At 64.3% G+C, this 57257-nt stretch carries 50 protein-coding genes and 2 tRNA genes (1 of these 52 only partly in view); 22 read left to right on the top strand and 30 right to left on the bottom strand.

Annotation, left to right across the window (positions count from 1 at the left end):
- Nucleotides 1-49: 49 nt before the first annotated feature.
- The gene (locus M2336_RS04070) at nucleotides 50-1213 is read left to right on the top strand and encodes an L-lactate dehydrogenase (protein WP_264574072.1); all 1164 of its coding nucleotides are present in this window, start codon (nucleotides 50-52) and stop codon (nucleotides 1211-1213) included.
- Nucleotides 1214-1363: 150 nt separating this feature from the next.
- On the opposite strand, the gene M2336_RS04065 is transcribed toward M2336_RS04070, so the two are convergent.
- The 3 genes from M2336_RS04065 to M2336_RS04055 all read right to left on the bottom strand — a co-directional run bounded on the left by M2336_RS04065 (nucleotide 1364) and on the right by M2336_RS04055 (nucleotide 3102).
- Nucleotides 1364-2227, bottom strand: a complete 864-nt coding sequence (locus tag M2336_RS04065) for a class III extradiol dioxygenase family protein (protein ID WP_264571590.1) — start codon at nucleotides 2225-2227, stop codon at nucleotides 1364-1366.
- Nucleotides 2228-2230: 3 nt separating this feature from the next.
- Complete coding sequence (locus M2336_RS04060) at nucleotides 2231-2620, bottom strand: protocatechuate 4,5-dioxygenase subunit alpha (protein WP_181560971.1); 390 nt, start codon at nucleotides 2618-2620, stop codon at nucleotides 2231-2233.
- A gap of 131 nt (nucleotides 2621-2751) precedes the next feature.
- Nucleotides 2752-3102: a MerC domain-containing protein gene (locus M2336_RS04055; RefSeq protein ID WP_264571591.1), complete on the bottom strand. Its 351-nt coding sequence runs from the start codon at nucleotides 3100-3102 to the stop codon at nucleotides 2752-2754.
- Nucleotides 3103-3246: 144 nt separating this feature from the next.
- Here M2336_RS04055 and M2336_RS04050 point away from each other — a divergent pair, with 144 nt between their 5' ends.
- The 5 genes from M2336_RS04050 (at nucleotide 3247) to M2336_RS04030 (ending at nucleotide 6524) form a co-directional block, all read left to right on the top strand.
- Entirely contained in the window at nucleotides 3247-4380 is a 1134-nt protein-coding gene (locus tag M2336_RS04050) for a COX15/CtaA family protein (RefSeq protein WP_264574070.1), read from the top strand.
- The gene (cutA, locus tag M2336_RS04045) at nucleotides 4377-4709 is read left to right on the top strand and encodes a divalent-cation tolerance protein CutA (RefSeq protein ID WP_264574069.1); all 333 of its coding nucleotides are present in this window, start codon (nucleotides 4377-4379) and stop codon (nucleotides 4707-4709) included. Before M2336_RS04050 ends, cutA begins: the two co-directional genes overlap by 4 nt.
- A gap of 145 nt (nucleotides 4710-4854) precedes the next feature.
- A complete protein-coding gene (gene rplM / locus M2336_RS04040; RefSeq protein ID WP_181560974.1) occupies nucleotides 4855-5334 on the top strand; it encodes a 50S ribosomal protein L13 in 480 nt (159 codons plus the stop codon).
- Nucleotides 5334-5858 (top strand): 30S ribosomal protein S9, encoded by a 525-nt coding sequence (gene rpsI, locus M2336_RS04035; RefSeq protein WP_264574068.1) that lies wholly within the window; start codon nucleotides 5334-5336, stop codon nucleotides 5856-5858. The genes rplM and rpsI overlap by 1 nt, the downstream gene beginning before the upstream one ends.
- Nucleotides 5859-6191: 333 nt before the next feature.
- A complete protein-coding gene (locus tag M2336_RS04030; RefSeq protein ID WP_264574067.1) occupies nucleotides 6192-6524 on the top strand; it encodes a zf-TFIIB domain-containing protein in 333 nt (110 codons plus the stop codon).
- Nucleotides 6525-6534: 10 nt separating this feature from the next.
- On the opposite strand, the gene M2336_RS04025 is transcribed toward M2336_RS04030, so the two are convergent.
- Nucleotides 6535-8148, bottom strand: coding sequence for an ABC-F family ATP-binding cassette domain-containing protein (locus M2336_RS04025; protein ID WP_264574066.1), 1614 nt, complete (start codon nucleotides 8146-8148; stop codon nucleotides 6535-6537).
- Nucleotides 8149-8256: 108 nt separating this feature from the next.
- Nucleotides 8257-8988, bottom strand: coding sequence for a hypothetical protein (locus tag M2336_RS04020; protein ID WP_264592569.1), 732 nt, complete (start codon nucleotides 8986-8988; stop codon nucleotides 8257-8259).
- Between the two features lie 51 nt (nucleotides 8989-9039).
- Between M2336_RS04020 and M2336_RS04015 the strand changes: the two genes are divergently transcribed.
- Genes M2336_RS04015 through M2336_RS04005 form a run of 3 tightly spaced genes read left to right on the top strand, consistent with a single transcriptional unit; the run spans nucleotide 9040 to nucleotide 11529 of the window.
- Nucleotides 9040-9270, top strand: coding sequence for a zinc-finger domain-containing protein (locus M2336_RS04015; protein WP_181561563.1), 231 nt, complete (start codon nucleotides 9040-9042; stop codon nucleotides 9268-9270).
- 57 nt (nucleotides 9271-9327) lie between these two features.
- Entirely contained in the window at nucleotides 9328-10302 is a 975-nt protein-coding gene (locus M2336_RS04010; RefSeq protein ID WP_264574064.1) for a TauD/TfdA family dioxygenase, read from the top strand.
- Nucleotides 10303-10332: 30 nt separating this feature from the next.
- Nucleotides 10333-11529, top strand: coding sequence for a L,D-transpeptidase family protein (locus M2336_RS04005; RefSeq protein ID WP_264574063.1), 1197 nt, complete (start codon nucleotides 10333-10335; stop codon nucleotides 11527-11529).
- 33 nt (nucleotides 11530-11562) lie between these two features.
- On the opposite strand, the gene M2336_RS04000 is transcribed toward M2336_RS04005, so the two are convergent.
- From M2336_RS04000 to M2336_RS03960, 9 genes are all read right to left on the bottom strand, one after another.
- Complete coding sequence (locus M2336_RS04000; RefSeq protein ID WP_264574062.1) at nucleotides 11563-12165, bottom strand: murein L,D-transpeptidase catalytic domain family protein; 603 nt, start codon at nucleotides 12163-12165, stop codon at nucleotides 11563-11565.
- A gap of 380 nt (nucleotides 12166-12545) precedes the next feature.
- Nucleotides 12546-14063 (bottom strand): chromosomal replication initiator protein DnaA, encoded by a 1518-nt coding sequence (gene dnaA / locus M2336_RS03995; protein ID WP_264592568.1) that lies wholly within the window; start codon nucleotides 14061-14063, stop codon nucleotides 12546-12548.
- 426 nt (nucleotides 14064-14489) lie between these two features.
- Nucleotides 14490-15941: an efflux transporter outer membrane subunit gene (locus M2336_RS03990; protein WP_264592567.1), complete on the bottom strand. Its 1452-nt coding sequence runs from the start codon at nucleotides 15939-15941 to the stop codon at nucleotides 14490-14492.
- 5 nt (nucleotides 15942-15946) lie between these two features.
- The gene (locus M2336_RS03985; RefSeq protein ID WP_264592566.1) at nucleotides 15947-17059 is read right to left on the bottom strand and encodes an ABC transporter permease; all 1113 of its coding nucleotides are present in this window, start codon (nucleotides 17057-17059) and stop codon (nucleotides 15947-15949) included.
- Nucleotides 17059-18243, bottom strand: coding sequence for an ABC transporter permease (locus M2336_RS03980; RefSeq protein ID WP_264574058.1), 1185 nt, complete (start codon nucleotides 18241-18243; stop codon nucleotides 17059-17061). Before M2336_RS03980 ends, M2336_RS03985 begins: the two co-directional genes overlap by 1 nt.
- Complete coding sequence (locus M2336_RS03975; RefSeq protein WP_264574057.1) at nucleotides 18240-19994, bottom strand: ATP-binding cassette domain-containing protein; 1755 nt, start codon at nucleotides 19992-19994, stop codon at nucleotides 18240-18242. The genes M2336_RS03980 and M2336_RS03975 overlap by 4 nt, the downstream gene beginning before the upstream one ends.
- Before the next feature lie 49 nt (nucleotides 19995-20043).
- The gene (locus M2336_RS03970; protein ID WP_264574056.1) at nucleotides 20044-21048 is read right to left on the bottom strand and encodes an HlyD family efflux transporter periplasmic adaptor subunit; all 1005 of its coding nucleotides are present in this window, start codon (nucleotides 21046-21048) and stop codon (nucleotides 20044-20046) included.
- A gap of 4 nt (nucleotides 21049-21052) precedes the next feature.
- Complete coding sequence (locus tag M2336_RS03965; RefSeq protein ID WP_264574055.1) at nucleotides 21053-21757, bottom strand: CerR family C-terminal domain-containing protein; 705 nt, start codon at nucleotides 21755-21757, stop codon at nucleotides 21053-21055.
- A gap of 205 nt (nucleotides 21758-21962) precedes the next feature.
- Nucleotides 21963-22130, bottom strand: coding sequence for a hypothetical protein (locus tag M2336_RS03960; protein WP_181560989.1), 168 nt, complete (start codon nucleotides 22128-22130; stop codon nucleotides 21963-21965).
- Between the two features lie 110 nt (nucleotides 22131-22240).
- Between M2336_RS03960 and M2336_RS03955 the strand changes: the two genes are divergently transcribed.
- Nucleotides 22241-22315: transfer RNA gene (locus M2336_RS03955), tRNA-Thr, on the top strand.
- Nucleotides 22316-22519: 204 nt separating this feature from the next.
- The gene (locus M2336_RS03950; RefSeq protein WP_264574054.1) at nucleotides 22520-22960 is read left to right on the top strand and encodes a DUF4168 domain-containing protein; all 441 of its coding nucleotides are present in this window, start codon (nucleotides 22520-22522) and stop codon (nucleotides 22958-22960) included.
- 58 nt (nucleotides 22961-23018) lie between these two features.
- Here M2336_RS03950 and M2336_RS03945 read toward each other — a convergent pair whose 3' ends face one another.
- Both M2336_RS03945 and M2336_RS03940 read right to left on the bottom strand, forming a co-directional pair.
- Entirely contained in the window at nucleotides 23019-25133 is a 2115-nt protein-coding gene (locus M2336_RS03945) for a malate synthase G (protein WP_264574053.1), read from the bottom strand.
- Between the two features lie 18 nt (nucleotides 25134-25151).
- On the bottom strand, nucleotides 25152-25580 hold the full coding sequence (locus M2336_RS03940) for a GlcG/HbpS family heme-binding protein (protein ID WP_264574052.1): 429 nt from the start codon (nucleotides 25578-25580) through the stop codon (nucleotides 25152-25154).
- A gap of 252 nt (nucleotides 25581-25832) precedes the next feature.
- Here M2336_RS03940 and dapD point away from each other — a divergent pair, with 252 nt between their 5' ends.
- A complete protein-coding gene (gene dapD, locus M2336_RS03935) occupies nucleotides 25833-26675 on the top strand; it encodes a 2,3,4,5-tetrahydropyridine-2,6-dicarboxylate N-succinyltransferase (protein ID WP_264574051.1) in 843 nt (280 codons plus the stop codon).
- Between the two features lie 46 nt (nucleotides 26676-26721).
- On the opposite strand, the gene M2336_RS03930 is transcribed toward dapD, so the two are convergent.
- The 3 genes from M2336_RS03930 to M2336_RS03920 all read right to left on the bottom strand — a co-directional run bounded on the left by M2336_RS03930 (nucleotide 26722) and on the right by M2336_RS03920 (nucleotide 29193).
- Nucleotides 26722-27972 carry a mechanosensitive ion channel family protein gene (locus M2336_RS03930; protein WP_264574050.1) on the bottom strand — a complete coding sequence of 417 codons (1251 nt, stop codon included), beginning with the start codon at nucleotides 27970-27972 and terminating at the stop codon, nucleotides 26722-26724.
- Between the two features lie 137 nt (nucleotides 27973-28109).
- Nucleotides 28110-28430: a DMT family transporter gene (locus M2336_RS03925; protein ID WP_264574049.1), complete on the bottom strand. Its 321-nt coding sequence runs from the start codon at nucleotides 28428-28430 to the stop codon at nucleotides 28110-28112.
- Between the two features lie 130 nt (nucleotides 28431-28560).
- Nucleotides 28561-29193 (bottom strand): PilZ domain-containing protein, encoded by a 633-nt coding sequence (locus M2336_RS03920; RefSeq protein WP_264574955.1) that lies wholly within the window; start codon nucleotides 29191-29193, stop codon nucleotides 28561-28563.
- A 236-nt stretch (nucleotides 29194-29429) separates the two neighbouring features.
- On the opposite strand from M2336_RS03920, the gene M2336_RS03915 reads away from it, so the two are divergent.
- Nucleotides 29430-31796, top strand: a complete 2367-nt coding sequence (locus M2336_RS03915) for a ribonuclease R family protein (RefSeq protein WP_264592565.1) — start codon at nucleotides 29430-29432, stop codon at nucleotides 31794-31796.
- Nucleotides 31797-31866: 70 nt separating this feature from the next.
- On the opposite strand, the gene M2336_RS03910 is transcribed toward M2336_RS03915, so the two are convergent.
- The 3 genes from M2336_RS03910 to hisC form a co-directional block, all read right to left on the bottom strand.
- Nucleotides 31867-32535, bottom strand: a complete 669-nt coding sequence (locus M2336_RS03910) for a hypothetical protein (protein ID WP_264592564.1) — start codon at nucleotides 32533-32535, stop codon at nucleotides 31867-31869.
- A gap of 113 nt (nucleotides 32536-32648) precedes the next feature.
- Nucleotides 32649-33557: a prephenate/arogenate dehydrogenase family protein gene (locus M2336_RS03905; protein WP_264574046.1), complete on the bottom strand. Its 909-nt coding sequence runs from the start codon at nucleotides 33555-33557 to the stop codon at nucleotides 32649-32651.
- Nucleotides 33557-34672 (bottom strand): histidinol-phosphate transaminase, encoded by a 1116-nt coding sequence (hisC, locus tag M2336_RS03900; RefSeq protein WP_264592563.1) that lies wholly within the window; start codon nucleotides 34670-34672, stop codon nucleotides 33557-33559. The genes M2336_RS03905 and hisC overlap by 1 nt, the downstream gene beginning before the upstream one ends.
- 138 nt (nucleotides 34673-34810) lie before the next feature.
- Between hisC and metX the strand changes: the two genes are divergently transcribed.
- The 5 genes from metX to M2336_RS03875 all read left to right on the top strand — a co-directional run bounded on the left by metX (nucleotide 34811) and on the right by M2336_RS03875 (nucleotide 39336).
- Complete coding sequence (gene metX, locus M2336_RS03895) at nucleotides 34811-35950, top strand: homoserine O-acetyltransferase MetX (RefSeq protein ID WP_264574044.1); 1140 nt, start codon at nucleotides 34811-34813, stop codon at nucleotides 35948-35950.
- 5 nt (nucleotides 35951-35955) lie between these two features.
- Entirely contained in the window at nucleotides 35956-36408 is a 453-nt protein-coding gene (locus M2336_RS03890) for a GNAT family N-acetyltransferase (protein ID WP_181561564.1), read from the top strand.
- Nucleotides 36401-36994 (top strand): methionine biosynthesis protein MetW, encoded by a 594-nt coding sequence (metW, locus tag M2336_RS03885; RefSeq protein WP_264574043.1) that lies wholly within the window; start codon nucleotides 36401-36403, stop codon nucleotides 36992-36994. Before M2336_RS03890 ends, metW begins: the two co-directional genes overlap by 8 nt.
- A 136-nt stretch (nucleotides 36995-37130) precedes the next feature.
- Nucleotides 37131-38354 (top strand): multidrug effflux MFS transporter, encoded by a 1224-nt coding sequence (locus tag M2336_RS03880; protein ID WP_264571617.1) that lies wholly within the window; start codon nucleotides 37131-37133, stop codon nucleotides 38352-38354.
- 115 nt (nucleotides 38355-38469) lie between these two features.
- Nucleotides 38470-39336 carry a pirin family protein gene (locus M2336_RS03875; protein WP_264574042.1) on the top strand — a complete coding sequence of 289 codons (867 nt, stop codon included), beginning with the start codon at nucleotides 38470-38472 and terminating at the stop codon, nucleotides 39334-39336.
- 16 nt (nucleotides 39337-39352) lie between these two features.
- On the opposite strand, the gene M2336_RS03870 is transcribed toward M2336_RS03875, so the two are convergent.
- Nucleotides 39353-39428 (bottom strand) — tRNA-Val (locus M2336_RS03870).
- A 415-nt stretch (nucleotides 39429-39843) separates the two neighbouring features.
- Between M2336_RS03870 and M2336_RS03865 the strand changes: the two genes are divergently transcribed.
- A complete protein-coding gene (locus M2336_RS03865) occupies nucleotides 39844-40992 on the top strand; it encodes a S8 family peptidase (RefSeq protein ID WP_319801489.1) in 1149 nt (382 codons plus the stop codon).
- Here M2336_RS03865 and dcd read toward each other — a convergent pair.
- From dcd to rtcR, 4 genes are all read right to left on the bottom strand, one after another.
- Nucleotides 40989-41642, bottom strand: coding sequence for a dCTP deaminase (gene dcd / locus M2336_RS03860; protein ID WP_264574041.1), 654 nt, complete (start codon nucleotides 41640-41642; stop codon nucleotides 40989-40991). The genes M2336_RS03865 and dcd overlap by 4 nt on opposite strands.
- Nucleotides 41639-42970 carry a hypothetical protein gene (locus M2336_RS03855; RefSeq protein WP_264574040.1) on the bottom strand — a complete coding sequence of 444 codons (1332 nt, stop codon included), beginning with the start codon at nucleotides 42968-42970 and terminating at the stop codon, nucleotides 41639-41641. The genes dcd and M2336_RS03855 overlap by 4 nt, the downstream gene beginning before the upstream one ends.
- Nucleotides 42971-42976: 6 nt before the next feature.
- Entirely contained in the window at nucleotides 42977-43414 is a 438-nt protein-coding gene (locus tag M2336_RS03850; protein ID WP_264574039.1) for a hypothetical protein, read from the bottom strand.
- Nucleotides 43415-44931: 1517 nt separating this feature from the next.
- Nucleotides 44932-46521, bottom strand: a complete 1590-nt coding sequence (gene rtcR, locus M2336_RS03845) for an RNA repair transcriptional activator RtcR (protein ID WP_264574953.1) — start codon at nucleotides 46519-46521, stop codon at nucleotides 44932-44934.
- Nucleotides 46522-46868: 347 nt separating this feature from the next.
- Here rtcR and M2336_RS03840 point away from each other — a divergent pair, with 347 nt between their 5' ends.
- Entirely contained in the window at nucleotides 46869-48098 is a 1230-nt protein-coding gene (locus M2336_RS03840; protein WP_264574038.1) for an RtcB family protein, read from the top strand.
- A gap of 28 nt (nucleotides 48099-48126) precedes the next feature.
- Nucleotides 48127-49140 (top strand): RNA 3'-terminal phosphate cyclase, encoded by a 1014-nt coding sequence (rtcA, locus tag M2336_RS03835; protein WP_264574037.1) that lies wholly within the window; start codon nucleotides 48127-48129, stop codon nucleotides 49138-49140.
- A 102-nt stretch (nucleotides 49141-49242) separates the two neighbouring features.
- Here rtcA and M2336_RS03830 read toward each other — a convergent pair whose 3' ends face one another.
- Entirely contained in the window at nucleotides 49243-52638 is a 3396-nt protein-coding gene (locus M2336_RS03830; protein ID WP_264574036.1) for an acyl-[ACP]--phospholipid O-acyltransferase, read from the bottom strand.
- A gap of 51 nt (nucleotides 52639-52689) precedes the next feature.
- The gene (locus M2336_RS03825; protein ID WP_264592562.1) at nucleotides 52690-55446 is read right to left on the bottom strand and encodes a DUF2339 domain-containing protein; all 2757 of its coding nucleotides are present in this window, start codon (nucleotides 55444-55446) and stop codon (nucleotides 52690-52692) included.
- A 295-nt stretch (nucleotides 55447-55741) separates the two neighbouring features.
- Here M2336_RS03825 and M2336_RS03820 point away from each other — a divergent pair, with 295 nt between their 5' ends.
- Entirely contained in the window at nucleotides 55742-56344 is a 603-nt protein-coding gene (locus tag M2336_RS03820) for a TetR/AcrR family transcriptional regulator (RefSeq protein ID WP_264574034.1), read from the top strand.
- Between the two features lie 199 nt (nucleotides 56345-56543).
- Here the strand turns inward: M2336_RS03820 and M2336_RS03815 are convergent, their stop codons facing one another.
- Nucleotides 56544-57257, bottom strand: partial view of a putative bifunctional diguanylate cyclase/phosphodiesterase gene (locus M2336_RS03815; protein WP_264574033.1) — the 3' end only. It continues 1044 nt past the right edge of the window; only the last 714 of its 1758 coding nucleotides appear in the window; its start codon lies off the right edge, out of view; the stop codon is at nucleotides 56544-56546.

Below are 57257 nucleotides of genomic sequence, written 5' to 3'. Positions count from 1 at the left end.
GAAGGCGGCGTCGAACGCGCCGGCCAAGGCCCGCGAGGCACGGCGCTGAATGGTCTGGCCGCACAGCTTCACCGATCTGCGTGACGCCGCCCGCCGCCGGTTACCGCGCTTCCTGTTCGATTATGTCGATGGCGGGAGCATCGACGAGCTGGCCCTGGCGCGCAACAGCGCCGCCGTTCGCGCCGTCACCTTGCGCCAGCAGGTGCTGAACGACGTCTCGGCATCCGATCTTTCGACCACTTTGTTCGGGCAAAAGCTCGCCATGCCCCTGATGCTCGCGCCGATCGGCATGGGTGGATTGCTGGCGCGGCGCGGCGAGGCGCAGGCGATCCGGGCCGCCCATGCCAACGGCGTGCCGATGGTCGCCTCGACCGTGACGGTCTGCTCGGCGGAAGAAATCGCCGGCACCGGCCTGCCCTTCTGGTTCCAGCTCTACATGGCCAAGGATCGCGGGTTCATCGCCGACCTGCTGGCCCGGGTGAAGGCTCTGGGCTGCAACACGCTGTTCATGACCGTCGACCTGCCCCTGCCCGGCCCGCGCTGGCGCGACCAGCGCTCGGGCCTCTCGGGACCGCCCGGCCTGCGCGGTCAGGCCCGGCGCTGGCGTGAGATCCTTGCCCATCCCGGCTGGGCCTGGGATGTCGGGCTGCATGGCCGCCCGCATACGCTCGGCAATCTGGTGCCGATCATGAACGGCAAGGTGCGCATGGGCGATTTTCTGCGCTGGAGCGGCCAGAACTTCGATCCGTCCGTCACCTGGAAGGATCTGGCCTTCATCCGCGAGCATTGGTCCGGCACGCTGGTGCTCAAGGGCATCATGGACCCGGCCGACGCAGTCCGCGCGGCGGAGATCGGTGCCGATGGCATCGTCGTCTCCAACCATGGCGGCCGCCAGCTCGATGCCACGGTCGGCACCGCGCAGGCGCTGCCGGATATCGTGGCAGCGGTGGGTGATCGCCTCACCGTGCTGATCGATGGCGGCATCCGCAACGGCCTCGATGTGCTGCGCATGCTGGCGCTGGGTGCCAAGGGCGTCATGATCGGCCGCCCCTGGGCCTTCGCCCTCGCCGCCGGGGGAGAAGCCGCCGTCTCCCGCATGCTCGCACAATATGCGCTCGAACTACGCTCCGGCCTCGCGCTCACCGGCTGCGCCCGCGTTACGGACGCCGGGCCGCATTTGCTCGATCATCGGGGCGTAAGCGAACAACCTTAGCCCCTCCTGTTGAGCTTCGCTCGCCTGCGGCTCAGAGGAGGGGTTGGGGTGGTGTTACACCCGCGCAGTCATTCACCGGCTATGCGATGCTGGCGCATCGCCACCACCCCCAGCCCCTCCTCTCAACAGGAGGGGAGATTCAGCCTCCCCTCAGGCCGCCTGTTCAAGGGCGGTCGAGCCGCTTTCCAGCAACATCGTCGCAGCCGCCGTGTTGGAAATGGGGATGTGATAATTCCGGCTGACCTCGGCCACATCCTCGCCCAAGGCCCCACGCGCCGCGATCCAGTTGACGATCTCTATGCCCTGGCTGCCCGCTTCCTCGACAATATCGAGGGCGCTGATTTTCGTCAGCGCATCCGGATCGGGGCCGAGATTGTCCATGCAGAACTGGTCGTAGCGCTGGTTGATAAAGCCGGCGCGTTCCCCGTCCAGCTGGTGGGAGAGTCCGCCGGTGCCGAACACCACGATCCGCTCATCGCCCTGCCAGCTGCGCAGCGCCTTGCCGACCGCGCGACCGAGCGCCAGGCAGCGCTTGGGGCTCGGCAGCGGATGCTGCACGGTGTTGATGGCGATGGGCACGATGCGCACCGGCCACTGTCCGCCGCCGGGCCATGACAGCTGGAACGGCACGACCAGCGCATGATCCACGAGCATCGACTGGCAGGTCGTGACATCGAATTCGTCCTCCACCAGTCCCTCGATGATGTGCCACGAGAGGGCGGCGTCGCCCTTGAACCCGTTCTGCACCGGCAGGCCCCAGCCCTCATCGGCATTGTGATAGCTGTCCGCCGCGCCCACCGCGAAGGTCGGCATCTTGTCGAGGAAGAAGTTGAGGCCGTGGTCATTGTAGAAGACCACGGCAACGTCCGGTCTGGCGGTTGCAAGCCAGCGATGGATCGGCTTGAACCCATCGAAGAACGGGCTCCAATAAGGGTCCTGCTCCTGACCGCGCGCAATGGCGCCGCCGATTGCCGGCACGTGGCTGGTGAAGATACCGCCGAGAATATGCGCCATGGCTCAGGCCTCCTCTTGCTGATGGGCTGCGTCGAGCAGCATTTGACGGAAAGCCTCGACACTCATGCCGGTCTGCTGCGCCCCCACATCCTGCACATTGAGGCCGTAGATGCCGGCCAGCTTGGCGAGATAATAGATGTTGCCGCCCGCCTCGATCATCTGGAGGACATTGCGGGCGCGGACCGCCTCGCGCTGCTCCTCAGTCAGATGGAAGCGCTCGAAATAGGCTTCCTCGTCCGCCTGATAGGCGGCGCGATTGGCAGCATCGTTGAACGAAAAGCACATGGCGTTCAGCGCGAAGCCGCGCGCCGCCGCATCACCGTCGAAGACCGGCGTACCGGGAATGATTCGTTTGGCGGTCGTTCCCGCCTCGATCGTTTCGATCGCACCCATTGATCCATGCTCCTGCTTCAGGACTGGATCCGTCACTGCGCTCGCCGCGCCGGGCAGACATTGACCTTGATCAAGCAGGGGATGTTGATCGCGCGGGGGGTCGTCCTCGCAGCGCCCCTGGCGCTAGGGAGTCACCAGAAGGCGCGGCGATTAAGCTCGTGACCGAAGGCAAGCAGGGCGACGCCGAGCAGCGTATAAGGCGTCTCGCCGGCCCAGCCATGCGGCAGGCTGAGCGCCCCGGCCATGATGCCAAGGCCGAGCGCGCCGACCGCGACCGGGAGGGCCATGCCATGCTTGAGCGCGCCGTGGCCGAGCGCCAGCGCGCCGAGCACCATGGCGATCATCAGGCCGGCTTCGTGGATGATCTCCGCCTCGAAAATGCCCGCGACAGAAGACAGCACGCCCACGGCAATCGCCGTCGTCAGGCAATGCACGGCGCACAGGCCGGACAGGCCGATGGCCAGCCGGTCGAGCTGTGGCATTGTCCACATCCGGGGTGCGGTGAGCGTTCTCATTGCAAGGGCCATACGCCCCCTCGCGGGAAGATACAACATATCCTTTGCCTCCGGGTGAGCCCTTTATGCTGGGGGCTTGCTTCCGCCGATCCCGCGGCGCATGGGGACCGGATGGCTGAACTTGCGCACTCGTCCTCGCCCGGTGCGCCCGCGGTCAGCGGGCGCCATCTTGGCCGTCCCGCCACGCTGGCACGCTGGCTGTTCGTCGTCGCGGGCCTGATTCTCTTCATGGTGGCGGTGGGTGGCATCACCCGCCTGACCGAGTCGGGCCTCTCCATCACCGAGTGGAAGCCGGTGACCGGCACCCTGCCGCCCATGAACGAGGCACAGTGGCAGCAAGAGTTCGACCAGTATCGGACCAGTTCACAATATGCGCTGATGAACAAGGGCATGACGCTCGAAGCGTTCAAGCACATCTATTTCTGGGAATATTTCCACCGTCTGGTCGGCCGCATCATCGGCCTTGCCTATGCCGTGCCGCTGGCCTGGTTCGCGCTCCGTCGCGCTGTTCCGCGCGGCTTCGGTGTCCGCTTGCTGGTGCTGCTGGCGCTCGGCGGCGCCCAGGGCACCGTCGGCTGGCTGATGGTGAAGAGCGGCCTTGTCGACCGGGTGAACGTGCAGCCGGCGATGCTCGCCGCGCATCTGGGCATGGCGCTGATCCTGCTCGGCGCCGTGGTGTGGACGGCCTGCGATTTCCTGCGGCTGGCCCGGCACGATGCCGCCAATCCCGCCAGCCCCACCACGTCCGCCGCCCTCGCGCCGCGACGGGCCGTGCCGACATGGGCGGGCGCCATCCCCGTGCTCATCCTCTTCATCCAGTTGCTGCTCGGCGCGCTCACCGCCGGCCTGCGCGCGGGCTATGTCTCCAATACATGGCCGATGATGAACGACCGCTTCGTGCCGGACGGCATCGCATGGTGGGGATCGCTGTGGATGACGCTGACCAGCGACCCGTTCCTCGTCCACTTCCTCCATCGCTGGTGGGCCATGGTCGCGGCGGGCGCCATGCTGTGGATGGCCGGGCGCCTTCATGCCCGGGGCGGGCTTCGCCTCTCTTATGCGCTGACCGGCGCCACGCTGGTGCAGGTGATGCTCGGCATCGGCACGGTGTTGACCGGCGTGTCGCTGCACATTGCCGTCACGCATCAGGTCACCGGCGCGCTGCTCCTCGCCATCGCGGTGGCCGGCGCGCATCGACTCGGCCAGCGGGATCGCGAATCGGATCTCACGCCTAAGCGCGCATGAGCGAGATCGCTCTGGTCTACGTGCCTTATGGTTCGCGCGCGGAGGCTGAAGCGGCGGGCCACCAGATGGTGCAAGAGCGACTGGCCGCCTGCGCCAATGTGCTGGGCGAAGGCTGCTCGATCTATCCGTGGGATGGCGCCATCGAGCAGAGCGTCGAAACGGTGGTGCTGTTCAAGACCGCGCCGGACCGCTGCGCGGCGCTCATGACCGCCATCGCGCAGGCCCATGCCTATGATCTCCCCGCGATCCTCACCTGGGCCGCGCACACCACCCCGGCCTATGCGGCCTGGGTGCACGAAAAAACACGGCCTGACGTCCGTCTGGACTGATAGGGTATCTTGATACCCGTCAGCAAGGGCGTGCTTTTTCTTGACTCTCCGGCCCCTCATCGCCATTGGGGCCGCGCGGGCGGTGCCTTTTCCGGGGCGCCGCTGTTGTTATTTTCTGGATACTCATTCCTGGAGGCAAGAGGCCATGAAGGCGCTCATGAAGACCACCAAGCCGGCAACCCCGGCCACGGTCGAGAAGAAATGGTTGCTGATCGACGCCGAGGGTCTCGTCGTCGGTCGCGTCGCGAGCATCATCGCGAACATCCTGCGCGGCAAGCACAAGCCCAGCTTCACCCCGCATGTCGACTGCGGTGACAATGTCATCGTGATCAATGCCGACAAGGTGAAGTTCACCGGCAACAAGCTGACCGACAAGCGCTATTACAAGCACACCGGCTATGCCGGCGGCATCAAGGAGACCTCTCCGCAGAAGGTGCTCGAGGGTCGTTTCCCCGAGCGCGTGCTGGAGAAGGCCGTGGAGCGCATGATTCCGCGCGGTCCCCTCGGTCGTCAGCAGATGCGCAACCTGCGCGTCTTCGCGGGCAGCGAACATCCGCATGAAGCCCAGAACCCCGAAGTGCTCGATGTTGCGGCGATGAACCGCAAGAACAAGGTTGGTGCCTGATGTCCGATACCGTCAACTCGCTGTCCGATCTGCAGGACCTCACCCAGGGTAACGCCGACGCACCGGCTGCCGATGCTGCCGCACCCGCGCCGGTAAAGGTCTCGAACGCGCCGCTGCGCCAGCAGGAGCTGGACAAGCAGGGCCGCGCCTACGCCACTGGTCGCCGTAAGGATGCCGTCGCCCGCGTGTGGGTGAAGCCCGGCACCGGCAAGATCACCGTCAACGGCCGCGATCAGGAAACCTATTTCGCACGTCCCACGCTGCGTCTCGTCATCAACCAGCCCTTCACGGTCACCGACCGCACCGGCCAGTATGACGTGATCTGCACCGTGAAGGGTGGCGGTCTCTCCGGTCAGGCCGGCGCCGTGAAGCACGGCATCGCGCAGGCGCTCAGCAAGTATGAGCCCACGCTGCGCGCCGCCGTGAAGGCAGAAGGCTTCCTCACGCGCGATCCGCGCGTCGTCGAGCGCAAGAAGTACGGCCGCGCCAAGGCTCGCCGCAGCTTCCAGTTCTCGAAGCGCTAAGAACGTCGACGTCGTTTCGCGGAGCAGACCATGGTCCGGCTCCGCGGACGCGCAGAAGGTTCAGAATATCCCGTCCGGGACCGGAACAAGGGCTGCTCTTCAGGGCGGCCCTTTTCCTTTAGGCGCATTATGGGCGCAGCGCGCATAGCTTCACGCGCGAAGGCTTGACCTACGACAGGGCTCACCTACTTTGGGTCTGCGGGCCGGGCCCCTCTGGCGATCCCCTATGGATCGTGATGTCGGACCGCATCGAGTGCGCTCGGTGCCGGGTCCAGACTTATTGAACACCTGCATCAGCCACCCGATCGACAATCGTTCCATCGGAGGTTTTTCATGACATCAGCCCAATCCATGCCCTGCCCGGTTTGCCACGTGCCGCTCGTGATGAGCGAGCGCCAAGGCGTCGAAATCGATTATTGCCCCCAATGCCGTGGCGTGTGGCTGGACCGGGGCGAGCTGGACAAGATTATCGAGCGCGCCAGTGCCGAACTGGCGCCTGCCGCCCCGCCGCAGACCCGCGCCGAGCCTTATCCGCCCCAGCCTCAGGCCCAGCAGCCGTACCGCGATGAGCGATATCGCGAGCAGGGCTATCGAGACGGCGGCTACCGCTCGCATAAAGGCTATCCCAAGCGGAAGAAGTCGTTCCTCGAAGAGCTGTTCGACTGATCGGCGGCATTCAGCGTCGCGTGCCAGCGCCGTCCACGCCCAGCGCAAGCCGCTGCTCAATGCCGATCCGGTCCAGAAACGCGGCATCGTGGCTCACGACGAGCAAGGCGCCGTCATAGTCGGCGAGCGCCTGCTCAAGGAGCTCAATACTCTCGATGTCGAGATGATTGGTCGGCTCATCAAGAACTAAAAGCTGCGGCGGCACCGGCCCGCTTGTGATCACGCACAGGGCGGCGCGCAGCCGCTCGCCGCCGCTCAGCACCGCGACATCCTTCAGGGCATCGCGGTTGCGGAAGGCGAAGCGGGCCAGCGCCTCATGCGCCATGTGCGGGGTCATCCCGGGATGCGCGGCCAGCATCGCCCGTTGCAGGGTCTGGCCGGCCCTCAACAGGTCGGCATGCTGGTCGAGCAGCGCGATCCGGCCCGGTCCGCGATGGATGGCCCCCGCGCTCGGCTCGGCCAAGCCGACCGCCAGGGCGAGCAGGCTGGTCTTGCCACTGCCGTTCGGGCCCGTGATCGCGACGCGCTCCGGCCCGGTCATGGCAAAGGACAGCGGGCCGAACAGCCGGCGCCCGCCCCGTGCCAGCATCACATCCTCAAACCGCAGTAACGTGCGATTATGCGGGAGGCCGGCCGATGGCAGATTGATCTGCAGCGGCGTCAGAACCTCCACCTGCGCGCGGGCAGCCTCCAGCGACTCGCTTGCCGCGTCGATCTGGCGCTCAGCCTGATGACGCTCGCGCGCCCCGCTTTGCTCGGCTTGCTCCGCCCGCTTGCCGAGCAGAATGCGCGGCTGATCCCCCCGCGCCCGGGCAGTGCGCCCGGCCTTGTCCCGCCGGGCCTTTCGCTCGGCCTGAGCCTGGGCATCCCGCTGCTGCCGGGCGAGTGTGCGCTGGCTGCGATCCAGCTCGTCCTCGGCCCGTGCGCGCATCGCGTCACGACTCGCCACAAAGGCGCTCCACCCCCCGCCGACGCTGAAGGCCCCGACCGGCGAGAGCTGGACGATCCGGTCCATGCCTTCCAGCAGCGCGCGATCATGGCTGGCGACGAGTGCGCCGCCCGGCCAGCAGGCCAGCAACTCCCCCACCGCGGCCCGGCCGGCGTCGTCGAGATTGTTGGTGGGTTCATCGAGCAGCAGCAGTTCGGGCTCTGCAAGCAGCATCGCCGCCAGCCCGACGCGGGTGCGTTCCCCACCAGACAGCGTCGCGCAATCGCGATCAAGGCCGGTGCCGGTCAACCCGACATCGGCCAGCGCTCGCTCAAGGCGCTCGGGCAGAGTCCAGTCCGCCTCCGCTGCATCCTCCAGCGATCCTTCGCCCGCGTCCAGGCGCGCGAGTCTCTCCAGCGCATCGGACAAGCCGAGCGCATGTGCAACGCTGCCAGCATCCGGCTGGATCTGCCGCAAGGTGCCGATGCGCCCGGTCCGGTGGATCGTCCCCGCCTGTGGCGCGCCGCCCTCGGCGATCATGGCGAGCAGGCTCGACTTGCCGGCGCCGTTGCGCCCGACAAGGCCGACCCGCTCCCGCCCGATGGCCAGAGTCAAGTCAGAGAAAAGCGCCGTCCCGTCAGGCCGGGCGAGCGTGACGTAATCGAGGGTGAGAAGAGCGGGATTTGGGCCGGGCATGGAACACCTGTGACGAAGGAACAATCGGGCGGATGTCCGGTGCCTTGTCCATGATGATGTGCTCCTGCCGGCGTTGAAGGGGCGATGTAGGCGCGATCGTGCGCGGAATCAAATCCGCCGCACCAAGCGCGCGACGAGAAGCATCGCGGCGGGAAAGCTGAGCGCCCACAAGGCGCCCACCCAAATCAGCCACGGCCAGAACATCTGCAGCGCCAGCGCCGGCATCAGGAGGCCGTTGGCGAGCAGGGCTGCATGGGCCGCGCGACCGCCCCGCCCGACGGGAAGCGCGAAGGCAGCCAGCAAGGTAGCGAGACTCATCAGAGCGTAGCCCAGCAGATCCACCGCGAAGAGAAAGCTACGATAGGGCAGGAAGAGAAAGGGCTCGATGCCGGCCGTATGGCCGCTGGCCAGTCTCGGCGCGACGAAAGTGAGCTGAACGAAATAGACAAGGCCCGTGAGCGTGGCATACATGATCGCGAAGCCAAACGCGCTTTGACTGAAGGCCCGACGCCCCGGCGGCGCGAGCCGATGCAGGGCGGCCGTGAGGATCACGAAGGCCGGGCCGAGCAGCAGCGAGGGCGTGAGCAGCAGCGCCAGCCCGCGCGCCGTGCTGGCAGCATTCGGGCCGCCGGCAGAGCCGAGCAGGCCAAGCCATTCGAGCAGTTGCCCGCCGACATAGGCAAGGGCGAGCGACGCGCAGGCCAGTGCAGCCGCATAAGCGAGCCGTGCGGCCATCGCGCGGTCCTGCTGCTCTGGTGGATTGCCCATCGTCTGCCGCTCGTCTTCCAACATGTGCAGAAGATAGGTCAGCCCCCACCGCCAGGCTTTGCGCGGGATCAACCGCATCCTCCATATTGCCCGCTGGCGGCGGGGATGCTAACCGCCAACCTCATGCACACGCCGCCTGAAATCATTCACGTTCATGCTCGCCGAGTCTCCTGCGATGGCTCGGGCCACGGCATCCCCGCTGCGCTGGGGCATCCGCGCATCTTCCTGGAGATCGACGAGCATGGCTATGTCGATTGCGGCTATTGCGACAGGCGCTTCGTGCTGGCGGGCGGCCCGGCCGACACCCCGGACATTGTGAACAAACCAGACATTTCGTCCGGCGCCAGCCTCTGAACGGCTGACGACCGAACCGGCGAAGACCGGGCCATCAACGGAGAGGATCGACCGCCCATGCCATTGCATCCCGTGCCGGTCGACGATCCCGCTGTCTGGACCAGCGCCGAAATTGGTGGACGCGAAGGCTTCACCCATCGGCTTTCCCCGGCGCAACGCGACGCTATCGATCGCGCCGTGCTCCGCGTGCGCGGCCGAGTCGCGCATGACCTCCGGCGCGAGGATTTCTCCTGCCCTGAAATCGACGCGCTGATGAAGGCAGCACGCTGGCAGCTTTTCCATGGCTGCGGCGCGGTCATTCTCTCCGGGATCGATGCGGGCCGTTATGATCTGGCAGATCATGAGCGGCTCTATTGGGGGCTCGGCACCCATATCGGCGCCGGCGTGGTGCAAAGCCCGCGTGGCGACCATATCGCCCATGTCCAGAAGGAAGAGGGCGGGCCGTCGCGCGGCTACACGTCCGATCTGGAACTGCGCTCCCATACCGATTTTCACGAAGTCCTCTCGCTCTACGGCCTTCGTGCCTCGGCGCAGGGCGGCGAGAGTGGTGCTGTCAGCCTGCTCGCCATCCACAACATCATGGCCCGCGAGCGACCCGATCTTCTCGCCCGTCTCTACGAAGGCCATTATATCGACTGGCCCCAGCGGCAGCAGCCTCACGAAGAGGCGCTGCCTTTCTTCTGGACATTGGATGGCAAGACGAGCGGGTTCAACAACCGCGTGTTCCTGCGCCATGGCCGCGAGCCGGAGAAGCTGCCTGCTGCATTCCGCGAGGCGCTTGCCCTGTTCGACGAGATCGCGCTGCGGCCCGATGTCCGCGCCGATTTCGTGCTGCAGCCCGGCGAGATGTTCTTCTGGCACAATTTCCTCGTGCTGCACTCGCGCCAGCAATTCCATGACACGCCCGATGCGCGCCGCCTGCTACTGCGCCTTTGGCTGAACATTCCGGACGGACGGCCGATTCATCCCGCCATGCGCAGCCTGACGGCGGAGATTGATGCATATCATGGCGGGGTTGCGGTGCCGGCCTAGGAGGGACCGATCACCTTGGGAGGACGGCCCATGCCTCGTATCTTGCTCGCTCTTCTGTGTTTTCTCATCGCGATGCCGGCGCAGGCGAGCACGCCCTGGTCCCGCCCGGCGGCCACAACGCTGCTCGATTATGGCCGCAAGATTGACTCACATGGCCTCGATCCGCGTGATTATGAGCTGGACCGGTTGCGCGGCGCTCTCGAAGGCGGAGACCAGCGCGGCCTCGACATCGCCGCGACCCGCAGCTTTGCCTTGATGGCGCGCGACCTCGCCAATGGCCGGGTGCCTGTCGACCAGCGCCGCCTCTCCTATTTCCGCACCCCCAATCTCAGCCCGGACGCGGTGCTCGCCCTGATCGACCGTGCGCTGAGCAACGGCGATGTCGCTGCCGAACTGGACCGGCTGGCCCCTGCCCATCCCGATTATCGCAGACTCCGCGCCGCACTGCTGAGCCTGCCCGCCGATGCGGCCGCAGACCGCGCCAGGCTGCGCGCCAATCTCGAACGCTGGCGCTGGCTGCCCCGTAACATGGGGTCGCGCTATCTGATTGTGAACGTGCCGGAATATGTGGCACAACTGGTCGATCGCGGTGCCGTGCTGGCCACGCACCGGGTGATCGTGGGCAAACTCGGCACGCCAACCCCGCAATTCACCACCACCGCCACAGGCGTCATCCTCAACCCGACATGGACCGTGCCGCAATCGATCGTCCGCGAGAGCGTCGGCGCGCTGATCCGCACGCGCCCAGCCACGGCCCGCGCACGGGGGTATAGCTGGACCCAGCAAGGCAGCGGCCTGCAGGTCGTGCAGCAGCCAGGCCCCAGCAATGCGCTGGGTCAGATGAAGATCGACATGCCCAATCCGCTCGCCATCTTCCTGCACGATACGCCGAGCAAGAGCCTGTTCGAGAAAGAAGAGCGCACCTTCAGCCATGGCTGTGTGCGCACGGAGCAACCGTTCGACCTCGCCGTGGCGATGCTCGCCGGAACGGAGTGGACGCGAGCGCAGATCAACGCTGCCGTCGCCGCCGGTACCACCGTGACGGCCAAGCTGTCCGCACCGATTCCGGTCTACATCGTCTACATGACCGCGCGTGCCGACGCGAAGGGCCGGCTCAACAGGTTCGATGATGTCTATGGGCTGGATGGCGACATTGCCGCGGCCCTCGGCGCCGGCAACCTCGCCGCGACCCGGCAACTCTCCAGCATGGGATGTCTGGCCGGCTAGGCGCCCCGTAACACGCTCGTCAGTAGCGGCGCCTTACACCTTGTCGGCGTAGAGCATCCGTCCGGGGCCGAGCCAGTCGAGCAGAGGGTTGATCTGCGTTTCGCTCACGGCAAAGCAGCCCTCGCTGCGCCCCAGCTTGCCGAGGCGCTTCACCATGTCGTCATTGCTGTACCAAGCGCCGTGAATCACGATGGCGCGCGATTCGGCATTGTCGTTGCTCGTCTCCAGCCCGATCAGCCGCTGCGAGCGGCCATGCTGGCCAGTATAATGAGCGCCGGTAAGATAGGCCCCGCGCGAGCTGGCGTTGGAGCCGGGCGCATTGCTGAAGCTGTGCAGGAAGCCGCTATGCGCCGGATCGGACCCACGCCCGTGCGCGACGGTCAGCAGCCGATGGAGGCCGCTCTCGCGATCGACCAGCAGCATCCGCGCGGCGGCCGAGGGCAGCGAGAAGTCCACCACGACGAACCGGTCGCGCAACTTGATGCTATACTGGTCCATGGCCGCTTCCGCCTTGGCAACGAGCTTGGCCCATTGCGGTGGCGTGCGCACGGCGGCGCGCACACTGGCAGGCACCAGAGCAGCCGATGCGGCGGCTCCAGCGAGCGTAAGAAACTGACGGCGATGCACAACGGACATGACGGCTCTTTTCGATCAATCGATGATTGCAACGCGCCCCGCATCCCGTCCCCACGGAGGCTTCGATAGATCGGAAAATAGGGGAAGAGCCCTCATTTGCCAAGTTCCGTGCGGTGCATCGTGCCTTTCGATGGCCGCACGTTGGGGAAGAAAACCCCACGACCTGACCACCCCGTGCTCCTGCGAAGGCAGGAGCCTAGGGCGCATGGGACCGCCTAAACCGCCCTGGGCTCCTGCCTTCGCAGGAGCACGTAGTGGGTGGGTGGAGAGCATTTGATCGCCTCAAACGGGCCGACGCGGGACATGATTATCTCGGCTGGCGGCGGCCCGTGACCAGCCGAGCCGGATGCACACCGCACCCAGCCCGCCTCTTCACCCCTTCATCCCTCGAGCTGCTTCTGCAGCGTGCGGATATCCGCATCCATCTCGGGATTATCGAGACGCATCGCCTCGATGGTCTTCACGGCGTGGATCACCGTGCTGTGGTCCCGTCCACCGAACACGCGGCCGATTTCCGGCAGCGAGCGCGGCGTGAGCTTCTTGGCCAGATACATCGCCACCTGACGCGGACGTGCAACCGCACGGGCGCGACGCTGTGAGCGCATTTCGGACTGGTCGATCCGGTAATGAGCCGCGCACAGCTTCTGGATCTCGTCGATGGTGATGCGCCGGTGGCTGGCTCGCAGCGATTCGGCCAGCATCGACTGTGCCAGTTCGGTGGTGATCGCCTTGTCGACGAGCTGGGCATAAGCCACCAGCTTGTTGAAGGCGCCCTCCAGCTCCCGAATGCTGGTGCGGATGGCCCCGGCGAGCAGGGCGATGACGTCGTCCGGCACCGCAATGTCCGCCACTGCTTCGCGCCGCGCTTCCAGAATTTTCATGCGCAGCTCGAGGCCTGCAGGCTGGATGTCGGCGACCAGCCCGCCGGCGAGGCGGGACAGGATGCGCGGATCGACCGAGCCAAGCTGCTGGGGCGGCCGATCGGCGGCGATCGCGATCCGCGCACCGGCATCGATGAGATCGTTGAGCGTATGGAGGAATTCCTCCTGTGTCGGCCCCTTGCCGGCGATGAACTGGATGTCGTCGACCAGCAGCATCCGTGCTTCGCGCAGCCGGGCCTTGAACGAGAAGGTGTCGTTGGCGCGAATCGCCGCCACGAACTCGTTCATGAACCGCTCGGCCGACATATAGAGGATCGCCCCCTCCCTCGGCTGCGCACCGGTGCTGCCGCCAAGCGTCTCACCATAGGCCTGCGCAATGGCGTGGAGGAGGTGCGTTTTGCCAAAGCCGGTCGGGCCGTGGATGAACAGCGGATTGAAGGCCGGGCGGGTCGCGCCGGCCATGGCCTTGGCAGCCGACGCCGCCAGCACATTGCTCTCGTCCGTCATGAAGCCGGCGAAATCGTGACGCGGCTCGAAGCGTTGCGCAGCGCGCCGCCCCGCCGACTCGCGGTTGGTCGATGCGTCTTGCGAGGACGCAAGCGCCCGCGCCGACTGGCCCGGACGCGCCGTGCTCTCCTGTGGGCGGAAGCCGCGCGGGGTGACCGGCACCGTTTCAGGCGCTTCGCTGGCTCGAACGATGCGCAGGTCATGCACGCCGACCGGCGTCGTGCGCCAGGCCAGAGCAATACGGGTGGCGAAATTGCTGGAAACATAGCTCGCCGCGAATTCCGACGGCGCCTCGATATCGAGCGTGCCGGACTGGGCGCAGAAGCTGCCCAGCCGCAACGGCCGAATCCATTGATCGAACAGGCGAACCCCGACGGCCCTGCGCAGCCCCGCGCGGATCTCCGTCCATGCCTGTTCCAGCGCCTCGCGCTCGGGCTGCTCGCCGATGTCGGCTGGCCCGATGCTGTCGGCAACGCTGCTGAAATGTTGCTGATTCACGTGTTGCCCCATGTCTTCCCGATCCCCGATCGTCCTACTCCTCGCAGGTGATCTGCCGTCAGACGCTGGACGCGAAAATCCCTCGCGGGAGTGCCCCTCCCACGTCCAGTGTTCAACTCAGACCGCTGTATGACGAGGCTACGATTCGAGCCCCGCCGAGGGCAAGTTGTGGCAGTGCTCGCCCCCCCGATCAAGCACGCCCTCTGTCAAAAATCTGAAATAAAATGCTTGACCACGGAATCCCGACCGGAAGGACGGTTAAACAGATAAACCACTGATATTTAGCATGTTTTTCCAGCCTTGGGAGGCCAGAATTGGCTGCGCCCGCTGCGAATCGTTGGGATTCCGAAGATCAGGTCACGGCGCTCCTGGGCCCCGAAAGTTTAACCGTTCGGACACCATTTGCGCTTGTCCTCTTCTTGTTCTCACGCGGCCCGCTCAGCGCGCTCCGTCGGGTTCCATCGAGGCCTGCGACTCGGACGTCCAGCCACCGCCCAATGCCTTGTGGAGTGCAATCGCCGCCTGAACCGCACCCGCCTGCGCGCGGTTCAGCTGCTGCATCGCCGACTGGCGCGCCAGAGCGGCCCGCGCCAAGGCGAGCCGGTCGTCCTCGCCAGCGGCCTGGCGGCGGGACACCAGCGCATAGGCAGCCTCTTCCCGCGCCAGCGTCTCGCGTGCAGCGGTGAGCCCCTCCACGCTGCGGTCGAATCGATTGATCGCGTCTTCACTGTCCGCCAGCGCGCCGACCACGGCGCCATCATAGCGGGCCGCCGCTGCCTGCGCGCGCGCATCGGCCGCACGCACCATCGCCCGCGCCCGCCCGCCGTTAAACAGCGGCCAGAACAGGCCGCCCCCGCCCTGCAGCCGGGTGCTGTCCCCGCTCACCAGATCGCCGATCGCGCGGGCCTGCTGGCCGACAGCCAGGCTGAGCGACAGGCGGGGGAACAGATCGGCCCGCGCCGCGCCGATGTCGGCCGTGGCTGCAGCCAGCTCCCGCTCGGCGCCGAGAATATCCGGCCGACGCCGCAACAGCTCGGACGGCAGGCCCGCCGCAATGGCCGGCGGCGGCGCGGGAATAGCGCCCGGCTGCTCCAGTTGCGGGACCAGCGCGGCGGGTTCCTTGCCGACCAGCCGCGCCACCTGCACCGCCGCGCTCCGCACGCCGGCCTGCGCCTGCGTCACCGCGAGCCGGGCGGTCTCGGCCTCGCCCCGCGCGCGGCCGGCATCGATGGCATTGGCTTCGCCAGCACGCTCCAGCAGCCCCGCCAGATCGGCAAGCTGCGTGCGCGCGGCCAGCATCTCCTGCGCGACCGCCAGATCCGCCTGCGCCTGCCGCAGACCAACATAGGCCCGGGCCAGCTCCGCGATGAGCTGCATCCGCACCGCTTGCGCCGAGAGCGCCGCCGCCTCGCTACGCGCCTGCGCGGCCTCACTCTGGCGCGCCTGCCGGCCCCACAGATCAAGTTCCCAACTGGCGTCGAAGCCGACATCAAACAGCGGGAAGTCCCGCGCGAAACCGGGGATCTGGCCCACCGGCATCTGGCCATTCTCGCTCAGCACCACCTGATTGCCGCTCGCACTCGTCGTCACCTGCGGCAGGCGCCCGCCGCGCACGGCATCGCGATTTGCCCGCGCCTCCGCGACCCGCGCCTGTGCCTCGCGCAGATCGGGATTGCCGGCCAGCATCTGCTCGACCAGTCCGTTAAGCATGGGATCGTGCAACTGCTCCCACCACCGCTCGGCCTGCACGGCGCCCGTCCCAGCCTCGCCCAGCCAGCGATCCGCCAGTTGGGTCTGCGGCGGCGCATAGGCGGGACCGAGCGCACAGGCGGAGAGCAGCAGCGGTGCCAGCGCAGCGCCGGCGAGCGGAGGGAGAGAGGTAACACGCATGGACTTCACTCCATTCGGGCACGGAACAGCCAGGCCGCCGCGCTCAGAGAGACGAGGGCTATGACACCAAGCGGCCAGAGCTGATGGAACACGACGGCGGCGGGCATGGCCTTCAAGAACAGGCCCTGCACGATGATGAGGAAATAGCGGACCGGATCGGCGTGCGTAATGATCTGCAACCAGTCCGGCATATTCTCGATCGGCGCGGCATAGCCGGAGAGCAGGATGAGCGGCACGGTGACGATGAACGAGCCGAGAAACGCCTGCTGCTGCGTCATCGACATGGCCGAAACGAGCAGACCCAGGCCGATGAGGGCAAGCTGGTAAAAGAGCATCGCGATGATGAAGAGCAGGAAGGAGCCGGTGAAAGGCACCCCGAAGGCAACCTGCGCCACCACCAGAAACAACACGCCATTGACCATGCCGACCAAGAGCGGCGGCACCATCATGCCGATGAGAATCTCATGCACCCGCATGGGCGAGACCATCAGCTGATCGAACGTCCCAAGTTCCCGCTCGCGGGCCACCGCCTGCGAGGTGATGGCGATGCCGGCGATGGAGATGATCAGCGCCACCAGCCCCGGCAGGGTGAACCACATATAATCGAGGCTGGGATTGTACCAATGGGTCACCGCGCTGCCGCCGGCCATGCGCGCGCTGATCGGCGCCAGTTCCGCGCCATAGCCCGCCGCGATCTGGTTCACATAGCCCGCAACGATCTGTGCGGCATTGGACCGGCGGCCATCCAGCACCAGGCCCAGCGTGGCGCTTTGGCCTCGGGCCAGCCGCTGGTCGAAATCCTCCTGAATGACGAGCGCCGCAAGCACCTTTTGCTCGTCGATCGCCTCTTCCATCGCCGCCATGGAGGGCAGCACGATGACGTCCCGAAAGCGCGGACTGCCCTCGATCCGTTGGAGCAATTCCTGCGCATGGGCGCCGCCGGAGCGATCGACGAGGCCGATGTCGACATTCTTGACGTCCAGCGTGGTTGCGAAGGTGAAGATCAGCAACTGGATCAGCGGCGGCAGCACGAGCACGATGCGCGACTTGGGATCGCGCAGCAGCGCCCAGATCTCCTTGACGATCATCGCGCGCAGGCGGGTGAACCGGGCGGCCATCAGTCAAGGCTCCGCCGCGTGGCGCGGAAGCAGAGGATGAAGAACAGGAGGCCAAAGCCCAGCATGATGAGGATGTTGGGCAGGATGATCGCCCAGATGTCTCCGGCCATGAACACGGTTTGCAGCGCGGGAATGAGGTAGCGCGCCGGCACGGCATAGGTCAGCGCCTGGATCGGCCAAGGCATCGATCCGATCTCGAAGATGAAGCCGGAGAGCAGGAAGGTCGGGAGGAAGGAGGCGAGCAACGCCACCTGACTGGCCACGAACTGGTTGCGCGTCGTGGCCGAAATGAACAGCCCCAACCCAAGCGCCGGCAGCAGAAAGGCGGCGGCGATGGCGAACAGGGCGAAGATCGACCCGTGGAAGGGCAGACCGAAGGCGGTCACCGCGATCACCGTGCACAGCGCCATGGAGACCATGCCGAGCAGGAAATAGGGCAGCACCTTGGAGAGGATGAACTCGGTCATCCGCATCGGCGTGGCCAGCAGCGCCTCCATGGTGCCGCGCTCCCATTCACGCGCGACGACCAGCGCGGTGAGCAGCGTACCGATCATCGTCATCACGATGGCGATGGCGCCGGGCACGAGGAAATAGCGGCTCTGCAGGCCCGGATTGAACCACATGCGCTGGGAGACATCGATGGGCGGCGCAGCCCTGCGCCCGAGGCGCATCCCCAGCTCGTCGGCCATCCATGTCTGGCGCACCCCCTCGGCATAGCTGGCGACGAAATTCGCCTGATTGGGCTGGGTGCCATCGGTGACGATCTGGATCGGCTGTGGCGTGCCCTGCACCATGGCCCGGCCGAAATCGAGCGGAACGACGACGAAGCCACGGATCGCCCCCTGCTGCATCAGTGTACGGGCGGGCAGCACGGCATTGAGCCGGGTGACCTGGAAATAGGGCGAATGGGCATAGGCCTGCGCGAGCCGCGCGGCCGGCGCGCTGTCATCCTGCACGACCAAAGCGATCTTGGTGTCGCGCGGATCGAGGGAAATCGCATAGCCGAAGAGGAAGAGCAGCAGCAGCGGCATCGCAAAGGCGATGAGGAAGGTCGAAGGGTCGCGCCGGATTTGGGCATATTCCTTGACGATCAGCGCCAGCAGCCGGCGGCGCGAAGAGCCTGCCATGGCGCCGGCACTCGCCTCCACCTGCGCCAGCGTCGGGTCGGGATCGGTCCCACTCATGCCGCGGCCTCCGCGTCCCGGTGGGCGTCGGACGCCTCGATGAGCGCGATGAACGCATCCTCCATCGTGGGATCATCCTTGCCGGTCAGTTCGCCGGCTTTCGCCTTGAGCGAGTCGGGCGGGCCGCTGGCGATCTGCTGCGCGCGATAGATGAGCGTCACATCGTCGCAATATTCGGCCTCGTCCATGAAATGAGTGGTGACCAGCACCGTGACGCCGCGCCGGACGAGTCCGTTGATATGCGTCCAGAACTCGCGGCGCATCACCGGATCGACACCGGATGTCGGCTCATCGAGGAACAGCACCGGCGGCTCGTGCATCACCGCGCAGGCCAGAGCGAGGCGCTGCTTGAAGCCGAGCGGCAGCGTCCCGGCATTGCGCTTGAGGTTGCCGCCGAGCTCGAAAATGTCGGTAACCCGCTCGATCGCCGCGCGCGCCTGCCCGCCGGACAGATCATAAGCGCCGGCGAAGAAATCGAGATTCTGGGCAACCGACAGATCGCCATAGAGCGAGAATTTCTGCGCCATATAGCCCAGCGATCCGCGGGCCTGTGCGGCGGCCCGGCGCAGATCGTGCCCGGCGACCGATCCGCTGCCCTCGCTCGGCGTGAGCAGGCCACACAGCATCTTGAACGTGGTCGATTTGCCGGCCCCATTTGGCCCCAGCAGGCCGAAAATCTGCCCGCGCGGAACCGTGAAGCTCACATCGCGCGCCGCCGTGAAGTCGCCGAATCTTTTGGTTAGCCCCCTGGCCTCAATGGCGGGTGCGTCGCTGGCGGGAATCTCGCGATACGCCGCCGCCAGCGCGCTGGTCCCTTCCGGCCCGCCCCCCAGCCGCTCGATGAACCCATCCTCGAAGCGCGCAGGCGCCCGAGACACCTGCGTTTCCGGCCCCATATCGAGCGCGTCGGCATCCGGCACCGGATGGCCCTCGCCGATGAGCAGGCGGATCGCGCGGCCCTGCAAGGTACCGTCGATCACGTCAGGCCGGTCGAGCGCGCGGATGAGCGCCTGCCGCCGGCGCTCGGCAAAACCGGTGACCCGAATCACGCGGTCGCTGATCGCATCGGTCAGCGTGGCCGGCGGACCCGTGAACAGCGTTCGCCCCTCGCTCAGCAGATACACCGTGTCGCACATCTCGGCTTCATCGAGATAGGCGGTGGACCAGAGCACGCCGATGCCCTCCTTGGTCAACTCGGCAACCATGGCCCACAGCTCGCGGCGGCTGATCGGATCGACGCCCACGCCCGGCTCGTCCAGCAGCAGCAATGGCGGCGTGCTCACCAGCGCGCAGGCCAGGCCCAGCTTCTGCTTCATGCCACCCGAGAGCTTGCCGGCCGGGCGCGCCTGAAAGCGGGCGAGATCGGTGAATTCGAGCAGGCGCTTGAAGACGCTCTCCTGCGCATCGCGCGGCAGACCCCGCATCTCGGCATAAAGGACGAGATTCTCACGCACGGTCAGGTCTTCATAGAGGCCGAAGCGCTGCGGCATGTAGCCGATCGAATCAAGGCGGTCGGCCGGCGGCGCGCCGAGAATGGAAACGGCGCCCTGGTCCGCCCGCATCAGCCCGGCCAGCACGCGAATCAACGTCGTCTTGCCGGCGCCATCCGGCCCGACCAGCCCGGTGACCTTGCCCGGCACCACCACCAGGTCGACCCCGCCGAGCGCACGTGTGTCGCCGAACGCTTTCACGATCCCCGTGGCCGTCGCGACCGGCTGGCTATCGCCAGCGACTGGCGCGAGGTCACTCATATCGGCCTGCCGCCGTTATTCCGTCGCGATGGCGACGTCCCGCGCATGGTCAGCGCTTCGCTGTGGGGGCGGGATCGGCGATGGCAACGCTCACCGGCTGGCCCTGCCGCAGCTTGCCGTCCGGATCATCCACGACGATCCGCAAGCGATAGACCAAGTCGGTGCGCAGGTCGCTCGTCTCCACCGTCTTGGGGGTGAATTCCGCGCGCGGCGAAATATAGCCGATGATGCCGGAATAGGATTTGGGGTTGCCGTCCGCCGTGATCGTGACCGTCATGCCCGGGGCTATCCGGCTGAGCTGGTTCTCCGCCACATAGGCCCGCACGCGCACCGGGCGATCGATGGCCAGCGTGAAGACGGTTTCGCCCGGCGCCACGATCGCGCCGGGTTCGCGCGCACGGGTCACCACCACACCATCCACGCTCGCGAGCAGGCGGGCGTCATCGAGATCGGTGCCAACGCCCTTGCGGGATGCCTCTGCCGCCTGCAGCGCCGCGCGCGCCGCCTCGATATCTTCGCGCCGCGCGCCGGTGCGCACCAGGGTCAGCGCCGCCTGCGCTTCAGCGAGCTGGGCATTAGCGCGATCGCGCATGGCGACGGTCGATTCCCACACATCGCGGCTGATTGCGCCCGGGGCGACCAGCGGCTGCCGGCGTTCATAGTCGCGCTGGGCATCGCGCGCCGCCGCCTGCGCTGCCGCAAAGCGAGCCTGCGCCTGAGCGACATCTTCCGGCCGACTGCCGCGCTGGAGCTTGAGCAGTTCCGCGCGAGCCTGCGCCACGCGCGCATCGGACTGGGCGACGGCGCTATCGATGGAGGCCCGGTCCAGCTCGGCCAGCAGCATGCCCTGCTTGACCCGCTGGCCTTCCTCGACCGGGATCTGCGCGATCCGTCCGCCGACCCGGAAGCCGAGATCCACTTCCCGAATGTCGACATTGCCATAGAGCGTCAGAGGCCCGTCATCCCGCCCCAGCAGCCCGAAGCCGCGCGTGCTCACGGCAGCGATCAGCATGACGGTGACGATGATGAGCACGATCAGGCGCTGGCGGGTCATGGCGTCATTCCTCGGTGAGCAGGGTTTCGGCGGACTTGAGCAGGCTGGCGACCAGCGCCTCGCCCGTGGCGGAATCGAGATCGGGCACTTGCATGGTCCGCACCACGCAGGCGCGGCCGAGGCGCAAAATCAGCGCCATGCCCATGATATGGAGGATCAGCGGGCGGCGCTCCGCTTCCGCGAGCGAGGGCCGTGCGACCGCGGAGAGAAGAATCGCGGTCTCCACCAGCGGCCCTATCAATCCATCGTAGAGGCGCGTGAAGGCCTCGGTCGGGTGCTGCTGCTCGCGGGCCACGAACTGCGCAAAGGTCGCCGAGCGCGACGAGAGCAGGAAGCGCGCCAGCGTCTCCAGCAGCGCCAGCATCTGTGTGCGGGCCTGCGCGGGCGTCTGCGGTGGCTGCTTCTCGATGATGGCGATCAGCGGCGCGTAGATACTCCCCACGACGGAGGCGATATGGTCGGCGCAGGCGAGGTAGAGCCCTTCCTTGGAGCCGAAGTGATAGGTGATCGAGGACATCGCCGTCCCGCTGGCGCGGGCAATTTCGCGCGTGCTTGCCCCATCGAAGCCGAAGCGGCCGAATTGCTCAAGAGCTGCCTCGATAATCTGCAACGGAAGATCGCTTCTTGCAGGGCTTTCCGTGTCCACGGATGCGGCCCCGATATCCGTCGCGAGCGCTTTCTTGCGCGTGCGGGTTACGGCCTCATGCATTTTTCTTTGCCCGTCATGGCGTGGCGGACGTGCTGGTGGCACGTCCCTGAACCGCTCGATCTCGACATCCTTCGTCGAGTGGCGTTCAACGATGACCAGCACAATGACGATGGAGACCGCATGAAGGATATTTGTTCGATCGAACGAACAATGTCAAATGGTGAGAGTAACCGTCAGGAAGGCTGGTTTGAACCGCTGCGACGCCCTAGCGACCCGTAGGAGCCTCCTCCTCGCGCCCCTCGAAAGGTTGATCCAGCGTGGCCTTTGAATCCGGCGCATCCGTCTTGGCACGGGCCTGCCCCTTGCGGCGGCGCAGATTGGCCCGCAGCGCTTCGGCGAGCCGGCGTTGGCGGTCGGAGGGCGGGGTACTCATGCCCTTGCTTTACGAATCCGGCTTTTGCGCTGCAAGTCGCCTTGACAAGGCCAGACGGTAAGGCCATAGGCGCGGCCTTGCTGACGCGGGGTACCCCTGCGAACGGCAGTGCTGCCGTAGCTCAGTGGTAGAGCGCATCCTTGGTAAGGCTGAGGTCGCGAGTTCAATCCTCGCCGGCAGCACCATTTTCCCCATCTGCTGTGAAGAACGCAGCGCCCGCCCCTGAAGGGCGGTTGCGGGCCATGATAAATCATCGACTTACGGCGCATGAGTGGCGCTGCAGACACACCTCACCCCGGTGAGTAAACGTGTAATCGACGTTTATTTGCCCCCTCCCCATCGCTCCCTACCTTTCAAGCACGGTTCAAAACATCTGAAAGGTATCCGTCATGAAGTCATCACTGCTTTACACCGCTGCGTTGCTGCTGAGCGGCGGCATTGCCGTGCCAGCCATGGCGCAGGACACCGCAGCGCCGGCTACTGCACAGCCGGCCGCCCCCGCGTCGCCAGCCTCGCCCGCAGCGCCGGCTTCTCCTGCCACGCCGGCCGCACCGGCTACGGCAGCAGCTCCCACGAGCTTTACGGATGCGGAGCTGGTCGGCTTTGCCAAGGCCGCTATCCAGGCGGACAAGATCCAGAAGGACGCAACGGTCGCTGCGGACGCCAAGCAGGAGCAGATGCTCGCCGCAGTGCAGTCCAGTGGCCTGACGCCGGCGCGCTACAACGAGATTGCCCAGGCGACCCGGACCAATCCGGATCTCGTGAAGAAGATTCAGGAACTGGCCTCGGCCGACATGGCGACGCAGCAGCCGGCGACCGCGAATCCTTAAGACGCGGCGCGCACAACGCTGAAACGAATAGGGCGGCTCCCTCCGGAGCCGCCCATTTTCATGCCCGGTTGTCCTGCGCCTTCACCCGCAATCGCCACGCATGAAGCAGCGGCTCGGTATAGCCGTTTGGTTGCGCGACGCCCTCGAACACCAAGGCCCGTGCAGCTTGCAGGGCGAGGCTCTCCGGATGGCCTGCCATCGGTCGATAGAGCGGATCGCCGGCATTCTGTGCGTCGACCTTGGCCGCCATCTTCTCGAAGGCCGAATCGACCTGCGCCGGCGTACACACGCCATGGAGCAGCCAGTTGGCGATATGCTGGGAGGAAATGCGCAGCGTCGCGCGATCTTCCATCAGGCCGATGTCGTTGATGTCCGGCACCTTCGAACAGCCAACCCCCTGATCGATCCAGCGCACGACATAGCCGAGAATCCCCTGCGCATTATTCTCCAGCTCCTCGACGATCTCCTGCTCGGACCAGTTGGTGCCGGACGAGAGTGGCACGGTGAGCAGGTCCGAAAGCGGCGCCACCGGCTCGCGGCCGCGCCCCTGCTGGCGCGCCGCCACATCAACGGTGTGATAATGCGTCGCGTGCAGCGTCGCCGCCGTCGGGGAGGGCACCCAGGCCGTGTTCGCCCCGCTCATGGGATGCGCGATCTTCTGCTCAAGCATGTCGGCCATCCGGTCCGGCGCCGCCCACATGCCCTTGCCGATCTGCGCCCGGCCAGAGAATCCGCAGGCCAGACCGATCTGCACGTTGCGATCCTCATAGGCCTTGATCCAGGCGGCGCTCTTCATGTCGCCCTTGCGGATCATCGCCCCGGCTCGCATCGATGTGTGAATCTCATCGCCCGTCCGGTCGAGGAAGCCGGTGTTGATGAACACCACCCGATCCTTGACCGCCGCGATGCAGGCCATGAGGTTGGCGGACGTCCTCCGCTCCTCGTCCATCACGCCGACCTTGATCGTGTGCCGGTCCATGCCCAGCATATCCTCGATCGCATCGAACAGATCGTTGGTGAAGGCGCATTCCTCCGGCCCGTGCATCTTGGGCTTCACGATGTAGACGCTGCCGGCGAGACTGTTGCGCATCGGGCCGGCGCCCTTGAGATCGTGCAGGGCGATCAGGCTGGTGACGATGCCATCGAGAATGCCCTCGGGCGCCTCGGCGCCATCGGGCAGCACAATCGCCGGCGTGGTCATCAGATGGCCGACATTGCGGACGAGCAGGAGGCTGCGTCCCTTAAGCGACCATTCCGACCCCTCGCGGTCCTTGAAAACACGGTCCTGATTGAGCCTGCGCGTCTGCGTTTTGCCGCCTTTCTCGAACGTCGCAGAGAGGTCACCCTGCATCAGCCCGAGCCAGTTGGCATAGGCCGCCACCTTGTCCTGCGCGTCCACGGCCGCGACCGAATCCTCAAGATCGACGATGGTCGAGAGCGCCGATTCGATCACCACGTCAGCCATGCCCGAGGGATCATCCTTGCCGATGGGGTGATTGCGATCGAACACCACCTCGATATGCAGGCCGTTCTTGCGGAACAGGCGGCCCTTGGGCGTCTGGCCGACATATTGGGTGCCATCCGCGATCGCGAAGCCCTTGGCGGGATCGCCCATGTCCGCCCAGCTTCCGGACACCAGCGGCACAGCCTGGTCGAGAAAGGCCTTGGCCCAGGCGATGACCTGCGCGCCGCGCTCGGGATCGTATCCGCCCGGCCTGGCCGTTCCCGGCAAGGCATCCGTGCCGTAGAGCGCATCGTACAGGCTACCCCAGCGCGCATTGGCCGCGTTGAGCAGGAAGCGGGCGTTGAGCACCGGCACCACCAATTGCGGACCGGCCAGCGTTGCGAGCTCGGCATCGACCTTTTGCGGATCGATGGTGAAGGGCGCCGGCTCTGGAACGAGATAACCAATCTCGCGCAGGAACGCCTCATAGGCCGGCTGATCGATCGGTTGGCCGGCCCGCGCCTCATGCCAGGCATCGATCTGCGCCTGAAGATCGTCGCGCTTCGCCAGCAACGCCCGATTGCGCGGTGCAAAATCGGCGAAGATCGCCGCCGTCCCGGCCCAAAAGGCTTGCGCAGTCAGCCCCGTACCCGGCAGCGCGCGCTGCTCGATGAAATCGGCCAGTTCCTGCGCCACCGAGAGCCCGGCGCGGTCCACCTTGTTCGTCATGCCTTGCATCCCCGCCGTTCAGCCCTGCGCCTTGAGGCCGGCCGCTGCCAGCCCGGCCAGCGCGGCCGCTTCGTCATTGTCCGATGTGTCGCCGGTCACCCCGACCGCGCCGATCGCCACGGCCTCATCGTCGACGATGATGACGCCACCGGCGGCCGGGATCACCGCATGCGGCGCGGAGGCCGCAAAAGCGCCGATGAACCAGGGCCGCTCCTGCGCCATGTCCCCCAGCTTGCGCGAGGAAACGCCCATGGCGAGCGCGCCGGCCGCCTTGCCCGTCGCCACCTGCGCGCGCGCGAAAGAAGCGCCATCGCCACGCTGAAAGGCGATCAAATGCCCGCCCGCATCCACGACGGCGGCGCTCAGCGGTTTGAACCCTGCGGCCTGCCCTTTCGCGAAGACACCCTCGATGACCGCATTGGCCTGTTGCAAACTGATCCGGCTCATAAATCTGTTCCTTCCGCTCACGTGCGATCATCGGGATTTGGCTGTACGTGGACATAGCCGGCCCGTTCAGTCGAGACCAGCGAAGTCCGCGTCGAATCAGCCGCGAAGCGCAATGCCCTGCTGGCGACAGGGCATACGTTGCGGCAACTGCCCAAATGCTAACGCCCCGGTCACAAAGCGGTTCAGCATCGCGCCAAAACGCATTATGGGGCGGCCCACACTCCGCACTCGCGATGAAATACGAGGGACGTCATGACCGATACCAAGCTGATCGCCACCATCGATGCCGCATGGGAGGACCGCGCCAATATCGGCCTGTCCACCACGGGCGACGTCCGTGCGGCGGTGGAGAAGGCGCTGGCGCTGCTGGACAGCGGCGAGGCACGCGTTGCCGAGCCCACCGGGAATGGCTGGCAGGTCAATCAGTGGCTCAAGAAGGCCGTGCTGCTCTCCTTCCGTCTCAACGACAATACGTTGATCGACAACGGTCCCGGCGCCGGCCACTGGTGGGACAAGGTGCCCTCCAAGTTCGCCAACTGGGGCGAGGCGGATTTCCGCGCCGCGGGCTTCCGCGCCGTGCCCGGTTCCATCGTCCGCGCCGGCAGCTATGTCGGCAAGAATGTCATCCTGATGCCCAGCTTCACCAATATCGGTGCGTTCGTGGGCGAAGGCACGATGGTCGACACCTGGGTGACGGTCGGCAGCTGCGCGCAGATCGGCAAGAACGTCCACCTCTCCGGCGGCGTCGGCATTGGCGGCGTGCTGGAGCCGCTGCAGGCCGACCCGGTGATCATCGAGGATGACTGCTTCATCGGCGCACGCTCGGAAGTCGTCGAGGGCGTGCGCATCGGCCAGGGCTCGGTGCTGTCGATGGGCGTGTTCATTGGCCAGTCGACCAAGATCGTCGATCGCGCCACCGGCAAGGTCTATATGGGCGAGGTGCCGCCCTATTCGGTGGTTGTGCCCGGCTCGCTCCCCGGCAAGCCGCTGCCGGACGGCACGCCCGGCCCGAGCCTCTATTGCGCCGTCATCGTCAAGACCGTCGACGCGCAGACCCGCTCCAAGACGGGCATCAACGACCTGCTGCGCGACTGATCAGGAAAGGGGGCGGGGCCAGACCTCGCCCACCTTCCCCTATTCCTCAGGCGGCTTTGAGCTGGCGCAAATCCCGTCCGCTCGGCTCCTGGAAAACCCGCAAATCGAAGGAGTCCAGCACCGCCAGCATATGGTCGAAGATGTCGGCCTGGATCCCCTCATAGGCCGCCCAAGCCGTGGTGGTAGTGAAGCAGTAGATTTCCAGCGGAATGCCCTGCGGCGTCGGGTCCAGTTGCCGCACCAGCAGCGTCATCTCCTTCGAGATGCGCGCATTGGCCCGCAGATAGGCGGCCATATAGGCCCGGAATGTCCCGAAATTGGTGACGCGCCGGCTGTTCACCGGATCAAGGCCGTCATGGGCGATGCGGCTGTTCCATCGCTCCAGCTCCGCCTGCTTCTCCGCCAGATAGTCGCCCAGCAGCGCAAAGCGGCGCAGGCTCTGCTCTTCCTGATCGGACAGAAACCGCACGCTGGTCTGGTCGATCATCAGCGAGCGCTTGATCCGCCGCCCGCCTGATTCGGACATGCCGCGCCAGTTCTTGAAGCTCTCCTCGATCAGCCGGTGAGTCGGGATGGTGGTGATCGTCTTGTCCCAGTTCTGCACCTTCACCGTGTGCAGCGCGATGTCGATCACGTCGCCATCAGCATTGAGCTGCGGCATCTCGATCCAGTCACCGACGCGCAACATGTCGTTGGAGGTCAGCTGGACGGACGCCACCAGCGACAGGATCGTATCCTTGAACACCAGCATGATGACTGCCGCCATGGCGCCAAGGCCGGACAGCAGCAGCAGCGGCGACTTGTCCATCAGCTGGGCGATCATCAGGATCGCCGCCGCCGCAAACAGCACGATCTTGAGAACCTGGATATAGCCCTTGATCGGCCGGTTCACGGCGTGCGGCCGCCGCTGGTAGAGATCGTTGACGAAGGTCAGTGCATGGCTGAGCGCCAGCACGATGGTGAGGATCACGAACGCGCCCGCCACATTCTGCACCACCGTCACCAGCGACGGCGGCAAATGCGGCACGGCCGCGATTCCGCCCGAGACTACCATAGCCGGGACGATATTGGTCAGCCGGGCCACCGCGCGGCCGAGCGCAGGCGTATCGTGCGGCAGGACGCGCAGCGCCATGCGCAGCAGGATCGACTTGAAGATGAAGTTCGCGAGCGCCGCGACCGCGATCAGGATTGCCAGCCCGGCGAGGCTTTCAGCCCAGGCCGGCAAACCGGCGAACCACCGATCAAAAAGGGGAATGGAAAAGGAAGGGTCGGTTGCCGTGGGAATAGAATCAATCATGACAAAGGGCGCGGCCGCGAGAGGGGCCGGCGATAAGCTCCTGTTTTATCGCAAATTGGGCGGCCAACCTGCCTGCCTTTAGGCATGAAGTCAAACCAGCGGCCGGATTGTGCGGGCCGCTGGCTGCGCCAGACGATCTAGACCGGCGTTGAAATCTTCATGAGGACGAGGCCCGAAACGATCAGCGCAGCAGCGGTCAGCCGCAGCACTGTAAGCGCCTCCCCAAAAAACGCGATGCCGACAGCGAATGCGCCGAGCGCGCCGATGCCCGTCCAGATCGTATAGGCCGTGCCGAGTGGCAAAACCTTCAGCGACCAGGCCAGGCAGGCAAAGCTGAGCAGCATCGCCGCGATCATGACGAGGGTGGGCCATAGCCGGGTGAAGCCATCCGACTGCTTCATGGCCGTTGCCCAGACGACCTCGAATAACCCCGCGATAAAAAGCGCAATCCACGCCATGAAAGCCTCCTGAAAGCGCCGGGCCGTCCCGGTCTTGACGTCAGAGGCGGGAACGTGGTCGCCGCAAGGAAAATTTAGGCGCCACACCACGCCCGATCAAGGGCAGTTACGCCCTGAGGTGATCATCCCCTCAGCCGCCGCCGAGCAGGCGCTGGCGGAGGCGTTCCATGCCGATGGCGTCAATGGCGACTGCCCGGTCGGGCGCCTTGAGCACCTCGGCCAGATAGCCAAGCGTCTGCGCGGCAAGATCGAACTGCTGCAAGGCGGTCGCCCGGCTCGTGACATCCACCGTTTCGACCAGTTGCGTGCCGAGGTCTTCGATCAGATGCCGCAGCCCATCCAGTTCCTCGGCGATCCGCCGATCCAGCTCCGCAGTCGGGGCCGAGGCGCGGGGCGCCGCCCCAGCCGGAGCGGGCCGTGATGACGGCAGAGGCGCATCGACGCGGGGCTGCCCGGTCTGACTTGCGGCAGCGATCCAATTGCCCTCGCGCCAGCCGGACACCGAAATCGTGCCCTCAAAGCGCACGCCACAGCGATTCTTGTCCACCCAGATGACCGTGGCGCCCATCTCAAGCTGCAAGCGCCGCAAGATGAGGCCTGCACCGACCGGCGGCAGCGCAGCGCCTTCCAGCAATGCGCCGTGCTCGGAGAGATTGCGGATGCGCACCGGAGCGGCGATCCCCTCCGCCTCAATAGTCGCGGACAGGAGCAGATTCGTGCGGGAAGGCCGAGCGGCCGCTGGGTTGGACTGGTCTGCCGGCATCGGCACAATCGGCTTCCTATCCAAAAAACATTCTCTAGATCCGTCGCTCGGCCCGGCGTCCGTCCGACCTCCCGGACGTCTGCGGGGCTGAGGAAATCTCCCCGCAAATAGCAGGCTCGCTTGCCGGCGCAAATCCCATCCGTCGACTCGCGCCCAATGCCGCGTCCCGAAATGCGCCGAAGGGGCCGCGTTGCAATTGATTAGCGCCGGCGCCGGCACGTGCCTATATCGACGCTATGGCACCACCCAGAAAGCCCACCCGTCCCCAGCCCGCCGGCCTGCCGACGCGCGAACAGATCCTCGATTTCATCAGCAATGCCGATCAGCCGGCAGGCAAGCGCGAGATCGCCAAGGCCTTTGGCCTGCGCGGCAATGAGAAGATCGCGCTCAAGGCCCTGCTGCGCGACATGGCCGACGAAGGTCTGCTTGAAACCGGCAAGGCGAGAGCGTTCAACCTGATGGGCGGCGTCCCTAAGGTGACCGTGCTGCGCGTGGTCGAGTCCGATGGCGGTCAGGTCATCGCCGTGCCGGAGCGCTGGGAAGCCGAGGGCCACCCTATTCCCAAGCTGCGCGTCATCGAGCGCGGCAAGCGCGGCGCTCTGGGCGTTGGCGACCGGATTCTGGCGCGCACCGAGCAGGCCGGTCATGGCTGGGTCGCCCATCCGATGAAGAAGCTGGCCGGCGCGACCGAGCAGATGCTCGGCGTGGTCGCCAAGGACGAACGCGGCAAGCTGATCCTGCGTCCCGTCGACAAGCGCATCCGCTATGAGACGCCGATCAGTGACCAGGGCGATGCGCAGCCGGGCGATCTCGTGCTGGCCGAGAAGAGTGGCCGACCGCCGCGCGTCACCGCGCGGGTGACGGACGTACTCGGCGACCCCTTCCAGCCGCGTAGCTTCAGCCTGATCGCCATTCACAAATATGGCATTCCCGACATGTTTCCCGAGGAGGCCGAGGCCGAAGCGGCGAAGGTCCACGACCTGCCCCTCCACGCCGATGCGCGCGAGGACCTGCGCGCCCTGCCCATCGTCGCGATCGACCCGGTCGATGCCCGCGATTTCGACGATGCCGTATGGGCCGCGCCGGACGATGATCCCGCCAATGAAGGCGGCTTCAAGGCCATCGTCGCCATTGCAGACGTCGCTTATTATGTACGGCCCGGCTCGGCACTGGATCGCTCCGCGCGCAAGCGCGGCAACAGCGTCTATTTCCCCGACCGTGTCGTGCCGATGCTGCCGCACGCGCTCTCGTCGGACATGTGCTCGCTCAAGGCAGGCGAGGATCGCGCCGTACTGGCCTGCCACCTCGTCATCGGACCGGGCGGTGCGCTCAAATCCTGGCGCTTCACCCGCGCGATCATCCGCGTCGCCGCCAACATTCCTTATGAGATGGCACAGGCCGCCGTGGACCGGGTGGAAGGCAAGCCCGGGCGGACCTTCTCCGACACCCGGCTCGACATCGGCCTCATCGACCGCCTCAAGGGCGATGGGCTGATCGACGACGCACTGGTGCCGCTCTGGGCTTGCTGGCGGGCGCTGGCCAAGGCCCGCGATGCCCGTGGTCCGCTCGATCTCGACCTGCCCGAGCGCCGGGTGGTGCTGGACGAGGAAGGCCGCATCGTCAGCATCGCCATCCGCGAACGGCTGGATGCGCACCGGCTGATCGAGGATTTCATGGTCACCGCCAATGTCGCTGCCGCCAAGGCGCTGGAAGCCAAGAAGGCGCCGGTCATGTACCGCGTCCATGAGCCGCCGAGCCGTGAGAAGCTGACGACGCTTAAGGAGTATCTTGAAACCTACGGCATCAGCCTAGCGCTCGGGCAGGTGATCACCACCAAGACCTTCAACCGGCTGATCGAGCAGATTCCGGATGATGCCGCCGCGCGGCCGCAGATCATGGAGCAGATCCTGCGCAGCCAGACGCAGGCCTATTACGGCCCGCGCAATCTCGGCCATTTCGGCCTGTCGCTCGGCTCCTATGCGCACTTCACCTCACCGATCCGGCGCTATTCGGACCTTTTGGTGCATCGCTCGCTGGTCGGCGCCTATGGGCTGGAAATGCCCGCCCCGGCGGACAAGTCGCTCCCGCGCGACACGCGGCTCTCTTCGGAAGACGTGGCCGATCTCGCGCCCATCGGCGAGCGGATCAGCCAATATGAGCGGCGTGCGATGGAGGCGGAGCGTGAAACCGTCGACCGCTATGTCGCCGCATTTCTGGCGCAGCATGTCGGCGAAATCATGGCCTGCCGCATCACCGGCGTGCAGAGTTTCGGCTTCTTCGCCACCGTCGTCGAACTGGGCGGCGATGGACTCGTGCCCGTCTCGACGCTCGGTGGCGAATATTTTCGCTATGACGAGGTGCAGCAGGCGCTGATCGGCGAGGATAGCGGCGACCGCTATGCCATGGGCGACCGCATCGACCTGCGCATCGCCGAATCCGACCCGGTGAGCGGCGCGCTGCGCTTCGAGATTCCGCACGGCGCCAGCCACATGCCCGAACGCAAGGACCGCCGCCGTCCGGGCAGTGCGCCCGTCCGCCGCACCGGACGCCCGCCGAACATCCGGCACACCGCGCGCCGCAAGGGGCCGGTCAAACGCCGCTAATCGCGCGGGACATTGGATGAAGGGGCGCTCCATCTAGGCGCGCCCCGTTGCTCATTCCTGCGCTGTCAGGTCAAAAGGCATAGAACAGAGAAAACTGCAGCACAGGGTAAACCTTGTACTTGTTGACCTCGTCGTCGACGTCCGCCTGTTCCTTGAGCAACTGCTCCTGGAAAGCCGCGTTGGTCGCGAGGCTACCGGTGGCGCGCAGCGCATCCACGCGCGGCGTGCCTTGGAACATGGCGCCGGCGTCCACGCCGAACTTGATGCCGCGCGTCAGGCCACCCGCATAACCCACGGTCAGCAGCGGGGCGAAGTCCTTGGCGCGGATCGTGCCGGAGAGCGTGCCGATCTCACTCGGGGTATAAGTAACATCGCCGATGGTGACAGGCTCGGTCGGCGTCGCCGTAGCGCTGACCCGGTTCTTGGCGATGCGGAAACCACCGGAAAGCCGGAACGCGCCGCCGAACGGATAGACGTCCGCGACGGCGCCATAGGACTCGAGCTTCAGCTTGCCCTCATAGGTCAGGTCGTTGACGTCGATGTCATGGCTGAAATCGAAGAAGGACGCGCTGGCTCGTACGCCAAACGTCTCATTGATCCTCATCCCCACTTCCGGCCCGGTGCCGAGCGTGCCGGCGGTGACGCCAACCGAGTAACGCGCATCTTCTGCGAAGGCGGGCGACACCGCCAGAAGCGTGGCGGTGCTCAGTGCGAGACAGGTCTTCATCTTGATAGGCATTTTGCTTTCCCCCCAAATGTCGTGAGGGCGCGCTCATGCCCGAGCCGGGTACAGGCGTCATATCCTGTCAGGGATATACGCCGCGGAAGCGATCACTGTGTTTGGGCGGCCGATTATTCGTGCTGCCGGCCGAAGTCAGGCGCGGCGTCGTCCTGCCCTTGCTCGATGATCGAGCGGCGGATCGCCCGCGTCTTGCTGAAATGCTCGAACAGCGCGTCGCCATCGCCCCAGCGAATGGCCCTTTGCAGTTGCGAGAGATCCTCCGAGAAGCGCTGAAGCATCTCCAGCACCGCGTCCTTGTTGGTGAGGAAGACATCGCGCCACATGGTGGGATCGGATGCGGCGATGCGGGTGAAGTCGCGAAAGCCGCCGGCCGAATATTTGATGACTTCGCTGCGCGTCACGCTCTCCAGATCATTGGCCGTGCCCACGATCGTATAAGCGATGAGGTGCGGCAAATGGCTGGTGACGGCCAGCACCAGATCATGATGCGCGGCATCCATGATCTCGACATTGGCGCCCAGTCGCTGCCACAGCGCCTCGACCCGCGTGACCGCAACCGGATCGGTCCCGGCCGGCGGCGTGAGGATACACCAGCGGTTGCGGAACAGCGTCGCAAACCCTGCCTCCGGGCCGCTATTCTCCGTGCCGGCAACCGGATGTGCCGGCACCAGCGTCACGTCGGGCAGGACCCGGTGGATGTCGGCAATGATGCTCGCTTGGGAGGAGGCCACCTCCGAGAAGATGACATCGGCTGCCAGATCGTCGCGAATGGCCTCGGCAACGGGTGCCATCGCGCCGGGGGGGACGCACAGCACAACCAGATCGGCGTCGATCACCGCCGCCCCGGGCGTGTCCGTCACATCGTCGCATAGGTCGATCCGGCGCGCGGTCTCCCGCACTTCCGGATTGGCATCGTGCCCGACCACCCGCACGGTCGGCGCATAGGCCCGCAGGGCGCGCGCCAGCGACGAGCCGATCAGGCCCAGTCCGATGATGGAAACGCGCGAAAAGGGCAGCATCAGGCGCCGACGATCCGGCGGAGTGCAGCGACGAGCCCCTTCATGTCTTCCGGCGTGCCGATGGTGATGCGCAGGGCGTTGGGCAGATCCTGCCCGGGCAGCCAGCGCACGATATAGCCCGCGTCCATCAGGCCCTTATAGGCCGTCTCGGCGCTCGTCTTGCCCTCGAACAGTACGAGGCTGAAATTGGCCTTGGATGGCACGGCGCGCAGCCCCTTGTTGCTAAGCGCCCCGATCTCGGTCTCGAACCAGGCGCGCCATTCGCTGTTGTGCGCGCGGCTCTTCTCCACGAAGTCCTGGGCCTCCAGCGCCGCGACCGCCGCGCGGGACGAGGCGATGGGGAAGGAGAAGGGCTGGCGAATACGATGCATCGCGTCGATCACCGCCGCGCTGGCATAGCCCCAGCCCACCCGGCCGGCAGCAAGGCCGAAGATCTTGGAGAAGGTGCGCGTGACCAGCACATTGGGTGCGGTGCGGGCCAGCTCCAGCCCGCCATCGTCATCCTCGGCGTCGAGATATTCGCTATAGGCCTGATCCAGCACCAGCAGCACATGCGGCGGCAGTCCGGCATGCAGGCGGGCGATCTCCGCGCGGGGCGTGAACGTGCCGGTCGGGTTGTTCGGATTGGCGAGGAACACCAGCCGGGTGCGATCCGTGACATGGGCCAGGATGGCATCGACATCCGTCGCATAATCCTTGTCCGCCACCTCGACGGGCACCGCGCCGACGCGACGCGTCGCGATGGGGTAGACGGAGAAGCCATAGCGCATGAAAATGATCTCATCGCCCGCGCCCGCGAAGGTGCCGGCAGCCATGTGCAGCACTTCATCCGACCCCGTGCCGTAGATGATCCGTGCCGGATCGAGCCCATGCCGCTGCGCAATCGCCTCGCGCAGTTCCACCGCAGCGGAGTCGGGATAGCGCTCCAGGCAGTCGGCAGCGGAGCGGAATGCCGCGCGCACTGGCTCGGCTGTGCCGAAGGGATTTTCATTGGACGAAAGCTTCACGACCTCGCGGCCATCGTCCGCCTTCGACTTGCCCGGCACATAAGGCGCGATGGCCATGATCCAGTCTTTGGCGGCGGGTGCGGCGGGCTTTTGGAGATCGTCTGTCATGGCGTGGCGCTTTAGCCCCGCTGTGCGCAATTGGCAAAGGCCTGTGCGATTCGCCCAAACCTCCGCGAGGATGCGGTCCACCGCCCCGCCCGGCCGGCCCGATTGACAATGCCCGTTCTTCGGCTCAAGCGCTGGATCATGTCCATGGAGAGTGCCATCGCTTCCACAGACCAGCGCTTCGGCCTGCGGCGGTCTATCCGGCTGGCAGGGCCGCTCCGGCTCGATAGCGGCGCCAGCCTGACGCCCGTCGAGATCGCTTACGAAACCTATGGCACGCTGAACGCGCAGGGCAGCAATGCCGTGCTGATCTGCCATGCGCTGACCGGCGACCAGTTCGTGGCGTCGGAACATCCGGTGACCGGCAAGGCCGGCTGGTGGACACGCGCCGTGGGACCCGGCAAGCCGATCGACCCCGAGCGGCATTTCATCATCTGCGCCAATGTGTTGGGCAGTTGCCTCGGCTCTTCCGGCCCGGCCAGCATCGATCCTGCCACCGGCGCGCCTTTTGCGATGCGCTTTCCCGTCATCACCATCGCCGACATGGTCCGCGCGCAGGCGATGCTGCTCGATCATCTGGGCGTGGCCCAGCTTGCCGCTGTGGTCGGCGGCTCGATGGGCGGGATGCAGGCGCTGGCATGGCCGACCCTCTATCCGGAGCGCGTGCGCGCCGTGCTGGCGATTGCCACTACCGCCCGTCACAGCGCGCAAAACATCGCCTTTCACGAAGTGGGGCGCCAGGCGATCATGGCCGACCCGCGCTGGCGCGGTGGCGACTATTATGCGAGCGGCGAGCCCCCGGCTGCGGGCTTGGCGGTGGCGCGCATGGCCGCGCACATCACCTATCTTTCCGAAGCCGGGCTGACCGAAAAGTTCGGCCGCAAGCTGCAGGCGCGGGAGACGAAGACCTTCGGCTTCGATGCCGACTTTCAGGTTGAGAGCTATTTGCGCCACCAGGGCATCAGCTTCGTCGAGCGGTTCGACGCCAACAGCTATCTCTACATCACGCGGGCGACAGATTATTTCGATCTGGCAGAGGATCATGGCGGCAGTCTGGCCAATGCGTTCGCGCGGACGCAGGCGCGCTTTTGCATCATCAGCTTCGACACCGACTGGCTCTACCCGACGACAGAATCGCGCAACATCGTCCACGCGCTCCATGCGGCCGGTCGGGCCGCGACCTTCGTCGAGCTGTCGAGCCCCTTTGGCCATGACAGCTTCCTGCTGGACGCGCCCGAGATGAATCGCGTTCTGGATGGCTTCCTACGAGGCGGTGCGTGACAGAGATGCCCGACCACATCGAGCTGAGCGACGATCCGGCCCGGTTGGACCGCGCACGCATTCATGGCTGGCTGGCCTCGAGCTATTGGTCGCCCGGCATTGCCCGCGCGCTGGTGGACCGGGCCATTGACGGATCGCACTGCCTCGGCGCCTATCGCAATGGCCAGATCGGCTTCGCCCGCATGATCACCGACCATGCCACTTTTGCCTGGCTGAGCGACGTGTGGATCGATGAAGCCGCGCGCGGGGCTGGACTGGCACGCCGCATGGTCCAGTGGTTTCTCGATCATCCTGATTTCCAGGGCATCCGGCGTATCGGCCTCACCACGCTCGATGCGCATGGCGTCTATGCCCCGCTAGGATTCCGCAGTCCGCGAAGGCCGGACCGCTATATGGAACGGCTCGACCCCGCCTTTGACACGCTGCTGAATGGCGAAGAGACTCCGCCGCATGACTGACGGCCTGCGTCCGGATCTTGCGCTGATCGCGCGCCATGTCACCACGGGCTCTCGGGTGCTGGACGTGGGTTGCGGCGATGGCGCCCTCATGGCGGCGATGCGCGACGGAGCACACGCGGATGTGCGCGGGCTGGAGATCGATCCGGCCAATGTTGCGGCGGCCGTCGGGCGCGGCCTGCCGGTCGTTCAGGGCGATGCCGACACCGACCTTGGCTATTATCCAGACAAGAGCTTCGATTTCGCGATCCTCAGTCAGACGCTCCAGACCACGCGGCGGCCTGACAAGGTGATCGAGCAACTGCTGCGTATCGGCAAACAGGCGTTCGTGTCCTTCCCCAATTTCGCGCACTGGCGCGGGCGCCTCTCGCTGATGTGGGGCGGGCGGATGCCGGTGACGCCGCTGCTACCCGAGCGCTGGTACGACACGCCAAACATCCACCACCTCACCATCAACGATTTTCGGGCGCTGGTGCGTGAGCGCGGCTGGACCATCGATGCCCAATGGTTCCTCAACCATGGCCGAACGACGGGATCGGCCAATGCCAATCTGTTCGCCGAACACGCCGTCTTCCTGCTGCATGCCTGATGGGCGCCACACCCCCCTTCCGAACCATGCTGCAGTGCAACAACGGGGTGGCCAGATGGCAACAGGCGGTGCATAGGGCGTGCCACGAACAGAACAGCGAAACGACGACATGACTGCTGCGGCTAAACCCTTTCCCATGAACGAACGTGAATTTGTCGGCCTGATGGCGTCGATCATGGCGCTCAATGCGCTCGCCATCGATGCGATGCTGCCGGCCTTCCCCGCGATTCGCGCATCCCTGAACGTGGCCGATCCCAATTCGCTGCAATATATGATCACGGCCTATATGCTGGCCAATGCCGTCGGATCGCTGGTCGCCGGCCCGCTGGCGGACCGGTTCGGGCGCAGGCCGATGCTGCTGCTCAGCATTACCTTTTCGGCGCTCGGCGGCCTCGCCAGCGCTCTGGCGCCGACCTACGAGATGCTGCTCACGATGCGCGCGGTGCACGGCTTCTTTGCCGCGGGCCTGGGCGTACTCGCCGTGTCCGTGATCCGCGATCGCTACTCGGGCGACACCATGGCGCGGCTGATGAGCGTGATCTTCATCATCTTCATGCTGGTGCCAGTCATCGCTCCCTCCGTGGGTCAACTGGTGCTGACCGTGGCATCCTGGCGCGAGATCTTCCTCGTCTTGGCGGCTTACGCCAGCATCGTGCTGGTGTGGACATGGCGCCGGCTGCCCGAAACGCTAGATGAAGACCAGCGCCAGCGCATTTCCCTGCCGGTCATCGCCCGCAACTGGGCGGCGGTCGTCAAGGATCGTCAAGGCCTGGGCTATATGCTCGGCGCGGGGATCATGATGGGCGGCATGTTCGGCTTCCTGAACAGCGCGCAGCAAATCTTCTTCGACGTGTTCGATGCCGGGGCTTTCTTCCCGCTCGCCTTCGCCTGCGTGGCGGGGTCGATGGCGGTGGCGAACTTCTCGAACAGCCGCATCGTCGAGCGCTTCGGTGCGCGCAGGGTTTCGCACCTCGCGCTCATCTTCTTCATCGTCGTCAGCATTGCCCAGCTGCTGGCCAGCCAGATGCATCCCGAGCCGCTGCTGCTGTTCATGGTGCTGATCGCGCTCAACATGGGCATGGTCGGCTTCACCGGATCGAACTTCGGCTCGATCGCCATGGAGCCCTTCGGTCACATCGCCGGGTCGGCCGCCAGCTTCCAGAGCTTTGCGCGCATGGCGATTGCGACGCTGATCGGGGCGGCGACCGGACAACGGTTCGATGGCACCACCCAGCCACTTGCGGAAGGCTTCATGGCCACCGGTCTGGTCGCGCTCGTCTTCATCCTGCTGGCCGAACGCGGACGCCTCTTCACCCGCCCGCGCCGCAACGCCATGCGGCCCCCACTGCCGCCGCGCTGAGCGGTCTCGGGCGAGCGCCGGACGAGCAGCTGCGCCGTCCGTCCTTCATTTCCTGAGGCCCTCACCCTATCTGAATGGGGAAAGGCTGGCCCGTGCCCGCCTGCGGAGATCGTTCGTGCGCAAGGCAATTCTCGGCCGTTACGGCAACAATCAGGGTCACTGGGTCGGCGATGGCTTCCCGGTTCGCTCGCTCTTTTCCTATCATGACCTCGGGCAACAGATCAGCCCGTTCCTGCTGCTCGATTATGCTGGGCCGCACGCGTTCGAACCGACCCAGGCGCGGCGGGGCGTGGGACAGCATCCCCATCGTGGCTTCGAGACGGTCACCATCGTGTATGATGGTGAAGTGGAACATCGCGATTCCACGGGCAATGGCGGCATCATCGGCCCTGGCGACGTGCAGTGGATGACGGCCGCCGGCGGCATTCTGCACGAGGAGTTCCATTCGCCCGCCTTCGCGCGCGCCGGTGGTCCGTTCCGGATCGTGCAGCTCTGGGTGAACCTGCCCGGCAAGGACAAGATGGGGCCGGCGGGTTATCAGGCGATTTCGGCCGAAGACATTCCCACCGTCGACCTCGGTGCTGCTACGGGTATCGCACGCATCATCGCGGGTGCCCTTGGCGACGCTCAGGGGCCGGCCCGTACCTTCACGCCCATCAACGTGTGGGATGTACGGCTGACCGCAGGCGCGGACACGACGCTCGCTCTGCCGGAGGGACACATTGCTCTGATCGTCGCGCTGACTGGCCGGCTCACGATCAATGGCACCCAGCCGCTTGATGAGGCCGAGGTTCTGCTGCTGGGCCAAGATGGCAAGGATGTTCAAATCCAGGCCGCAGGTGAGTCGAGCCTGCTCGTCCTCACCGGTGAACCGATCGACGAACCGATTGTCGGCTACGGGCCCTTCGTGATGAACAGCAAAGCGGAAATCCACGCCGCGATCAATGATTTCAACAGCGGACGGTTTGGCGCGCCCGTGTGATCGCCGGACAGGATGCTGGTGGGCGATGACGGGCTCGAACCGCCGACATTCTCGGTGTAAACGAGACGCTCTACCAACTGAGCTAATCGCCCCCTCGCGGGAATTCCCGCGCTTTCTAGGTTTTCCACCAGCAGGTCAAGGGCACATAAGCGGAACAGAGCCGTAACATTTGGCCGTAGGCGGATCTGAGAGTCCCGAACTATTCCCGAAATCTAAAAGCTCGGCAGCTTGCCGTGTTGCAGTAATGTCGGGTGGTCCGAATAGTAGCCATTTATGAGTGCGGGTTGGCACATCGGACGCTCCCGATGGTGAACCGACGTATCTGCTAAGCGTCCCAGGTCAGGCACTTGGTCGGGCAGCCCGACAGCCTTTAGAGCGGTCGCAAACTGTGGGGCCTCATCCATCTCAGCCACTGCTGGTTCAGCTGGCCGATCTGCAAGACGCTTGACCTGCCCCCCTCGACCAAGGATCGTGGTATGTGCCGCTTTTTCCGGCTGAGGAAGGTTCATGGAATTCGAGGATTGGATTGTTCTTCGCGCGCCGCCCGGTGCAAAAATGGTCGATAGCGACATGATGGACTCCCGGGACGCCGGACTACCGTCGGTCGAACTCCACAGTATTCCCGTCTCCGCTGTCGCCGACCTTGAGCGCGATCCGACCACCCTAGCCGCCGCACCGGACATGCCGACGCTTCTAATCGAGCCGAGGGTTAGCGGGAGTACGCCCGCCCCCTTATGGGGTATCACTGCCGTCGGGGCCGACGCCTCTGCGCACGACGGTACGGGTGTGATAGTCGCAGTGCTGGACACCGGCATCGACATCGCCCACCCGAGTTTCGCCGGCGTAGACATTGTCCAGGCGGACTTCACAAGGACTGGGCTCGGCGACGGGCATGGCCACGGCACCCACTGCGCCGGCACAGTGTTCGGGCGGGACGCCGGCGGCGGCCGCATCGGAGTAGCGCCCGGCATCAAGCGTGCGCTCATTGGAAAGGTGCTGGACCAAGCCGGACAGGGATCCACACTGATGGCCGTAAGGGGTCTGGAGTGGGCAGCGGACAAAGGTGCGCACATCGCGTCGCTCTCGCTAGGTCTAGACGTACCCGGAGTGGTCCAGCAGCTCATCGCGAAGGGATGGTCGGAGAAGCTTGCAGCGGCACGCGGTCTCGACCTCTTTAGACGCAACGTCCGCCTGCTGGACAAGCAGATGACCTTCCTCCTCGAACGGCCTGAGCATGGGCTCGGCATGCTGGTGATCGCGGCGAGCGGCAATGAGAGCGACCGAGCCTCCAATCCAAACTTCAGAATTCCTGCGTCACTCCCCGCTGCGGCGGAAGGCGTGATTGCCGTCGGGGCTCTGGAGCAATCACCGGCGGGCCTGACTGTCGCAGGCTTCTCGAATACGCTGCCGACCGTCTGCGGACCAGGCGTGGCGATTAGGTCGGCTTGGCCTGGTAGCGGCTATCGCGAACTCGACGGCACGAGCATGGCTTGCCCCCATGTCGCAGGTATCGCAGCTCTCTGGTGGCAGGCGCTGGGTCCGCATGCAAACGCGCGGGCGGTCCACGCAAAGGTAATCGGCACCGCCTGCATGACGGACCTTGCGCCGGGCTATGATCACACCGACGTCGGAATGGGCATGGTTAGAGCCCCCTAGTCCTGCGTCGTACTGTCTCCGCGCTCAAGTGCCCCAATCTTATCAGGCAGGAAAGGAAGCTCATCCTTTTTAGCCAGCGCGCCCTGCCAAGGACTGAATGAGCCCGTGAATTGGGGTTTATCCTTTCGCGGCTCTTGACCAACCACCTCGGAGAACGCGATCTGCGCGATCTTTAGTCCGGGGTAGAGCGCGATCGGAATTTGGCCGAGGTTCGCGAGCTCTAGCGTCACAATGCCTTGGTAGCCGGGCTCGATAAGTGTCGCGGTTGCGATGCTCAGGCCTTCGCGCGCCCAAGTAGAACGGGCGGTCACCTCACCCATGAGGTCGAACGGGATGCTCACCCATTCGAGCGTCGGCACGAGGGCCAAAGCGCCAGGGTGGAGCAGAAGTTCGGCGCCGAAGGGCAGTTCGTATCTCTCATGCTTCTGCTGGCGACGCATTTCCGCGAGATAGGGACTCTGCCTCGTCTCGGACTTGGCCAGTGCCGGGTCCACGTGTGACGAGCCCCGTGCCCTCGCCATCAGCGCCACGTTTCCCATCCGCAGGTCAATGCTCGACGTCCCAATCTGGGTGGGCGACAGGAGTGGCGTGACGGCGAGCCTCTTGTCCCTGATTCGCTCGATAATCTGGCGTCGGCCCAGAATGCTCAAAGTTTGCGCCTCCCCGCTGACAAGTCTATAGCCTGCTGCTGCAGCAGCGCTAGGTCGCACAGCTGGTTCAGGGAGTAGAAGTCCAGCGGTTGAGCGTCGAGCGCCTCATGCCCCAGCCAGTAGGTCCAGCCTGCGTAGAGCTGCTCCTCCAACCGTACCGGATGCGTCGTTGACACTCCCTCCTCGTCGACTTCTTCGCGGATTGGCGGGAGATGCTTACCGATCCGCCCGACTAGGTCGGCAAGAACATCCTCGCTCGGTCGTTGCGCCAGCGGTGTCCCCGTCGCGTTGAAGTGCCGGCTGATTGTCGCCATCGCTTCGCAGAGTTGATCGGGTGTGAACACCTCAGTCCAAGACTCTACCGGGCCTCCAATATAGTCGATCAGGCTGCGTTCGGCGTTTAAGAGCTCTGAGTTCGCAGCTGTCGCTACGGGATCGAGCCAGCCTAGCACCCTTAGCGCACTGACAAGCACCGACCGGCGGAGCGCGTAGGACGGGTGCGACGTCTTCTCAATCTCGATCTGGTGTGGGTTCTTGCACGACGGCTCCAGATACGTTCGATGCGCTGCAACGAAAGCCGGACCGAAGATCGCGAGTCCGAACAGGTCGCAGATCAGTTCAACGATCCAGTGCTCCAGGCTGGCTTCCGTGATGACAGCCGTAATGCCTTTCATTCTCTGCTTTACCCGCTCGGGAGCGTCCTCGCTCCGCAGCCATGCCATCACGGAAGCCGCGTCGCGCAGGTGTCCCTCTCGCCGGAGTATTTTGGTAAGCTGGATGCTTAGCGGGTCGCTGCTGAAGAGATCGCTGGCACGCGACGAGTAGAAGGTGGCGTGACCCAACTCGTGGCCGAAGAGCGCATGCATCAGCACGTGGTGCTTGAGTTGTCTAGGGAACGCGACGGTATAGAGTCGGCGTCGCTTGTTCGGTCCCATGACCTTTTCGCTGGTAATCTGGTAGCTGGTGCCTTCCGCGATCATGTGAATGATAGGCTGATGCCCGCCTTCGAGTCCCTCGTTTTCGAGCAGGAGCGGACTTGCGATCACGCGTATGGCATCGGCGAAAGGCCATGAAAACTCACCAAGGTGAGAGCGCTCGATCAGTGTGAGGCGGTTCGCCAAATCCCACAGCTGCGAGACGATGGCGGACACCGGCGCCGCACCGCCTTGACCCAAACGCTCGAGCTCTGCTTGGATGCCGTCCAGTCTGAAACGGCACTCCTCGTAGTAGTCGACGGTCTGTCCGGGTCCGTAGTCGTAGCGGAGACTTTCGTCGAGCGCGCGCCTGACGTTTTCATACTCCTCTTGGACATACAGAAAGGGAGCCAAGAGAAATCAGGCCTGCAACTCGTCGAGAAGCGTCGTGAAGAAGGTCTCTGTGCGGGCGACTTCCGTCGCATCGGGATGGTCGCCTTCGCGCGGAAACGCCGTCATGCGCAGCACGACCTTCATCTCGTCGATCGCCTTGCTGGGATCACTCCCGGCGAACGCACTGCCGAATGCTGCGTCGAGGGCATGCTTCAGGTCGGCGACGTTACGGTCGGTCGATGTGAGTAGCGAAGTCAGTGCACCATCGTCCTCCGGATGGCCCTCCTCAGAGTATCCGTAGAAGCCGTGGGCACGGTAGCCGACCAGAAGGCGATACATGTTGTTGATCGCGTTACCGACAAGTGCGTCGTTACGATCATGCCGCAGACCCTCAAGTGTCATCGACGCGAGAAGCCTTGCCGCATCGCGGGCATCGTTCTGCTCGTAGGCCGCCATCATCGGCATGCGCCGATCCTCCTCATCAATTCGGGTGAGAACATATAGCGAACATGAATAAATTTCACCAGCCCACCTTTAGCCGCCAAATTCTAGCCGTTTGACACTCTGGAATCAACCTCGATTCCCTTGGAAACCGAACATCTTGAAAAGCCATCGTTCTTTCAGCTCCTTTTTGAATAATGCGAATGCCGCCTCATCGGAGCCCAGGCCCAGCGATCTCACATGTCTCGTAAACGCGAGTTTAAGCGCAGGGTTTCCGACGTGAAAAGTAACCCGTCGCCGCGTGTCGCCAACGCCGTCCGAACAGCGCCGTGGGCGGGGGCGGGGGCGGGATATGCGACCCAGCTCGCTAGCCTGGAGTTCGCGCTGTATCACGAGCGAGCAAACCGCTGCACGCGTCAATTCGATCGACTTCGCGTATTCGTCAAGCGCTGCAACCTCCTCGTCGGTCATGTAGCATCCGATCTGCGCCAAGACGCGGTTATCCCCTTTCCGATGGCCAAGTCACCTCGCCGCGACTCGAATCCGCCCTGTGCGAGTTTGGTTGCGTCCCGACGCATTGCCAAGTGGGGTCCGCAGACGAACGTTCGCTCCGCATTAATTGTCACCCGAAGCTGCCGGTAGGAAACCGGCCCAGTTCCGTCGTGAGAGGCTAATGAATGAATGACACGTACCATTGAACAAATCCGACCCGGAGCTCCGCTATGGCGGCGAAATACCTGAGCTGTCCGCTGGTCCAGATATTGTCGTTGAACTTGCGGTGTGGGACCAAGCCAATGTTAAACCCGCGATGTTTCTCTCCGTCTCTCAACTAGGGGTCGGGAAAAACATAATATCCATAACATGGACCTAATTTCAAATGCTTACACGATAACATCTACCATAATATTACCATAACCAGATTATGTCTTTTGAACGTGACATCTCGGTTTCGAAAAGTCCTTTCTTTTCAATGAGATTATGTTTTTCACCTCCTCGAGGTTATCGAAGATTATGGTCGAACCATAACCACAGAAATGGCAGTTTTCTGGGGCTTACAGCGCAATGTTTCCGCGAGATTATGGATGTTATGGTTTTCCCGACCCCATCCCCCGGCCTTGGGCGGAAGAGGAAAAATTCAGAAATTTTGCGACGTGATTGGGCGCTCAGAAAAGATCGACCGATATCGCATTCAAGCAGGTGCTAGTGTGCATCAGAATGCATCTGCGGAGCACCCATATATTCGGCAACTCCGTCCGGCTCTTAGGCCGGGTTCCGGCGCCTGTGAAAATGCATCAAAACCGACACAAAAAGCGCGCGGGCGAGGCGGGGGGAAAAGCGTGTCGCGAGGGGTAGCGGCGGGGCTCGCAACGATTAACTAAGCTGCCCTTCGTTGCCACATCCGAGCCAACTAACCTCCTATCGAGGATCGCGTCTGGTTCCGTGCTCTTTCCTCCCAGCTGAGTAGGCACTGCTCCTGCCCACATAATCGCCGCCGGAAGCTCCCGCAGTTCACAGTAGGGCATTCCGCAAATCGGCCGTTCTCAAGCGACGACGGTTGCCCAGTCCAAACCGAAGCGAGCGAGATACTTCCGGAGGCGGTCGGCATCATTGGCGCTGCTGCGCTTGGCTCTGGAAACGCAAAAGAGATGGCGGCCAGCCTCGGAGAGAGACCTGCTCGACCGGCAGATGCGGATCGTCTCGGCAAGTTGAACCCGATCGAAGGGATCGACATCCGCAAGCGCTTCGGCCCCGAGCAGATCAACAAGGTCATCATCGCTTTGGCCCGATGCACCAGACCAAAGACGCTTGAGGCGTAGAATCTCGCTCTCCACACACTCAAGATCGATGCGTCCGCGCGGCGAGAGCGTCGCCATCCTGGTCACGCTGGCCGCCAAGTCACGGAAGTTGCCAAGCCAGAGGGCTTCTGGCGACGTGCCAAAAGCAAGATAGCGCTGACGCGCCTCCTTGTTGAAGCTGACGCGTTCACCCTCCCGTTCGGCGAACCGATCGAGCTCATAGTCGAGATTAGGCCCGATATCCTCACGGCGGCTGGCAAGTCCTGGCAGGGTGAACGTCCACAGGTTGAGGCGGGCGTACAGATCTTCTCGACAGGCTCCCGATGCCACGGCCTGGCCAAGATCGCGATTGGTGCCGGCAATGAGCTGAAAATCGGATCCGACTTCCTTGTCGGCACCGACCGGCAGGAAACGCTTGTCCTCGATGGCGCGCAGGATCATCGCCTGCTCATCGGCGCCGAGTTCTCCGATCTCGTCAAGGAACAGCATGCCCTTGTCCGCGGTCCGCAGCAGGCCCGCTCGGTCGGCAGCCGCGCCGGTGAAGGCGCCCTTGCGATGCCCGAACAGCGCCGACATCGCGCTGTCGCCCTTGAGCGTCGCGCAATTCACCTCGACAAAAGGTCCGGCCACCTGGTGCTTCAGGCGTTTGAGCTCGTAGATACGACGGGCCAGCAGACTTTTGCCGGCACCAGTTGGCCCCATGAGCAGGACTGGTGCGCGCGAGCGAGACGCGACATGCTCGATCTCATCGATCATGTGATTGAAGGCGAGGTTCCTCGTATCAATCCCGCTCTTGAGGAACGACGCGCTGTCCGCACTCGCGACGGCAAAGCGCGTGGCGATGCTGTCATATCGTGACAGGTCCAGATCGATTGCCGCCCATGTTCCGGCCGGATTGATGCTGCCACGGGAGGGCTGGGTTTGCAGCAACCGGCCCGGCAGATAGCGTGCCTCTGTCAACAGGAAGAGGCAGATTTGGGCTACGTGCGTGCCGGTGGCGATGTGGATCAGATAGTCCTCAGTGTCAGGATCGAACACCTCGCCCTGTGCGAAGTCGAGCAGCTTGCCGTAGACTTCCTCGAAGTCCCACGGGTCCGTAAAATCCAGCAGGCGCGGTTCGACCTGCGTTTCCGGTGAGACCGAGGCGATATCTTTGATGATGAACTCGGCGAGCCGACGATGCGGTGTCCCATGCAGAAGGACGAAGCGATCGACGCGCAGATCTTGATGCATCGTCACAGCAACCGACGGACGCCACTTGTTCCAACGAGACGCATCGAACTTGCTTGCGTCGAGCGTGGAACCCAGAAATCCGATAACCGTAAGGCGCTTCATTATTATCCTGTAAGATAAATCTATAGCTGAAGCGATCATAAAATCTACTTCCTGGAATCGTGTGCCGCCTTCACCAAGGAATACGATTCCATAAATTTTTCTTTGTTATACAGAGGTATGTGCACACACCTCCCTCTCCGCATCGAAAACTGGCACATTCCGTGCTGATATAAATGCATCGAGCGAGGTGATATTTCGACCTTCTCGATAGCGGTGGAGCAAGGGCGGCCGGAATGGGCCGGCCGCCCCAATAGCTCCGTGACAGGGTCTCGCTGAGTCCAGCTGCCCTGATCAGCTTCAGCGTTTGGCAGTCGCCGCATCGCGCAAGGTAATGATAGGAGGTCGGAATGACCGAGATGGCGAATTTTGATGTGCAACATGTGGAGGGTGGTAAGCCGATCAAGATGTGGACCCGCGGCGTGCCGGTCGATGACAAGGCGCGCGAGCAGCTCCGCAAGGCCGCCCAGATGCCGTTCGTGTTCAAGCATGTCGCGGCCATGCCGGACGTTCATGTCGGCATTGGCGCGACCGTCGGTTCGGTCATCCCGACGAAAGGGGCGGTGATCCCGGCGGCGGTCGGCGTCGATATCGGCTGCGGCATGATGGCAGCGCGCACCTCGCTGGTAGCGACCTACCTGCCGGACAATCTCGAGGGCATCCGCTCGGCGATTGAGCGTGCTGTGCCGCATGGACGCAGCGTCAATCGCGGCAAGCGCGATGTCGGTTCGTGGGGCGACCCGCCGGCCGAGATTGTCTCGGCCTGGGCAACGCTCGTGGAGCGATTTGACCGGATCACGGCGAAATATCCGCGGTTCAAGAACACCAACCAGCTTGTCCATCTGGGCACGCTGGGAACCGGCAACCACTTCATCGAGCTCTGCCTCGATACCGAGCAGCGCGTGTGGGTCATGCTCCACTCGGGCTCGCGCGGCGTGGGCAACGCGATTGGCACGTTCTTCATCGAACTCGCCAAGCAGGACATGCGCAAGTGGTTCGTGAACCTGGCCGATGAGGATCTCGCCTACTTCCCGGAAGGAACCGATCATTTCGACGACTATGTCGAGGCGGTCGAGTGGGCGCAGGACTTCGCGGCGCTTAACCGCCGCATGATGATGACCAATGTGATCCGGGCGCTGCGCGGCCAGATCGCGAAGCCTTTCGACGCCGAGCTGGAAGCGGTGAACTGCCATCACAACTATGTGACGCGGGAAAACCACTTCGGCGAGAATGTGCTCGTGACTCGCAAGGGTGCAGTGCGCGCGGCGAAGGGCACGATGGGCATCATTCCGGGTTCAATGGGGGCGAAAAGCTTCATCGTGCGTGGCCTTGGCAACAAGGAATCGTTTGATAGCTGCAGCCATGGCGCGGGCCGCATCATGTCCCGGACCCAGGCCAAGAAGTTGGTGACACTCGACGAGCATATTGCAGACACCGCAGGCGTCGAGTGCCGCAAAGACGAGGGGGTGATCGATGAAACGCCCAAGGCCTACAAGCCGATCGAGGCGGTCATGGCGGCGCAGGCCGACCTCGTCGAGATCGTCCATACGTTAAAGCAGGTGGTGTGCGTGAAGGGGTAACCTCTTCACGCCATCATTGGGGATAGATATGATCATCATCGACGGAGCGGAAGGCGAAGGCGGAGGGCAGGTCGTGCGCAATGCGCTCGCCTTGTCGCTCGTGACCGGCGAGCCTTTCCACATCACCAATATTCGCGGGCGTCGCGAGAAGCCGGGACTGATGCGCCAGCATCTGACCGCGGTCGAGGCGGCGTGCGAGATTGGCAATGTCGAGTGCGAAGGCGTTTCGATCGGTTCATCCGAGATCGTGTTTCGGCCAGGCCCTGTCCGTCCAGGCGATTATCATTTCGCGGTTGGTACTGCCGGCAGCACCGGGCTGGTGCTGCAGACAGTCCTCATGCCGCTGCTGCTGGCCGATGCGCCATCGCACCTCGCGCTGGAGGGCGGCACGCACAACATGATGGCGCCGCCGTTCGAGTTTATCGAACGGGTTTTCCTGCCAATCGTCAATCGCATGGGGCCTCGCGTTACCGCGAAGCTGGTGCGGCACGGTTTCTATCCGCGTGGTGGCGGCAGGATCGAGGTGACAATCGAACCTGCACCCCTTCGGCGCATCGACTGTATCGATCGTGGACCATTGCGGAGCGTGTCCGCGACCGCCCTCTTCGCTGGCCTGCCATTTGATGTCGCGGATCGTGAGCTCAGGACGGCCGCCAAGTTTCTTAGCTGGCCCGAGGAAGCGTTCGCGGTACGGCAACTTCCCGAGAGCGACGGTCCGGGCAATGCCCTACTGCTCGAGGCGGCGTTCGAACATGGCACGGAAATCGTCACAGGGTTTGGCAAACTCGGCGTGTCCGCGGAGTCAATCGCTAAGACGGCCGCCCACCGCATGGCCGGTTACATGGCGTCTACCGCCTTTGCAGGACCTTATCTGGCCGATCAGCTTTTGCTGCCGTTTGCCTTGGCGAAAGGCGGTTCTTTTACCACGGTCAAACCAAGCCAGCACGCCCGGACGGCGGCCGACGTGATTGCGAAATTCACGGGTCAGACCTGGACGTTTGTGCAGGAGGCGAGCGGGGTTCATCTTGTTTCGATGGCGTGAAGAGCCATCGAAACAATCGCTCGTCAGGCCGTGATAACGCGTTGTCTCGCACCGATGTGAACAACGCATCACAAGCGTCAACTCGCAGATTCGCTCCCGACCTTACGTCGCCGCTAGTTCGCCCATCTTGACATAATCAAGCTTGCCCGTGCCCAGAACGGGCAGTGCATCCAGGACGCGAATATCGCGTGGTAGGGAAAGCTCGGTCACGCCATTGGCCCGGCCCCAGCTTTGAAACGCTGCGAAATTGGCGTCCTTGGCCGTGGTGAACATCACCAGCTGCTCGCCTTTCTTCGGGTCCGGTCTGGTCACCACTGCATGTTCGGCCTCAGGCCAGACCTTGGCAGCATAGGCTTCCACGGCCGGAAGGGAGATCATCTCGCCGCCGATCTTCGCGAAGCGCTTGGCGCGGCCGCGTATCGTGACGAAGCCTTCGTCATCGATTGTGACGATATCGCCGGTGTCGTGCCACCCGCCTTCGGGCGGTTGCAGGTCGCCCGGTGCATCAGCTTTCATGTAACCGGCCATGATGTTTGGGCCGCGAATGGAAAGGCGCCCGCCTTCCTCAATGCCGGGCACATCGTCCAGGCGGGCCTCGATGCCGGGAAGCAGCCGTCCGACGGTACCGGAGCGAAAATGCATCGGCGTGTTTACGGCGATCACTGGCCCGGCTTCGGTCGCTCCATAGCCTTCCAGAATGCGTAGTCCAAACTTCTCGGCATAAGCCTTGCGCGTCTCGTCACGCACACGCTCGGCGCCCGCGAAAATGTAACGCAGTGAGTAGAAATCATAGCCGTGCGCCATGCGCGCATAGCCGGAAAGAAACGTGTCAGTGCCGAACAGGATCGTGGCGTTCGCATCATAGGCAAGCGCGGGAACGATCCGGTAATGCAGCGGACTGGGATACAGCACGGTCTTCACGCCGTGGAAGATCGGCAGCAGCGTGCCGCCCGTGAGGCCAAAGCTGTGAAACACCGGCAGGGCGTTCAGCACCACGTCACTCGCATTGAAGTCAATGCGCGCCGCGAGCTGGCGACAATTGGAAAGCAGGTTGCGATGCGTGAGCACGACACCCTTGGGCAGGCCTTCCGATCCGCTGGTAAAGAGGATGACGGCGGGGGTATCCGGCGAGAGGCCCAGGCGCTTGTGGCGGCTCAGCGCGGACCGGCTTGCGAGCTTTGCGCGCAGCTTGGCGCCGAGCCCGATTTGTGCGCCGACATCCTCCAGCCAGACGAAGGCAAGGCCATCGGCCTCCAGCGCTGACACGAGATCGGTCAGCTTCGCCTGCGTAACAAACGCCCGCGCACTGATGATCGTGAGAACCTGCGCGGCAGTGCACGCCGCCCGAATACTGGCGAGGCCGGCTGTGTAGTTGAGCATGGCGGGAACGCGGCCGCCCGATTGTAGCGCGAAGAAGGTCGCAACCACCCCGGAGACATTGGGCATCAGCAGGCCGACCGCCTCACCACGCCGCGTCGTTTCGTTCAAAGGTCTGGCGAGCGCGAGCGACGCGATGATCAGCCGATCGTAGCTCATCGGTTCGCGCTTAACGTCCTCGACCACTTCGGTTTCGCCGGCATGGACTTCGCGCGCCTCAAGCAGCGCCTCGAACAGAGTCATGCGCGTTGACGAAGTGTCGAAGATCATCTGGCTCATCTCGTCATAGAGACGGCGCCCGGCGATGGCACGGCGGGTGCGCGCGGAGTGATCCCCCTCGATGGAGAAGCGACGTGCTGGCAGCACCGTCAGGCGGATCTTGGGGAAGCGCCGAAGGCGCACCTTCCCCTTGAGGCGCGAGAACGGCGTGAACTGTGCGCCATCGATGCGGACGGGGATGATCGGCGCGTCCGCCTTGTCGGCGACCATGCCGGGGCCGTCGAACACTTTCATCAGTGCACCGGTGACGGTGATGCGGCCTTCCGGAAAAATAACCAACGTGCGCCCCTCACGCACGGCCTTCACCATTGCCTTGGCGGAAAGCGGATTGGTGGGGTCGACCGGAAAGGCATCGAAGAGCGGCAGGAAGGGCTTCAGCCACCAGGCCTTGGCGATGCGCGTGTGGACGGCAAAGGTCGGCTTACCAGGCAGGAAGGCTGCCAGCAGCAGGCCATCAAGGAAGGAGACATGATTGACGACGACCACCGCCGGCTCGCCTGCGCGCGGCATATTCTCGGCCCCGAACAGCTCAACGCGGTAAAGGACTTTTAGAATGGATCTGACGATCACCTTGAAGATCGTTTCGGGCAGCAGCCAGCAGGAGATGAGGGCGACCGAGAGCGTCGCAAAGCCAAGTGCGCCGATGACGCCGGGCACGGTGGTGCCCGTCGAGAGAAGGACCGTGGCGACGATGACGACGAGGACGGACACGGCCGCATTGACGATATTGTTCGCGGCGATTGTGCGCGAACGCTCCTCGCTCGGCGAATGCGTCTGCAGGATCGTGTACAAGGGCACGATGAACATGCCGCCTGCAACGGCAAGGCCAAGGAGGTCGAAGATGATCCGCCAGCTGCCCGGCGTAGCCAGAAAAGCCGGGACGCCCGCATCGAGCACGACCGACTGGAAAGCACTGGAGGAGAGCCAGAGATCGACCATGAAAGCTGACATGAGCAAGGCCGAAATCGGCACATAGCGGGCCGAAACCTCGCCCTTGAGGAGTGCGTTGACCAGCAACGAGCCCATCGCAACGCTGATCGAGAAGACGACCAGGAAGAGCGTGGCGACGTCCTTGTTGGCCATCAGAACGCCGGAAACGAGCGGCCCGAACTGGGAGAGCAGCACGGCGCCCACGGCGAAGAACCAGCTGATGCCGAGGATCGAAAGCCACACCCCCCGGCCATGCCGCGCAGCCTTCAGGATGTTCCAGGTGCTGGCAAAGATGTTGACATCGATCTTCAGCCCGGGCGCCGTGGCTGGCGCCGCAGGCACGGCAAGGGCCACGAGGAAGCCGATCACCGCAAGGCCGGTGGCGATGACGCCAGCCTCCCACGGGGGGATCTGCTGCGCCAAAAGTTGGCCGCCGAGAATGGCGAGGAAGGTGCCGGCTTCAATCAGACCCACGCCGCCCACGACTTCATTCTCGCGGAGGTGCTGCGGAATGATCGAGTATTTGACGGGCCCGAACAGCGTTGAGTGCATGCCCATCAGGAAGAGCGCGACCAGCAGCACGGGTACCGATTCGAACCAGAAGCCGGCAAGGCCAATCCCCATGATGCCGATCTCGGCTGCCTTCACGAATCTGACCAGGGCAGCTTTGTCACGCGCGTCCGCAATCTGTCCGGCGAGCGCCGAGAACAGGAAATAAGGCGCGATGAAGATGCCGCTCGCGATGACCGAAAGCAGCCCAGCCTGGCTCGCGTCACCCTTGTAGAGAGAGAATGTTGCCAGGAAGAGCAGCGCGAACTTCAGCAGATTGTCGTTGAAGGCGCCGAGGAACTGCACCACGAAAATCGGTGCGAAACGGCGCTTTGTCAGCAGAGAAAATTCCGGAGCGGACATGCAGATCTCCCTTGAAGGCTGTCGCCTAGCAGCGAGTTGACTTTGGAACCGTTAATTGGAGTCGCTGCGCAGGAAGCGGCTGTAGAGCCAGCCAACTCCGATCAGGCTGAACCCCAGAGCAAGGAACGAGAGGATACGCAGCAGCCCTTCGAGCCCGGACGCATCGATCAGGAAGACCTTCGCGATGGCAGCGAGCAGAAGGAGAAGCGAACCTGTGCGCCAGATTCGGTCCGCCCGCCGAATGCCCCAGCCAAGCCAGCCGATCGCCATGGCAATGGCCAGCACCGACCAGAGAATGCTCTCACTCTGTCCGATTGGCACGCCGACCAGAATGGTGCCGGTGAAGAACTGACGCAAACTTGAGAAGGCAAAGATGAGGATCACCAGCATGTCCCATGGCACACGCGCGCGTGCGATTTGACCATCCAGATCCGGCCGAACCAATTGGACGATTCGTGGGGCTGCGAACGCGATGGCGTAGCACGGCAGTAGCAGGTTCAGCAGCGGCCAGGCGCCCACACTCTGTTCGCTCCAGAGCGGATTGTGCAGGAGCATCGAATAAACGAGATTATGCGCGAGGCCGGCGCCGATGAGAAGGGTGGCGGCGACATGCTGCTGCTTTCTCCAGCGCCACAAGGCCAGGCCGGTGCCCATCAATAGCATCTGCCAAATCGTCCGCTCCGCCAGGCCCAGGGCAATGAAGTGCTGGCTATCATTGATCGCAAAGATCAGCTTGTAGAGGCAGTGAGCCCCGATCAGTGTGGGGATGCCGAACAGCAGCCAGGGCAGACGGGCCGGGCTGAGTTCCGCCTTGTCTCGCAGCATCCAGAAGGCCGAAGCGAGGAGGAATGCGGGTCCGACGAGGCCGCGAAGGACAAGACCGAGAGGTGGCAGATCGCTCGAAAAGACGGGGAAGCCGGCGAGCGAACCCATTCCCCGGATCAGCCACGCCCCCGACGGTGCGATCATCCACAGCATGACAATGGCGCTCAACGTCAGCATCGCCGATGCAAGGTCCCCCGGAAAATGGCGGCGTGCGATCAAGGCAAGGCCCAGGATGCAGGCGGCTACGACAGTGGCAAGCCAGGGTGCCGGCACGATCTGGGCGAGGAAGCCATAAACGAGGACGGCGGTCGCCGCCGACAGGGCCCGGCCCAGACTTTTGCCGGCGTTGTGCCACGCGAAAGCTCCCCCGACGAGGGCAAGACATCCCCAACGGAGCAGTGCCTGGGCGCTGTGGAGAGGGTCGACGGACGCTGTCAGTCGTTCCACCTCGCCATTTGCCAAGCCAGTACCGATGAGCAGCAGCACAGCGCCGGCGAGATAGACGAGCGCGCCGTTAGATATCCGCCGATCCTGCGAGAAAAGGGCGATCAGCAGAAGGCCAGCGGATACCGCCGCTATCGCGACAGGCTGTAGCCAGATGCTCACGCTAAAAGTCGCTGACCAGATCAGGATGAATCCCGAGGCGAGCGCAAGGACGGGGAAGCGCCAGTCATCCTGCCGGTCGGACGCGCGCCATCCGAGCGCAGCTCCCAGCGCGGGCAGCGCCGCGAATCCAACGCCCAGCAGCGCATTGCCTGTCTCGCTCGCGTCAAAGGGCTGGTGGAGCGTCACAAAATAGGCGCCGATGCCGATTCCAACGACTTGCCCGGCTTCAACAATGCCTCCCCCAGGCCTCCAGAGTCGCCACAAGGCTGGACCCCCGAAGATCAGGATGATGCCACCCATCACCGCAGTGAACAGGCCCAGGGGCGCCGCTGGCCAAAGATACGCCAGAAACAAGCTGATGCCGAGCGGCAGAGCCGTCATCGTCCGCAAGGTCGGCATGCGCTTGGTCAGCCAGAAGAATGCGAGGGACAGGAGCCCATAAAGTCCCCAGCTCAATCCATCATAGGCGCCCTGCGAGACAAGCAGGCCCAGTTGCAAGGCCGCCGCGGCGGCTGCAACCGCGCAGAGCACGACGCTGCGGTCCTCGCGGCCCGTTACGAGTGGCAAAGCGATGCCGAAGAGTAGAACGATAAGGCCGATCGAGAGCACCGAGAATTGGCTGAGCTCGCCCATGACAATCACAAGCGCAGACCAGCCCATCCCCCCGGCGAGTGCCATTGCGCCCAGCCAGAACCAGCGCTGGCGGCGGGACAGCAAGGTCAGGCTGCCGATAACCATCGCGAGATAGCCGCTCAATAAGGGAATGTTGGGCGCGCCACTCTGGATCAGGGCCGGTGTGGCTAGGCCGCCCAGCAGCGCGAGCACAGCGCAAGGCGCGCCAAACCGCAACGCCAGACCGATGGCCGCTGCGGTCGTGGCAGTCAGTCCCCCGAATGCCATGCCGGGCGAGATGAGATGATAGAGATTGCTGGCTGACAATATGGCGACATACAGGCTGCTGACGCCTGCGCCCGCGAGCGATTGCGCGACACGGTCATCTTGAACGAACCGCTCCATCTTCCTGGCGAACTCGGCAGCTGCGATCAGCGCTGAGCCAAAGATCAGGCCGAGGGTGACCCTGACCCAGGGAGAAAGCAGGCCCGCATCAATTGAATATTTCACGAGTAGAACAGCCGCGACAATCAGCGTGACACCGCCTGCCCAGATCGGGAGACGGCGACCGAACAGGTCTTCAAAGCTGCTGCTCTCCGGGCGATGGGCGGCTTGCTCCGGCACAGTCTCGTCAGGTTCGACTAGTGCCGCCGAAGAAATCTCCGCCGCCTCGCTCGAAGCAGGCGCAGGGTTATTCTCAAGCACGTCCAACGTGGCTGGCGAGGCGTCTTGTTCAGTAACAGCAGTGGGCTGTTCAAATGCCATTATGCGCGCTGGGCCGCGATACGACGCAGGATGATCAGACGTTGCATCATGGGCTGTTTTCGGCTCGGGTAGGTGTTCTTCCACCGGTCCGGCAGCCCATCGGCCAGCCTCTTTTTCAAGTCGAGTCAGCCGCTTGCGCGTATCTGCGAGAAGAGAACCCAGGATCAGAACAGCGATGAACAAGATCGTCGTCATGACGCTTCCCCCACTTCAATTGGGCCAGGGCTAACCCATAATTGAACGATGTGCAATTAATAAATTAGACGCCGTTCAATTAATTTCCTAAAGCTCGTTTATGGGCAGACGATCAGATCACGGCCGCGAAGAACTGGAAGCGCTCATTCTGGACTCCGCGCAGGGCTTGATGGAGGAAACCGGCTACAGCCGCTTTTCCGCGCGGGAAGTTGCCAAGCGGATCGGCTATTCGGTCGGAACGATCATGCACGTCTTCGGGAACGTCGACGGGCTGGTGCTGGCCGTCAACAGCCGAACCTTCACGCGGTGGGCGCAATGGCTGGAGGATCGCCTGCAGCATGCGTCGGGCGCTGCACGCATTCGATGTCTCGTAACAGGCTATTTCGACTTCGCAGAATCCAATCCCAATTTGTGGGCTGCGATCTACGAGCACCGCCTTCCAGAAGGCATGGAAATGCCGGAGACGCTGGCGGCGGAGCGCGTGCGGCTTACCACGATCATTGTGCGTGAGGTGGAAGCGATACTCCCCGATGAAGCGAAGGCCGACGCTGCTCGCCTGGCGCGCTCGCTGATCGCCACCGTTCATGGTCATTGCAGCTTCGCGCTGGGGGGAAGCTTTGCACTCATGGGAGAAACCGATCCGCTCAGCTTGGCCGAGGCCCGGGTGATTGAAGCCCTCAAGGCCCACGGTGCCAGCTTGTAAGCCATCGCGTTCGCCAACAAAGCGGTCGTTGGAAGCAAGGTTTCGGTGACCCAATAGCTGCCGCTCATTCAGGTGAGCATTACTCACCAAATGTGAAACGGTCAGGTGGCAAAGAAGCCATCGTCATATTTGTTCACAAATGGGCTGCGTCTTGTTCGCCTGCGAGGTGCACGATGGCATTGGGGGGCGCACATTCGCTTTAACTCTTAGACAGACGGTCCTCGCGCATTACAATTCCTTGATTGAGTAGGATTTCGAAGCGCTGTTCGTCGAGCGGCGGCGCGAAGAGGTAGCCTTGTCCCACCGAACAGCCCAGTGTCCGCATCATCACTCGATCGGCCTCAGTCTCAATGCCTTCCGCGACGACGCGCGCGTCGAGCGCCACTCCGAGCTTCACGATGCTTTCAACGATGACGTGCTTGACATGGTTGTGCGCCACTTCCCGCACGAAACTACGATCAATCTTTATCTCGCTGAGTGGAAACCGTTCGAGATAGCGTAGGTTGGAATAGCCCGTGCCGAAATCGTCGATCGAAATGCCGACCCCCAGGCGCCGCATATGTTCGAAGGATCGGCGTATATCGTCCGACTCAGGGGCCATCAGCTCTTCGGTAAGCTCCAGCGTCAGCCATTCGGCCTTGCACCCGGTTTCGTTGAGCACCTGTTCGACAAAGGCGACGACGTCCCTTCGCGTGAACTCCATCACCGACATGTTGAAAGCGAACCGGAGCGGTATCCGACGGTTTTGATTGACCCGCGCTGCATACGTCGCGAGCGTACGCAGGCCCCACGCTCCGATCTCCATCATGGTGCCGGTCTCTTCAGCAACGGCGATGAACCGGCCGGGTAGCTGGAGGCCGAATACGCCGTGGTCCCAACGGAGCAGAGCTTCAGCGCCGATCAGGTCACCGGA

The organism is Sphingobium sp. B1D7B (assembly GCF_025961965.1).
Classification (GTDB): Bacteria; Pseudomonadota; Alphaproteobacteria; order Sphingomonadales; family Sphingomonadaceae; genus Sphingobium.
This window is presented reverse-complemented; position numbering and strand designations above follow the sequence as displayed.

Coding starts and splice junctions, on each gene's coding strand:
- M2336_RS04070 (WP_264574072.1), top strand. CDS start 50: ATGGTCTGGCCGCACAGCTTCACCGATCTGCGTGACGCCGCCCGCCGC.
- M2336_RS04065 (WP_264571590.1), bottom strand. CDS start 2,227: ATGGCGCATATTCTCGGCGGTATCTTCACCAGCCACGTGCCGGCAATC.
- M2336_RS04060 (WP_181560971.1), bottom strand. CDS start 2,620: ATGGGTGCGATCGAAACGATCGAGGCGGGAACGACCGCCAAACGAATC.
- M2336_RS04055 (WP_264571591.1), bottom strand. CDS start 3,102: ATGCCACAGCTCGACCGGCTGGCCATCGGCCTGTCCGGCCTGTGCGCC.
- M2336_RS04050 (WP_264574070.1), top strand. CDS start 3,247: ATGGCTGAACTTGCGCACTCGTCCTCGCCCGGTGCGCCCGCGGTCAGC.
- cutA (WP_264574069.1), top strand. CDS start 4,377: ATGAGCGAGATCGCTCTGGTCTACGTGCCTTATGGTTCGCGCGCGGAG.
- rplM (WP_181560974.1), top strand. CDS start 4,855: ATGAAGGCGCTCATGAAGACCACCAAGCCGGCAACCCCGGCCACGGTC.
- rpsI (WP_264574068.1), top strand. CDS start 5,334: ATGTCCGATACCGTCAACTCGCTGTCCGATCTGCAGGACCTCACCCAG.
- M2336_RS04030 (WP_264574067.1), top strand. CDS start 6,192: ATGACATCAGCCCAATCCATGCCCTGCCCGGTTTGCCACGTGCCGCTC.
- M2336_RS04025 (WP_264574066.1), bottom strand. CDS start 8,148: ATGCCCGGCCCAAATCCCGCTCTTCTCACCCTCGATTACGTCACGCTC.
- M2336_RS04015 (WP_181561563.1), top strand. CDS start 9,040: ATGCACACGCCGCCTGAAATCATTCACGTTCATGCTCGCCGAGTCTCC.
- M2336_RS04010 (WP_264574064.1), top strand. CDS start 9,328: ATGCCATTGCATCCCGTGCCGGTCGACGATCCCGCTGTCTGGACCAGC.
- M2336_RS04005 (WP_264574063.1), top strand. CDS start 10,333: ATGCCTCGTATCTTGCTCGCTCTTCTGTGTTTTCTCATCGCGATGCCG.
- M2336_RS04000 (WP_264574062.1), bottom strand. CDS start 12,165: ATGTCCGTTGTGCATCGCCGTCAGTTTCTTACGCTCGCTGGAGCCGCC.
- dnaA (WP_264592568.1), bottom strand. CDS start 14,063: ATGGGGCAACACGTGAATCAGCAACATTTCAGCAGCGTTGCCGACAGC.
- M2336_RS03990 (WP_264592567.1), bottom strand. CDS start 15,941: ATGCGTGTTACCTCTCTCCCTCCGCTCGCCGGCGCTGCGCTGGCACCG.
- M2336_RS03985 (WP_264592566.1), bottom strand. CDS start 17,059: ATGGCCGCCCGGTTCACCCGCCTGCGCGCGATGATCGTCAAGGAGATC.
- M2336_RS03980 (WP_264574058.1), bottom strand. CDS start 18,243: ATGAGTGGGACCGATCCCGACCCGACGCTGGCGCAGGTGGAGGCGAGT.
- M2336_RS03975 (WP_264574057.1), bottom strand. CDS start 19,994: ATGAGTGACCTCGCGCCAGTCGCTGGCGATAGCCAGCCGGTCGCGACG.
- M2336_RS03970 (WP_264574056.1), bottom strand. CDS start 21,048: ATGACCCGCCAGCGCCTGATCGTGCTCATCATCGTCACCGTCATGCTG.
- M2336_RS03965 (WP_264574055.1), bottom strand. CDS start 21,757: ATGCATGAGGCCGTAACCCGCACGCGCAAGAAAGCGCTCGCGACGGAT.
- M2336_RS03960 (WP_181560989.1), bottom strand. CDS start 22,130: ATGAGTACCCCGCCCTCCGACCGCCAACGCCGGCTCGCCGAAGCGCTG.
- M2336_RS03950 (WP_264574054.1), top strand. CDS start 22,520: ATGAAGTCATCACTGCTTTACACCGCTGCGTTGCTGCTGAGCGGCGGC.
- M2336_RS03945 (WP_264574053.1), bottom strand. CDS start 25,133: ATGACGAACAAGGTGGACCGCGCCGGGCTCTCGGTGGCGCAGGAACTG.
- M2336_RS03940 (WP_264574052.1), bottom strand. CDS start 25,580: ATGAGCCGGATCAGTTTGCAACAGGCCAATGCGGTCATCGAGGGTGTC.
- dapD (WP_264574051.1), top strand. CDS start 25,833: ATGACCGATACCAAGCTGATCGCCACCATCGATGCCGCATGGGAGGAC.
- M2336_RS03930 (WP_264574050.1), bottom strand. CDS start 27,972: ATGATTGATTCTATTCCCACGGCAACCGACCCTTCCTTTTCCATTCCC.
- M2336_RS03925 (WP_264574049.1), bottom strand. CDS start 28,430: ATGGCGTGGATTGCGCTTTTTATCGCGGGGTTATTCGAGGTCGTCTGG.
- M2336_RS03920 (WP_264574955.1), bottom strand. CDS start 29,193: ATGCCGGCAGACCAGTCCAACCCAGCGGCCGCTCGGCCTTCCCGCACG.
- M2336_RS03915 (WP_264592565.1), top strand. CDS start 29,430: ATGGCACCACCCAGAAAGCCCACCCGTCCCCAGCCCGCCGGCCTGCCG.
- M2336_RS03910 (WP_264592564.1), bottom strand. CDS start 32,535: ATGCCTATCAAGATGAAGACCTGTCTCGCACTGAGCACCGCCACGCTT.
- M2336_RS03905 (WP_264574046.1), bottom strand. CDS start 33,557: ATGCTGCCCTTTTCGCGCGTTTCCATCATCGGACTGGGCCTGATCGGC.
- hisC (WP_264592563.1), bottom strand. CDS start 34,672: ATGACAGACGATCTCCAAAAGCCCGCCGCACCCGCCGCCAAAGACTGG.
- metX (WP_264574044.1), top strand. CDS start 34,811: ATGTCCATGGAGAGTGCCATCGCTTCCACAGACCAGCGCTTCGGCCTG.
- M2336_RS03890 (WP_181561564.1), top strand. CDS start 35,956: ATGCCCGACCACATCGAGCTGAGCGACGATCCGGCCCGGTTGGACCGC.
- metW (WP_264574043.1), top strand. CDS start 36,401: ATGACTGACGGCCTGCGTCCGGATCTTGCGCTGATCGCGCGCCATGTC.
- M2336_RS03880 (WP_264571617.1), top strand. CDS start 37,131: ATGAACGAACGTGAATTTGTCGGCCTGATGGCGTCGATCATGGCGCTC.
- M2336_RS03865 (WP_319801489.1), top strand. CDS start 39,844: ATGGAATTCGAGGATTGGATTGTTCTTCGCGCGCCGCCCGGTGCAAAA.
- M2336_RS03850 (WP_264574039.1), bottom strand. CDS start 43,414: ATGCCGATGATGGCGGCCTACGAGCAGAACGATGCCCGCGATGCGGCA.
- rtcR (WP_264574953.1), bottom strand. CDS start 46,521: ATGAAGCGCCTTACGGTTATCGGATTTCTGGGTTCCACGCTCGACGCA.
- M2336_RS03840 (WP_264574038.1), top strand. CDS start 46,869: ATGACCGAGATGGCGAATTTTGATGTGCAACATGTGGAGGGTGGTAAG.
- rtcA (WP_264574037.1), top strand. CDS start 48,127: ATGATCATCATCGACGGAGCGGAAGGCGAAGGCGGAGGGCAGGTCGTG.
- M2336_RS03830 (WP_264574036.1), bottom strand. CDS start 52,638: ATGTCCGCTCCGGAATTTTCTCTGCTGACAAAGCGCCGTTTCGCACCG.
- M2336_RS03825 (WP_264592562.1), bottom strand. CDS start 55,446: ATGGCATTTGAACAGCCCACTGCTGTTACTGAACAAGACGCCTCGCCA.
- M2336_RS03820 (WP_264574034.1), top strand. CDS start 55,742: ATGGGCAGACGATCAGATCACGGCCGCGAAGAACTGGAAGCGCTCATT.